A 57,671-nucleotide genomic window follows, 5' to 3' on the forward strand; every position below is an offset into this window, starting at 1 on the left:
TGATAGTTTTGAAAATATATATTTTCAAAACTCATAGATAAGTTATCTGAATACAAAAGCCTTAATACCATTTTTTCTCCTCTTACTGTAGGCATAGTTGATGCTCTGATGTTTATTGCATTACTGCAGTATTCATAAACCATTTTACCGTCCTGAGGAATTCTTTTTTCAGCAATATTCATCCCTGAAAGAACTTTTATTTTAGATATAACATTTAAAAAATGATTGTAGGGTATTATGCTGAACACCACCAGACTTCCATTAATGCGATATCTAACGGTATAATCCTCTTCACCTGGCTCTATATGAATATCACTGGCACCTTTTTCAATGGAATTTATTATTAGATAATCACATAAGGTATTTATATACTTATCCTGGTCCTTAGGAGAAATAAACTCTCTATTATCATTATTTTTTTCAGTATAGTATAAAATATGGCCATAATATATTGTAATCAGCCTGTTTGCTTCCTCTTCTGAAAGAACCTTCAATATTACCTCTTTTTTATATAAAAATTTCAAATACTGAATTACTGATGAAATATCGCTGCATATTGTTCCAATTATTATACTGTGTTCATTCTCTTCCAATGGAATTATCTTATAATCCTTTATATACTCTATAGGGATTTGAAGAATTTTTCTCGTAGCTATTTTTACCATCATTTGTATATAATACCTCCTATTATTTTATAGACATCTTTAATAAATTTTAATCATGTATTTTGATATAATTTTACCTGGTATACTTATTAGTTAAAATTTGCTATGATATTTAAAGAAAGTTCTTATTAAAGGAGGAGCGTAAAAATGGCATTAGACGGCATATTCCTCAGCAGTATTGTTTATGAACTGAGAAAAGAAATTTTAGATGCAAAAATAGATAAAGTAAATCAGCCTGAAAAAGATGAATTGCTTATCACTATAAGAGGAAAGAAGAATTATAAACTTTTAATTTCTTCTAATTCAAGTTATCCCCGAATACATTTAACAGAGATAAATAAGGCTAATCCTATGCAGCCTCCTATGTTTTGTATGGTGCTTCGAAAATACTTAACTAACGGAAGAATAAAGGATATATATCAAATCCACAGCGATAGAATTTTATGTATAGATATTTCTAATACAGATGAGCTTGGATTTGATTCCATATATACTTTAATAATTGAAATAATGGGCAGGCATAGTAATATAACCCTTGTTAGATCAAGAGATAATAAAATAATGGACTGCATAAAACATATAACCCCTGATATTAACAGCTACAGAACGCTGCTTCCAGGTATTGATTATAAATATCCTCCAGAAAGTGTAAAGTTAAATCCTTTCAATTTTAAGGAAAAAGAAGCAGTTTCTTTTTTAGAAGAAAAAAATATAAAATTAGATAAAAATTTTTATTTTAATACCTTTACAGGAATATCTAAAGTTTTATCTAAAGATTTATATTTAAGAGCAGATCAAAACTCAGATATAGATCTTAGTGTACTTTTTGAAGAGCTTCAAATATTCATTGAAGCCATTAAAAATAATGAATATAAATATGTGATTTACTATAACGGCAGTGTGCCTCTGGATTTCTATTGCCATGAGCTGTCTATTTACAAAGAATACAATTCAAAGAGTTTTACTACCCCCTGGAGTTTATTGGATGCTTTTTATTTTGAAAAAGATAAGCAGGACAGGATAAAATCAAAAACACAAGATATAGAAAAGCTCATCTCTACAAACTTAGATAGATGCTATAAAAAAATTGACATTTTAAATCAGGTATTAGAAGAAGGCAAAGAAAAAGAAGATTACAGAATCAAGGGTGAACTCTTAACTGCTAACATATACTCCATAACACCAGGTATTAAGAAAATCAAATTATGGAACTATTATAGTGAAAATGATGAGTATGTTGAAATCGAGCTAGATACAAATTTATCTCCTTCAGAAAACATTCAAAAGTACTATAAAAGATATAATAAGCTGAAAAAATCTGAAACTTCCGCTAAGGAGCAACTGGAGCATACTAAACAGGAAATTCATTACCTCACTTCTGTACTTAACAGTATATCCAATATAGAAAACTACGAAGAAATCGACGAAATACGAGAAGAATTAATAGAATCAGGATATATACGATTTAGAAAAAACAAGAAAAAAAACAAGCCTACAAAGCCTCATCATTTTGTGTCCTCAGAAGGAGCAGATATTCACGTAGGGAAAAATAATATTCAAAATGATAATTTGACTTTAAGATTTGCAGGGAAAAATGATACTTGGCTCCATACAAAAAACATTCCAGGCTCTCTGTAATAGTTAAGGGAAGTAATATAGGAGACCAAACCATTATTGAAGCAGCGGAATTAGCCGCAGCTTACAGCAAAGCAAAGAATTCTTCCAATGTTCCTGTAGATTACACTGAAGTTAAATATGTAAAAAAACCTTCAGGTGCTAAGCCTGGAATGGTTATATATACAACTAATAAGACTGTATTTGTAACTCCGGACATATCTAAAGCAAAAAGAGAGGATTAATCCTCTCTTTTATTTTAAATCAAATATTTTAACTGAATCTTCATCATCAATTTCTTTAATGTTCACAGAAACTAATTCATCCTTAGAAGTTGGAATGTTTTTACCTACATAATCAGCCCGTATAGGAAGCTCCTTATGCCCTCTATCGATGAGTACAGCAAGCTGTATACTCAAGGGCCTAGCAACATCTATAATCGCATCTATAGCTGCCCTGGCAGTTCTGCAGGTGAACAATACATCATCTACCAAAATCACTTTTTTATTTTTAACATCTACACCTAAATCTCTGTTTTTTATTAGAGGGTTATCCCCTAAAGATGATAAATCATCTCTATAAAGGGTTATATCAACGCTTCCAACAGGTATTTCCGCCCCTTCAAACTGCAAAATGTTATCCGCTATTTTTTTTGCAATAGGATAGCCTCTTCGTCTTATACCTACTAAAACCAGGTCTTCTACACCTTTATTTTTTTCAATAATCTCATGGGAAATTCTTCTAAGCGTTCGTTTGATAGCATCTTCGTCTAACAATGTAGCTTTATATATCATAACATCTACTCCTTATATAACAAATGCCTTATGGTTACAATAAGACATACTATAATAAATAAATTCTAGCATGAATAAAAAAAGGTTTCAATGCTGCCTTAACTTGTTTAATATGTCTATAAAGTAATCAGGAATAGGACTTGCAAATTCCATATAAACATTTTTTATAGGATGAATAAACCCAAGAAGTCTGGCATGAAGAAGCTGACCCTCCGCACTAAACTTCTGTTTTTTATATCCATACAAAGGATCTCCCACTAAAGGGTGCCCTATATAAGCCATATGTACTCTGATTTGATGTGTTCTTCCTGTTTCAAGTCTGCAGGATACAAGGGTATAGGAATTGAACCTTTCTGCTACCTTATAGTGGGTTATAGCTTTCTTCCCCTCCTTTACCACTGCAAACTTCAGTCTATCCTTTGGATTCCTTCCTAAAGGAGCATCAATTGTGCCTTCATCCTTTTGAATCCTGCCTTCTACTAAGGCAAGATACTCCCTGGTCATGCTATGATTTTTAAACTGCTCAGCAAGCAATCCAAGAGCTTTATCATTCCTAGCTACTACCAATACACCTGATGTATCCTTATCTATTCTATGAACTATACCCGGACTCATTATCCCATTGATTCCAGATAAATCTTTGCAGTGATAAAGCAGAGCATTCACTAAAGTATTGTCTTTATTCCCCGGTGCCGGATGCACCACCATCCCCTGAGGTTTATTTATTACGATGACATCACTATCCTCATATAATATATCTAATGGTATGTTTTGAGGTATAACCTTAAGAACTTCAGGGTCAGGGATGTTTACTTCTATACTATCTGATTCTTTAAGTTTGTAATTGCTTTTTACTATTTTATTATTTACCCTTATAAATTCTTTATTGATTAAATTTTGTATATAAGATCTGGAATTTTCTTCTAAAGTAAAGGTTAGATATTTATCGATTCTCATACCGGAAAATTCAGCTTCTATCTTAAAATTTTTTATTTCCATTTATTCAACACCTTTTATTATATATAAAATCATTAATCCTGTTCCTATTACAACAAAGGTATCAGCCATATTAAAGGTTGGAAAATAATAAATATCCTTATAATGAAACTGTAAAAAATCCACAACAAATCCAAGCCTTACCCTATCTATCAGATTACCTATTGCACCTGATATAATTAAATATAAACTCCAAATAAGAAGATTTGATTTAGGTTTGTATTTGAATAAATAAAAAAGCATTACAGCTATTATAGCTGAAGTAACTATGGCTAAAAAAAGCACCTTATTTTGAAGTATTCCGAATGCTGCTCCCCTATTTTCCAGATAAGCTAAATCAAAAAAATTCTTTATTACAGTAATATCTCCTTGAACAGATAAAACTTTTAATGCCCACTGCTTGGTTAAAATGTCTATTAAAAAGAAAAATAATATAATTATTATACCCATTTACATCCCCCTTGTTGTTATTAAATGCTAATCCGGTAATTGATTTCTATATTGTTCATTGCTTATGCTTTCAATAGGCTCTACATATATTTCGTCATCGTCAAAATATTCATCAATAACCGGCCTTCTGTTGAACATATCTACTGCCTGATAGCTGTCTTCTGCATCAAACCCTACTTCATCCTTAAAAGAGTAATCATTGTAACCATAACCAAAGGGTCGCTTAAGCACCGTCTCCTCCTGTCCCATATCTAAATTAGGATTCCAGGATGATTTCTTAGCTATTTCCTCTTGGCATTTGATGCAGAATTTAGAATAAGGAAGAAACTCTAATCTTTCTCTGGATATCTCAGCACCGCAACTCTGGCAGTTACCATACTTTCCTTGATTAACAAGTTCTAAAGCTTCATTTATTTTATCCAGTAGACTAACTTCATTCCTCTTAATAGCTCTGCCTTTTTCCATTTCAGTTATTTCGTCACCAAGATCAGCAGGATGATTGTCATAAAAAGAAAGTTCACTGGAAATCTGAGCTATGGAATCGCTTGTTTCGTTTTCTTTGATTTTATTTATTAAATTTACAGTTCTCTTTTTTTCTTCCAACAATTTTTCTCTGAAATATTTTAAATCTCTATCTTTCATAATAATCTCTCCTTTACATTATATATATAGTATTCTTTCATAGGAGAGATTTTTTATTACTTTCTTCAACAAATATTTAATTCAGACATTATCCTTTTAAGTTCTTTTATAGAAATTGTCTGCCTTGCATCAGAAATGGAAGCCTCCGGATCATAATGTGATTCAATAATAAGTCCATCGGCACCACAAGCTATTGCAGCCAGGGACATAGGATATACCAGTTCTCTTAGACCTGTACCGTGGCTTGGATCCACGATTATAGGGAAATGGGTATAGTGTTTAATATAAGCTACAGCATTTAAATCCAATGTATTTCTGGTAGCAGTTTCAAAGGTTCTTATTCCTCTTTCACATAAAACTATATTGCTGTTTCCCTGCATAGCAATGTATTCTGCAGCAGAAATCCATTCTTTATAAGTGGCATTCATTCCACGCTTTAATATAACAGGCAGATTAGTTTTACCAACTTCCTTCAATAGAGTATAATTATACATATTCCTTGAGCCAATCTGAATTACATCAATGTAGTCCAAAGCTGTTTCAATTTCTCTTGCATCCATAATCTCTGTAGAAACCGGAAGCTCAACAACCTTTCCAACCTCCCCTAATATTTTCAATCCATCTATACCCAATCCCTGAAAATCATATGGAGATGTTCTTGGTTTGAAGGCTCCTCCTCTAAGCATGTGCACTCCTATGGTTTTTAGTTTAGAGGCTATTTTAAGCATACTGCTATAATCTTCTACCGCACAAGGTCCTGATATAATTATTTTACTATTCCCGCCAATTTCTAAATTTTTTACCTTAACTTTATTTTTAGACTTGTAGCTGCTGCTATCCATATCAATGCTCATTATTAATTTTCACCTATACCTTCTTTAATAGCTTTAGTTAATTCTTCCTCAGTAACTTTACATTTAATTTTACACTTTCCTATATTTTCAAGTAAAACAAATCTGATATCATTATCATTCTTTTTATCCTTTTTCATAATGGAAATTAAAGTGTCAATATTATTTATTTTATAAGAATGAGGAATTCCTAATTTATCATACAGATTTAAAAGTCTTTGATAAATGTCTTCAGGCAGATGCAATTGATATTCTGACAGCTTTACAGCAATAAGTATGCCTAATGCTACAGCTTCTCCATGCATAATAGCATAATTAGAATGAGATTCAATGGCATGACCTGCAGTGTGTCCAAAGTTTAACGTGTTTCTTATGTTCTCATCCCTATAATCTCCAGCCACTATGGAGATTTTAATTTCTAAGCATCTTTTGATTATTTGAAATAATATTTCTTCCTGTCTCTTAATCAACCCTTCTATATTATCTTCTATATACTTCAGAAGATCCTCAGAACTTATCAAAGCATACTTGATTACTTCACAGATACCGTTTATAAAATTTTTATCGTCCAGTGATTTTGCTGCTTCTATAGGTATTATAACCCCATAAGGGTTGTAAAAGTTCCCGATAATATTTTTAATTTCGCGGTAATTATAACCTACTTTTCCACCTACTGAGCTATCTGTTTGAGATATAATCGTTGTAGGAATGCTTATATATGGGATTCCTCTCATAAAGGTTGAAGCTGCAAAACCAGCTAAATCTCCTAATATTCCTCCGCCTATAGAAATTATAGTGCTGCTTCGATTTATTTCATTTGACATAAAAAAATCATAAATAATTTTTATTGTGTCATAATTCTTATTTTCTTCGCTAACTTTAATTATAAGAATTTTATCTGCTGCTTTCTCTCTCAATAATTCTATATAATTACTATAAAAGTTATAAACATTTTCATCCACGATAATAGCATTGTTTTTCTTTTGAGAAATTGATGCAGCAGTTCTATTTATAGCTTCCTCCATACTGGATTCGATAAAAATATTATAATTACCGGAAGTCTCTTTTAATAGTCCTATACTCATTACAATCAACTCCATGTATATAATATTTAATTATAAAACATTAATCAAGTAAAAAAATAAAAAATCTCACTGAAGAAGTGAGATTATTTATTTGCAATAAAACTTTTTATACTATCTAAATCGTTGTTATGTAAATTTTCTTCTCTACTGATATCATCAGGGTTTTCTTCCTTTATTCCCTTTTCCTCCAGAGTCTCAGAAACTACCTCTCCGATATTGTAATTTTTAATAAGTCCTTTTTCCATATCTTCAAAAGTTTCTAACTGAGCATTTATAAAATTTCTATATTTTGCTCTAAATTTTATAAATTCCTGCTTCACTCTATCGTATTCGTCATTAATAGAAATTACATCAGCGTGAGCTTTATCTAAGATTTTCTGTGCTGTTTCATTAGCATTTTTAATAACCATATCAGATTCTTTCTGAGCATTTAATTTCGCCTGTTCTGATGCATTTTGTGCTAAAAGCAGTGTATTCTGTATGGTATTTTCAATTTTTGTATAATGGTCAACCTTCTCGTTGATAGAAGCTAACTTTTCTTTTAATAGAGAGTTTTCTTTAAATATTTCTTCATAATCCTCTACTATTTGAAATAAAAAATCATCTACTTCATCAGGATTATATCCTCTTAAACCTCTTTTAAAATCTTTATTTTTAATATCCATTGGAGTTAGTCTCATAAAAAAACACCTCTTATATGTATTTGTGTACTCTTACAATCTGTCTATCGCTTTTTGTTCTTCTAATGGTATTATCAATGTCAAACTTACCATAGCCTCTTACAGTAATTGTGGAATTATCTTTTACTAAAGCGCTCTTTTCTCTGGTTTCTAAATATTCCAGCAATACTTTTCCCTGGTCAATAAGTTTAATAGCCTCAGATCTTGAAACACCGCAGATTGAACTTATAAAGTTATCCAATCTTCTGGAGGTCACTATGATTTCCATTTCCTTTTTACTCACTGTGGGAAGCTCCTGAATATTTGTTAAAACTTCAATTAAACAGGGCGACTTTCCTATTGTTATTAAGTTATCTATGACATATTGGGAAATATCCTCTAAAACAGCTACATAAGCTATATTGTCTGAAACTATAATATCGCCAACAGTGTGTCTTTCTATCCCCAGCGCCAACAGAGCACCCAAATAATCTTTATGCATTAATTTGCTGAACTTGGATTTATTGATTATTTTTAAAACCACAGCAGGAATATAGTCTTCCTCTTCATAATTGAAAATGAAAATTTTTCGCTGAGCCTCTTCAAAAAAACCTTCTGATAAATAAGCTATAGAATTGTCTCTGCAAAATCTTTCTAAAGAGCTCCAATACTGAGGAGTTAAAAAGTACTTTACCACAGAGCTATTACCAGATCTATCAGCTATTACGTATTTATCATAAATTCTTGCTGCTATTTCATCCTCCACTTTAAATGGAAAGATCTTATAGAAGTTATCTTTGCTTATCATAATAATATTGAAAACAGCAGCCTTCTTAAGAAATTTAAAAGAATAATAGCAAAAATCGGAGAAAAATCAAACATCATGTTTGGAAATAATGATGCCTGAAGCTTTTGAAAAGGCATAAGTATTGGTGAAGTCAAACTGTTAATGAAGCTTTTTAAACCAGATAAATTTGATGAGGGAATGTAAGAAAGCAGAACATCTATTATGATTGCATATTGCAAAACATCGAATAGCATTCCAATTATGTTAAATAGAAACATGGTTTTCCCCTTTCCACTATTTATTCCAGTTAAATATTCCTTTTGAACTTAATTCACTCTTTAATTCCTTAGTTACCTCAACATTTGAAGGGGATAGTATATAAACACCCTTCTCAACCTCCTGGAATTCTCCTCCTAGTGCATAGCAAGCACCGCTGACAAAATCCAATAATCTTTGAGCTATTTTTAAATCCAGGCTTGTGGTATTAATCACTATAATCTTTCTATTTTTAAGATCGTCGCAAATTTCAGTTGCCTCAGCAAAATCGATAGGTCTTACTATGGAAACTTTAGCTGAAGATGCAGTATGTATGTTAACAACTTTATTTGGAGCCTTTCTTCCTGATGGTATAACTGGCTCAAAATCTTCTTTTTCTTCTATTTCTTCTTCATATTCTTCTTCATATTCTTCCATTTCGTCATATTCGTCCAGTCCTAAAAATTCCTTCATTTTATTTATCATTTTTGCAGACATTCTATTCCCTCCTATATATTCTTTTACCGAAAATACCTTCGCCTATACGTATTGTATTTGCGCCTTCTTCTATGGCTAGTTTGTAATCATTGGTCATACCCATAGATAGATACTTCATCTCTATATTTTTATAACTTTCATTTGAAAGCCTATCCCAGATGCTTTTCATACTCTTAAAATAGTATCGACATTCTTCTTCACTGCCTTTAGGAATAATCGCCATAAGACCTTTTACCTTAACATTACTGCAGATTTCTACTGCATTAATGAGTTCCTGCAGTTCACTTAATATTATACCACCCTTTGAAGTCTCTTCGCCAATATTAATTTCAATAAGTACTTGGGCAATTTTATCCTTCTTCTTATATTGTTTTTCAATTTCCTTTAAAAGTCTAATACTATCTAAAGAATGAATTAAATAAACTTTATCCACCAGATATTTAACTTTATTTTTCTGCAGGTTTCCTATAAAGTGCCATCTAATATTAGGAAGTTTATCATATTTAGTAATTAACTCCTGTACCTTGTTTTCTCCGAAATCCCTTATGCCGCATTCATATGCTTCCTGCATCTCGGATACACTTCTCGTCTTACTGACAGCAATTAATATAATATCTTGAGATAATTCATTTTTTATGTCTTTGATGTGATCACTTATGCTCATGTCATCGCCACCTCTTTCAGCTGACAACTATAATTCTATTTGTTATGTTATTCTCCGTAAACAATGAATTTCCTTCATTTATTTTAATGTTTTATATATATTTTTATTTAGCTCTGTGTATAAAATCAGTTTTTACAGGGCCGCTTACAGCTGGAATAACTATTTCATCATTCTTTTCTATATAGACGTTGATTCCACGGTTAAGGAGCTGTTTTGTATAGCTTTCTGATTTGTTTAGATAATTGTCCAGTACATCCTTATCTCCAATTGCCCTAACTACAAATGGTGAGGGCAGCTTAACATCATTGATACTGATAAAAGCCCAACTGCAGTATATCTCAGAATTAGGAAGTATTCTTTGATTATTTATGGATATAGCTTCTGCTCCTGCAAGCTTAAGTTCATTGATAACCTGCATCATATCATAATTATGAACAGTTCTCAATTCCTGTAGGTAAGGATCATCTATGCCAAGTGTAAAATCAACACTTCCATCTGATATAATTATTTTAATTCCCTGTCCTTTCACAGAAGAGTAGCCAAGGAGCATTTCATTTATTAAAACCTCATTTTTCATATCCTCCAATACTTTTTCATTGGATTTGGTGGAGGTTTTGTATTTATCCAATTTATTTAAATTTTTATCATATAGATCACGAAGGGTTGCAATCTCCTGATAAAGCTTATTTCTGTTATTATAAGCCTCCTGGTATTCCTTAGCACTGAGCAGAACCCTTCCATAATTATTTTCTTCATAGCTTATATTAGATACAACAAGTATACCAACTACTAAAGAAGCTAGAAAAAGATACAAAGAAGGTTTATTCTTTTTCATTTATCCACCTCTTGGCGAGATTTAATCTTTTCTAATATAAGCCTTCTTATAATTGCAAAATTATCAAATATCCTTCCACCAAAAACAATCACTGCTGCGATATAAATAGGTATCCCTAATTTATCACCTAAATATGCAAGTGCTGCTGCTAGTGCTGCATTTCCAAAAAATCCCGAAATAAATATATCTGATTGAAAATTCTTAGATAGAGACGCTCTTAGTGCTCCAAAAACCGAATCAACACAAGCTAATATAGCAACAGACATATATGGAGAAAATTTGTCTGGTATGTTCACTTTTGCTACTAGACCTATGATAATACCTACAAATAAACCGATAAATGCTATCATTTATTTTCCCCCTTCTATTTTACTGGTTTCATATGCTCATACTTTGGCATTTTATTATATTTTAAAATTTTCACCTCATCCACTTTTTCATACTTTTTATCATAGCTGACCAAGGCCTGAAAATCCAAAGCACCATTAAAAGTTAAAGCACTGTAAAGATTTGTTTTGTCTCCTATTGCTTTTATAACAATCCTCTCTCTTGGAGAGATTTTTTCATCGTTTATAAGAATATAGCTGTTATTTGAAGAGCTTTTTATCCCTGTCTGAAGGGAAATTCTTTTATCGTTTATAGAAATAGCTTCTGCTCCGGAGAAATTCAGCTCATTAATTATATAAACCAGCTCAGTATCTGTAAGATATTGCATGGTATTATTAAATACCTGAGATTTTGGAGTTAAGTATAAAACTATTCCTGGTCCTACAACATCTTCGTTTCCAAGCACTAATCTGGTTTCATCCAGCTCATTTTTTAATTCCTTTGTAGCCTCTCCTTCCGTTGCTGCTGCCTCTTCATATTTCTTCAGCTGCTCTGATAAAGCGTTATTTTTGCTCTCCATGTCATCTCTCTGCTTCTTTAATTGCTCTATTTCTGCAACCACATCTGTTCTATCATAATTATTTGGAATAATATCTTGATCTTTATTATTAAGAATTCTAAATTGGTACGAAAGTAGAAATCCTAAAATAGCACAGACAAAAGCCAATGCAATTTGTGATTTAATTTTTTTCATGAATTTTCTCCTTTCTAATTCTCAATATAAATTACCGGGTTTCCATTAAAACTCACGTCTATATACCCTTTTGCATCTCTGTAAGAAGGATTAATATCTAAAATATTTATAATCTTATTAATCTTCTTTTCTATTTCTTCTTCATCGCCTATTTTAAAGGTCATATTTTTCATTGTAAGCTGAATATTCAGCGTGTCAGTGAGATCTATTGAACTTATATTTAACTCCTTCTCACATTTATTCATTAAATCTGTAAAAGCCTTGGTAAAGTAAATTATTCTTTCACTATTAACAGCTTTTTCACCGGGTTTCTTTTCCGCAGTTTGAACTCCCTTTATTTCAATTAGATTTAATCCGGAATCCTGCCTCACCTCTAAAATATTTAAACTTTTATCAAGTATGTAAAAGTTGTTTTCATAATTGATAAAATACTTAGGCTCCCTCTCTTTTACATTTATTAAAACAGTGTTTGGAAGCTGCCTTTTTATCTCTACACTCTCAATATAAGGATTTGTCGCTACACTATTTTTTATATTCTTTGTATTTATATATAGTATATTTGAGTTTTCAGTAAGTCCTGATCTTTCTACTATATCCTCAGCTGTTACGGATTTATTATTATCTATAACAATCTTTTTAATATAAAAATAGTCAGTTTTTAGTGATAGCAGCACCGCTATACCTATGAAAAAAATCAAAAACAGAAATATTCTTCTTCTGATTTTTGCTTTTTTCCTTTTCCTAATTAACTCATTGTTTTTATTAAACGTAGTCTTGTTCATAATCCCCCCGCTTTGTTAACATATATACTAATGATATCATTGTATAAAGAAAAATTCATCACCTTTTAATAAAAACATTAATCAAATAATAAAATAAGCTCCAAATAAAATTTGGAGTTTATTTTATTAATTATTTGTTTCAATCTGTCTTGATATATTAAGTAATATACCCATTGCCATCATGTTAAGCAGTAGAGAAGAACCTCCATAGCTTATGAAAGGAAGAGGAACTCCTGTAACAGGCATAGAACCAGTAACCACAGCTATATTAATAATAGCCTGGACGGCAATTATAGATGTTATTCCTGCTGCCAGCAGAGTACCATAAGTATCTTTTGCCTTATAAGCTATACTGATACCTCTCCATACGAACAAAACAAATAATACTATTACGAAAAGAGCGCCTATTAGTCCTAATTCTTCTCCTATTATAGAAAATATAAAGTCATTATGAGGTTCTGGCATATAATGAGTCTTTTGCCTCGAATTACCTAATCCTAAACCAATAAGACCTCCGGATCCTAATGCATACCAGGATTGAATCAACTGATACCCCTTTCCTGCAGGGTCCTTAAATGGATTTAAAAAGTTAAGCACCCTATCTCTTCTATAATCTGCAGAAAAAGCAAAGAATACCCCCGCCAGAGCTACTAAAGGTGTTACCAGTCCAAAGAGCTGTGATGCTTTAACTCCTCCTACAAATAGAATTATTAATGTTACTATCATAATTACCGCAGCAATACTTAAGTTTTTCTCTTTTAATATAAGCCCTGCATAAAAACCTGCTACCAAAAGGTGTGGAAGCATTCCATAGGTAAAGGATTTAATCCTTTCACCTTTATTATCAATGCTTTTAGCAAGATAAAGAATTACTACGTATTTTACCAGCTCTGAAGGCTGAAAGCTGAAAGGACCTAATCTTATCCATCTATATGCACCATTAGCATCCTCGAATAAAAACACCGCTAAAAGCAGCGGGATGCTTATTATCATTAACCACCCGGTTATCTTTTTAAATTTATGATAATCTATAGTCATGATTACTATCATTCCCGTAAGTGATAAAAACGCCCATAACAACTGCCTTTTTAAGAAAAACATGGAATCCTTGGCTTCACCATATAAAGCAACATAAGAACTGGCAGAATAAACCATAACAACTCCTACTGACAAAAGCAGAAGTATAGTAGCAAAGAGCATAAAATCTACCTGCCCCATTTTCTTTCCTTTTTTCATTAATTAACCTCCTTAAATTGATTAAAGAGAGAAAAATCCTATTAGACATAAAATCACAGTAATAATTGAAAAGATTGAAACAATTTTTGTTTCGCTCCAGCCCAGCTGTTCAAAGTGATGATGTATAGGGGCCATCTTAAAAATCCTCTTGCCGGTGAGCTTAAAGGATGCCACTTGAAGTATGACTGATAAAGTTTCTACCACATATATCCCTCCAACTATTACAACAGTAAGGGGCATCTTCAAAATCATTGCAACCGCTGCTACCGCTCCTCCTAAAGCTAAAGAACCAGTATCTCCCATAAAAATTCTTGCAGGAAAAGCATTAAACCTTAGGAAGCCTAAAAGAGTTCCTGCTACGATGACACAAAATATGGATAAAGTATAGTGAGCTAAATTAAAGCTTACTATTGCAAAAAAAGTCATAACCAATACAGTTATTGACGAAGCAAGGCCATCTAGCCCATCCGTTAAATTAACTGCATTTGTAGTAGCAGTAAAATAGAGAATTATAAATGGTATATACATTACACCTAGATCTAAAGAATACTTAGTAAAGGGTACAGATATCTTAGTTCCTATAGTATTATAAGAATAATACGCCAGAGCTCCGGAAGCAATAAGCAAGAGTATCATCTTCTGCCATGCTCTTAACCCTAAATTTTTCTTTCTTATTATTTTTAATATATCGTCTAAGAATCCAACTATACCAAAAGCTACAAAGGAATATAAAGCCACCATAGCTTCATCACTTGGCTTTCTTATCATTATAAGCATAGCTATAAATGTAGCAGATATAAAAATGATTCCCCCCATAGTAGGAGTACCAGCTTTTTTAAAATGGGTCTTAGGTCCGTCTTCTCTTATATTTTGTCCAAACTTTAATTTATGGAGCAAAGGAATAAATATAGGTGCAAGAAGAGAAGTTAACAGGAAACCTAAAATAACTCCTAAAATAATTTTTGGATTTAAAATTGATAGAATATTGCTCATAGAATTTCTACTCTAAAGAGTAGTCCACCTCCTTAGTTCAAATGATTTTCCAGCCCGTGGATAATTCTTTCAAACTCTTCGCTTCTAGACGCCTTCACTAAGATACTATCCTTTGGTCTAATAATATTTTTAATTTTATCAATTGCTTCTTCTACTGAAGTACATTGTATTGTAGTTTCTCCGTACCCCTCTTTAAATTGACCTGAATATTCTCCCACTGCAATTAATATATCTATTTCCTTTTCTTTTGCATATTTCCCCATCTCAATATGGGATTTCACTGAATAATCACCAAGTTCCTTCATAGTACCTAAAACAGCTATTCTTCTTTGGGCCTCTATAAAAGATTGAACATCTAACGCAGCTTTAACGGAATCAGGACTTGCATTATAGCAGTCATTTATTATAGTTATTCCTTTTTTTTCCGATATATCTAACCTCATAGAAGTTGCTTCCAGAGCATTTAGTCCCTTCTGCATTTCATCCAAATTCATATTTAAAGAATAACCTACTGCCATTGCCATAAGTGCATTTTTAACATTATGTTCTCCATAAAGGGGTATAAATAAGTTTCCTTGGTGTTTTTCTGTATTAACCTTAAATTTTATTCCTTCCTTCTGGACGTTAATTCCACTGCCTGTTATATCATTCCCCTCTTTAAGTCCGGTTTTAATGACTTTATAATCTGTATTTTCTATTTTGCTTAGAAATTTATCATCACCGTTCACAATAAGAAGATTTTTCTCAGTGAAAAAATCTGTAATCTCCATCTTAGCTTTAAATATATTTTCTTGAGTTTTCAAATTTTCAATATGAGATAACCCTATATTAGTTATTACAGCTATATCAGGATTTGCCACTTCAGCTAGGGTGTGAATCTCGTTAAGGTTGCTCATTCCCATTTCTAAAACCGCAATTTCTTCATTGTCATTCATATTCAATATAGTTAATGGCATCCCTATATCATTATTATAATTCCCTTTGGTCTTATAAACCTTATATTTAGAGCTTAACACTGCAGCTATAAGATCTTTTGTAGAAGTTTTCCCGGTGGACCCTGTTACAGCAACAACCTTAACCTTCAATCTTTTTCTGTAATAGGCTGCAAGCTTTAATAATGCAATTCTGGAATTATCCACTTTGATTATCGAAGCATCTACTAAATCTTTGTATTCTTCACGATATTCATCTACAATGCAAACTGAGGCTCCTTTATTTACAGCTTCTTTTACAAAAGCATTTCCATTAAAATTTTCACCCTTTAAAGCAAAAAATAAACTGTTTTTCTTTAATTTTCTAGTATCTGTTGATACAAAATCAATCCCTAGACTCTTTTCATTTTTAGACAGCAGTTTACCCTTTACCGCTGCAATTAATTCTTCTAATGTTAAATTCAACATATAATTCACCGCTTTCTACTTTAGCTATTAAAATTTCATTTGGTTTTTACAAGTTCATATAACTATTACTATACAAATAATTATGCCAAAAAAACATTATTAATTACATAATAATAGCTATATCATAATTTTAGCATGTAGTGTCACAAAATTTGCAAACTACATGCTAAAATTTAATTAGTCACCAACTTCATGATCCAATATCAGCTCAACGGTAGTGCCCTTCTTCACAAATTCATTTGGATGAATACTCTGTTCCGTAACCATCCCTTCACCGGATATTACAGCTTTTAAGTTTATTTTATTTAATAAATCTATTGCTCCCTGTCTACTGTAACCTTTTAAATCAGGCACAACTACATCTTTATTATAATTTGAGTTATTTCCTAAGTAAAGATTTATTTTACTTCCTTCCTTTACTGAATAACCGGGCTTAGGACTTATGTCTACAATAGTTTCTCCTTCACCCTCAAGATTATAATTTAAACCATCTTTTCTTAAGATTTTGAAGGCTTCTTCTTTTTTCATTCCTCTTACATCAGGGATAACTACATCTCTTAATAGGCTGTTTGCCGTCCCCTCAGGTGAACTGTCAGATTTTAATGACAGATAATTAAATATATCATTAAAAACTCTTTGCGCTACAGGTGCAGCAACCTGTCCAGCATAATATTCTCCGTTTCCAGGTTCATCAATTGTAACCATCAAGGTAATTTGAGGATCATCGATAGGTGCCATTCCAACAAAGGATGAAATATATTTACTTGGAGCGTATACACCATTAATAACCTTTTGAGCTGTACCGGTTTTACCTCCAATATGATATCCTTCAATCATCGCCTTTTTAGCAGAACCTTCAGTAACCACTCTTTCAAGATAACTTCTTAGGGTTTTTGTATTTCCTTCATCTATAATTTTCTTTTTCCCTAGATTTTCAAATTTCTTATCAGATATTCTGGTACCATCTTCGTCTGTATGGACTATCTCTTTCATCAAGTGAGGTCTAATCCACACCCCATTATTTGCTATTGTATTAAATGCAGCCATAAACTGCATAGTTCCCACTGTATTTGCTTGTCCAAAGGATATTGTTGCCAAATCTACTTCAGTCATTTTTTCTAATGGCATAATGATTCCATTAGCTTCTCCAGGTAAATCCACTCCGGATTTTTCACCAAATCCAAAAAGCTTAATATATTTATGAAGATTTTCTTTTCCTAGCTTTTGACCTAATTGTATAAATCCAATATTACAGGAGTTTTTAATGATATCTGAAAAATTCTGTGTGCCATGCCCTCCTGACTTCCAGCATTTTATAGTTCTATTTGCTATAGTTGTGCTTCCGCCACAGGTAAAAGTATCATGCTCTCCTACTTTGCCTTCCTGCATAGCAGCAGCTGCTGTAATAACTTTAAAAATGGATCCTGGTTCAAAGGTATCACTTACAGCTCTGTTTCTCCATTTTTTCTGAAGCTCATCATAGTTTGCAGCACCTTCTCTAGGTTTATTAGGATCATAGTCAGGCTTATTTACAAGAGCAAGTACTTCTCCATTTTTCGGATTCATAACAACAATTGTAACTGCTAAAGCTTTATTATCGATTAAAGCCTGATTAGCCGCTTTTTCAGCAAAAAACTGAATCTTTTCATCAATGGTGAGTACAACATCTTTTCCTTCAATAGGTTTTGTATATTCAGAAATAGTGTAAGGAAGCTCTCCGCTGTTTCTATCTATTTCAGCTAGTCTAACCCCTGGTGATCCTTTTAGTTCTTCTTCATATTTATATTCTATTCCTGTAAGCCCTTTTCCATCGCTGTCTGTGACACCTAAAACATGAGCTAGAAAGTTATTGTTGGGATAAAATCTTTTCGTATCAGGTGAAATTAAAACCCCGTTAATTTTTAAAGCCTTTAATTTATCTGCCTGAACCTTTTCTATTCTTCTAGCAAGTATAGCCGATTGCATAGGCGCACCACTTGGAAGCTTACTTTCTAATTTTTTCAGCACCTCAAACTTATCCATTTCAAGAGCCTCTCCGATTTTTAGAGCTAAGTCTTCATTAGATATTTGTTCTTTGTGCTTCTTATTGTAATCAGTTATATACTTTTTTATAGCATTTAAATCCAAGTCTACTCTGTATACATTTCCGCTTACAGCTAATTCATTGTAATTAGTATCTAATATTCTTCCTCTTTTAGCATCAATTAACACCCGGCTCGTCCACTGTTCTTGTGCCATAGCTTTATATTCTGGTCCTTTAATAAGCATCAGATAAACAAGTCTAATTGAAAGTAGCATAAAAAGAGTAGTTATACCCATTAAAGCTACAAACATTCTTCTTCTCATAACAACTTTATCCCTGTGCTGTTTTTTACCTGACAAACTTTTACCTCCATTCCGCTAAGTCGATTCCTACATATTAATTTATATTAATAAGGTGTGTTTTCTATTCTCTTTAATTAAAATATGGATGCACTAAAATAGTGCATCCTTTATTTTAGATAATAAAGTTTTATTAGAATCGGTATTTTCTATTTCCTTGAAATTTGCCTTAGAAATATCCTGACGTATTATAGTTCCTTTATCAGGATTTACCATATTCAACTTTTTCTCAGCAAATTCTTTAATATTTTCTAAGCTTGAAACTTTAAGAAGATCTATTTCAAGGGCTTCATTTTCGCTTTTTACCTCTTTAATCTGGGAATTAAGAGATAATAACTGTTTTTGCATCTTATAGATTGAAGCATTTCCGCTTACTACTATTGTTCCAAATATAAATACCAAAGAAACTATCTGCAGTATATTCTTCTTCTTCTGCCTTTCCTTAGCAAGGGTTCTTAAACGCCTTTCTCTCCTGGATTTTTCTAAATTTTTCTTCTTATTGATTTCCCTTTTTTCTATCTGCGTATCAGTAACTACTGCATTACTGCCAATAACATTATAATTTCTATATTTATTATCCTTCATACTATAACACCCCATCCCATTTGACTAAATTTTTTCTGCTATTCGTAGTTTAGCGCTTCTACTTCTAGGGTTAGCTTCAACTTCCTCTTCAGAAGGTTCCATCGGTTTTCTAGTTAATACCTTTATTACAGGTTTTTTATTGCATATGCATATAGGAAACTCTGGCGGACAGTTACAAGGTGATTCTAATTTCCTAAACATATTTTTAACTATCCTGTCTTCTAAAGAGTGGAAGGTTATTATGGCTATCCTTCCATTACTTCTTAATCTATTAATTGAATCTTCAATGCTCTTATTTAATATTTCCAATTCTTTATTAACTTCTATTCTTATAGCTTGAAAAGTTCTTTTAGCAGGATGAGGTCCTTCTCTCCTCGCTTTAGCCGGTATTGCAGCTTTTATTATATCTACAAGTTCAAAGGTAGTTTCGATTGGTGCATCCTTCCTGCTTTTTACTATAAAATTAGCAATCCTTTTAGAAAACTTTTCTTCTCCAAATTCATAAAGTATTTTTGTAAGTTCTTCCTCTGAGTATTCATTCACTACATTATAAGCTGAAAAATCGCTGCTTTTATTCATTCTCATATCTAAAGCTGCGTCATTCATGTAGCTGAAGCCTCTTTCATGATTATCAAGTTGATAAGATGAAACCCCTAAATCCATTAATATCCCATCAACCTCAGATATTCCTAAGCTTGTTAATACATTATCTATATTATAAAAGTTATCGTGCACATAAACAATGTTCTTGAAGGTATTTAATCTTTTTTTTGCTGCATTTAATGCTTCTATATCCTGATCTATACCAATTAATCTTCCTTCAGGGCTTAATCTCTTAACTATTTCAGAGGAATGTCCTGCACCTCCCATGGTACAATCAACATATATTCCATCTTCTTTAATGTTTAATGCATCTATACATTCCTGCAGCAGTACAGAAATATGTTTAAATTCCATCACTTATTCTCCTTATATTCCAAGTTCACTCATCTTTTCAGCTAATTCGTTGTAATCTATGTTGTTATCGTTGTACTCTTCCCATTTCTCCTTGCTCCATATTTCTATTTTAGTAAGTACACCTATACTTATTATTTCCTTATTTATACCTGCATATTCTATTAAATTCTGTGGTATTAAACCTCTTCCTTGCTTATCCACTTCTATTTCAGAAGCTCCGGCAAAGAAAAATCTTACAAAAGCTCGAGCATCTTTATTAGTGAGAGGAAGAGTTCTTAACTTTTCCTCAAGTATTTTCCACTCTTCCAGAGGATATGCATATAGGCATCCGTCTAAGCCTTTAGTTATTATAAACTTCGTTCCTAATTCTTCTCTAAGCTTAGAAGGTATTATCATTCTGTTTTTACTGTCCAAGGAATGATTATATTCTCCTATAAACAAATTTTCCCCTCCTCCACTTTACTCCACTTTCAACCACTCTAAACTATTTATTCTCCACAAAACATAAAAATCCTTCTATATTATGAAGATAATTTTTACTCTTTACAATTTGTTAAAATAAATTGACAAAGAAATTTAGATAATGTAAAATACAGTTGTTGTCTATGGGGGTAGATAGGTGCTGGTGTGCCTGCCGGTCTTCAAAACCGTGTTGTGGTGCTAAGACCACCATGGGTGGGTTCGATTCCCACATACTCCCGCCAAAAACATAAAAACTCCAAACATACGCATTTACTGCGTGTATTTGGAGTTTTTATTTATAATTATATTTCTCTGATTTCATAAAATACTAAGTATCTTTCTCCTTTTGGTTTTTTATCTTTAGAGGAATTATAGGCATAACTCCACTCTAATAATAATACTTTATCCGAATAAATATATTCTCTAAAATATTTCCTTACATTTTCTCCATATCTCACTAGTTCACTTATTTCCTCAGAACTCAAAAAATCTTTCTCTCCGAAATAATTAAAATCGTCATTACTTTTTATAACAGTTAAATCTTTTTTATTATATGTAACAAGATTCCATAAATCTTTACTAACAGCCTCTATAACTATTGAATTATTATCTACCTTAAGAGTTCCGCTTTTATCCGCTATAAAATATGGATAATATATAATCATACCTCTATCTTTATAAAGCTCATACAATCTCCGGGCTTCACTTTGTGCAGCGGAAGCGGTTTCACCTATTATCCTTGGCAGATTAAAATCCTTTCCTGAATTTAATGCAACCCTTACTGTCCAAAGCAGACTGCTGTCAAGCTTTGTGTTTTCATCGTATACCTCCCAGGGAACAGAGGGTAAATTAGAATCTTTAAGTTCGTAAAAACCCATTAATTTATTCATATATTTACTCCTTTAAGTAAATCTACATATATAAATGGAGTGCGTATAAGCCGTCACTCCATTTATATTTATTATTAAATTAACAGTAATTAAACATTAAATCTAAAGTTAACCACATCTCCGTCTTTCATGATATAATCCTTACCTTCAAGTCGATAAAGTCCTTTCTCTTTTGCAGCAGCTTCGGAACCGCATTTTATGAGATCATCATAGGATATGATTTCCGCTCTTATAAAACCTCTTTCTATATCTGAATGAATTTTACCCGCTGCCTGTGGAGCTTTAGTTCCAATTTTAATTGTCCATGCTCTTACCTCTTGAACCCCTGCTGTCAAAAAGCTCATTAGTCCCAATAATTTATAACTTGAATGTATAAGCTTATCTAAACCGGATTCTTTTAATCCATACTCTGAGAGCATTTCAGTTTTTTCCTCTGGCGCCAGTGTAGAGAGTTCTTCCTCGAGCTTTGCACATATAACCACAACTTCAGATTCTTCATTTTCAGCATGTTTTTTTACTATATCAACATACTTATTGTTTTCTCCACTTTCTGCTATATCATCTTCTGATACATTGCATGCATATAAAACCGGCTTTGAGGTTAGGAGGAAAAGAGATTTGATAAATTCCTGTTCTTCCTCCGTAGCTTCCATAGTTCTAATAGGTTTTTCTCCTTCTAAATGTGCCTTAATTCTTTCCATGAGCTCATATTCAGCCTTAGCTTTTTTATCTCCGGATCTTGCTGTCTTAACTGTCTTTTCCATTCTCCTTTCGAGAACTTCTAAATCTGAAAATATAAGTTCAAGATTAATGGTTTCTATATCCCTTATAGGATCTACGCTTCCTTCTACGTGAACTACATTCTCATCTTCAAAACATCTTACTACATGTACTATTGAGGCAACCTCTCTTATATGTGAAAGGAACTTATTTCCCAATCCTTCTCCCTTACTGGCTCCTTTTACAAGACCTGCGATATCATAAAATTCTATAGCTGTGTAAACCTTCTTTTTAGAATTATACATTTTTTCTAAAACATCTAATCTGCTATCTGGTACGGTAACCACTCCTACATTAGGCTCAATAGTACAGAAAGGATAATTTGCAGATTCAGCTCCTGCCTGTGTTATAGCGTTAAATAAAGTACTCTTACCAACATTAGGTAATCCAACTATTCCTAATTTCATTGCTTACATTCCTTTCTACTTTTATGTAACTCTATAAAATTATACTCTAGGAAGTATGTTATTTCAATATCCTATATAATATTGCTCAATTACCATTTCATTGCTATAATAATTTGATATGATATAGATAAAATTTTTTGTGAGGTGGTTTTAAAATGGAAATGTGGTTAAGTGAAGGTCAGATTCAAGATGCAGTCATGACTTATAAGGTTAAAGAAACTCTTGTTACAAAAAAAACTCCTTATCAAGAATTAGCCATAGTCGACACATATGCTTTAGGGAGGATGTTGGTATTGGATGGAATAGTTCAAACTTCTATTGAAGATGAATATGTTTACCATGAAATGATTACTCATATTCCTCTATTTACCCATCCAAACCCTAAAAAGGTATTAGTTGTAGGAGGAGGCGACGGTGGAACCATAAGGGAAGTTCTAAAGCACCCCTCTGTGGAAAAGGCTGTTTTGTGTGAAATAGATGAGGTTGTTATAGAGGAATGTAAAAAATATCTTCCTGAAATAAGTCATGCATTAGATGATAAAAAATGCGAAATTTTTATAGGGGATGGTATAAAATACGTCCATGAACATAAAAACGAATTTGATGTTGTCATAGTGGATTCTACAGATCCTTTTGGAGCTGCAGAGGGTTTATTCGGCGGAAGCTTTTACAAAGAAATATCCCAGTGTTTAACTGAAGATGGTATTCTTATAGCACAAACTGAAAGTCCATTTTATCTTCCAGAAGTGGTTCAAAGGGTTTATAGGGATGCCAAGGAAGTTTTTCCTGTAACAAAGCTTTTTATGGCAGGAATCCCTACTTATCCAAGCGGATTCTGGAGCTTTACCGTAGGTTCCAAAAAGTATGATCCGGAAATAGCTGAGATAGAAAATAAATATGATATTCCTGATTTGAAATATTATAATAAAAGACTTCACAAAGCTTGTTTTGTTTTGCCCGAGTTTGTTGAAAAGCTTACAAAATAATATTTTTAACAAAAAGATAGGTTTTTACCTATCTTTTTATTTTTTGCATTTCCATACCATATATAGCATTATTATTATTAATATTTATAATGCTGCAGTAAATACTAACATTAAGCAATAAGGAGGTGTTATATTGAAGCTGAGACTATTTAACATCGCTATATCACTTTTTTTTGTTATTTCACCCTTAAAAGAAATAGTTAATAAAATTCAACCTGCTTATAACAATAATTATCAAGGTTTAAGCACTAAAGAATTGGATTGGTACTATGAAACTCAAAAAAATGGAGAAGTACCTCTGCCTCCTAAAGAAAGCAGAAGCTTTATATCTAAGTACAATGGATACTATGTAGGAGACACATCGAAAAAGGAAATATATCTAACCTTTGATGAAGGATATGAAAACGGGTACACTTCCAAGATACTTGACATTTTAAAAAAGCATAATATCAAAGCAGCTTTCTTTGTAGTAAAGCCTTATATTAAAACAAATGTCGAACTTATAAAGAGAATGGAAGAAGAAGGGCATTTAGTTTGTAATCATAGCTCCCATCACCCTTCAATGGCAGCAATAACAGATAAAAACAAATTTCAGGCTGAGTTTACAGAAGTGGAAGGCATTTATAATGAGGTTACAGGAAAAGAAATGCCTAAATTTTTCAGGCCTCCCATGGGAAAATACAGCGAGCTCTCAATGAAGCTCACCTCAGATTTGGGTTACCGCACTATATTTTGGAGTTTTGCCTATAAGGATTGGATCCCTGAAAGTCAGCCCCATAAAGAATATGCTTTAAACAAAATACTGTCAAGAACTCATAACGGTGCAATAATCCTTCTTCATGCTGTTTCCAAAACTAATGCAGAAATATTAGAAGAACTCATTTCAGCCTGGAAAGACAGAGGTTATGAAATAAAATCCTTAAATGAACTACCTTAATTTAAAAAGAATCTAAAGATTTATTAATAAATCTTTAGATTCCAGTTCCGTATATTTAGCAATTATAAATAACTTAGAATATTTATAAACCTTTATATTAGTTAAAAAGCAACATATAAATGAAATGTGCTGATATTCCCGCAAAAAGTCCCCCTATAGTATGGCTGAATATCGCCTTTCCCGTTATTTTTCTGCAGCCTAAAGCGTCCATCATAGCCACATGAGTACTTAAATAACCGCTCCAGCACATTCCCATAGCTGTAAAAACCGCTATATCATTTGCTGTTATAAGCCCTTTTTCAAGGAATGTGGGCACAAGACTAATTGCCGCTCCAACTGCTCCTAAAGAAGTGATAGGAAAAGCAATTGCTTCCGGATTTGTAAATCCAAATAAGGGCTTCAATATAAATGAAATCTTCTCACCTACCCATGGTAAAAGCGGTACTCCTTCATATGCAGCACCAGTATATATCCCACCGGTTCCAGGACCATTAGTAAGCATAAGCACCAAAGTACATATAATTAAAACTCCTGGTATAATGGCCATCCCCATATCTACTCCGCTTTTTCCTCCTTCAAGCATGGAGGATAATAAACGCTCAGCGGTAGTTCCCTCTCTTATTTCTCTGTAATTCATCACATCATGATTATTTGATATATCTTCAAGAGCAGCGGCCTCAGTTCCAAATTCTTTTTTAGTAAAATGAAGCATTATCCTGACGCTTATAACACTACCAATCAGTACTCCAACATTACCTATAAGTGCAGCAGAGATGAAATTTTCGCCAGTAATTTTTGATTGTCCAATCATAAATGTAGTTACTATTAACCCCATTCCAAAGGCTGTACCTAAATTAGTGAGAGCCGGTACCTGATATTTCTTAAAATATCTTAAAAATCCCCTGTCTTTAGATAAAGTTATTATTGCAGGATTGTCTGATAAATAAGTGGTTAATATCCCCAGAGTTGAAGCCCCGGGTAAATCATACAGCGGCTTCATTAATGGAGATAGTAACTTATTAATTATGGCTATCACTCCGAATTCAGATAAGATACCTGCTACAGCTCCAGTTATTACAGCAATGGCTAAAATGTAAAAAACAACATTGAGCAAAAGCTGATGTCCGGTATTCATAAGAGTGTTAAACATATTTACCAGGCCCATTTTACTGGAAAGTGTATAAAAAAAAGTTAAGGTTAATGCAATACAAAAAAACCCTTCAAAACTTATAGCCTTTTTTATATTTCTGTTTTCCATGATGCTGACCACCTATTATTTCATTATAATTTTCGTATAACTATGTTATTTATCTTCTCTTTCCATTGGAGGCTCTTTTCTCTAGTTTCCTTAATAAAGGTATTTGTTTCTTCCACAAAATTTTCATCCTTAATAGGTCCAAGGTTTATCATAACGTTAAGCAGAGCGCTTTCTACTGCAGCATGAGCCAGTATTACCGCTACCCCCACGTCTGATATTGCGTTTTTATTGCCGTACTGAGCCAGAATTTCTAAAGTTCCATAAATATCTAGGGTTTCCACACATAATTTTCTTGGAACAGATAATGCTGTCTTATAACCCTTTTGTATAGCTTCTCCTCTTTTAAGCTTTTCATCCTCAGTTTCTTTAGGAAGTTTAAAAGCCTCCATTACCTCCATAAAACTATCAGCATCTTCATCCATTAAATCAAGGTATCTTTCCCTAAACTCAACTCATTTTTTTAAAGCATCCTGTACCTTTAATTTTTCTTCTTCCTGAAGCTCGTTATAACTTTTTTTACCGATAGTCAGGTTTGCAACCATGCTTCCTAGTGAAGCGGATAATGAAGAAGAAAGCGCAGCTACACTCCCTCCTCCCGGAGCAGGTGAATTGGAAGAAAGTTCATTAAGAAATTCAGTTACTGTGAGTTTTTTGAACATATTGTTACCTCCTATACTATTAATTCTATTTTATTTTCAATTGAGCTTAAAAAATAATCACTTTTAATTACATCTAAACATTTATCTATTTCTTTATACATTATGGTATCCTTTTCGATAAAGTCGATATTCTCCCTTATAATTCTATAAGCGATAGAAGTACCATTTCCTAGATTCATTTTATCCCTAAAGTCTATTGCCTGGCAAGCTGCTAATATTTCCGTAGCTATCACTCTATAAACATTGTCTAATATTTTCCTTGCCTTCACAGCCGCAATGGTTCCCATACTCACATGGTCTTCCTGATTTGCTGAAGAAGGTATTGAATCAACAGATGCCGGATGAGCAAGTATTTTATTTTCAGAAACCAAGGAAGCAGCTGCATACTGAGTTATCATAAATCCTGAGTTTAAACCACCATGCCGAGTTAAAAATGCAGGCAGATCGTTAAGCTGATAGTTGACTAATCTTTCCAATCTTCTTTCAGATACATTAGCTAATTCTGACAGTGCTATCCCCATAAAATCCAAAGCTAATGCTATTGGCTGTCCATGGAAATTACCTCCTGAAATTACATCTCCTTCTAAGGTTATGATAGGATTATCCGTTACAGAATTAATCTCCGTTGTAATTTTTTCATAAACATATGCTAAAGCATCTTTGCTTGCGCCGTGTATTTGAGGAATGCATCTTAAAGTATAGGCATCCTGAACTCTCAATTCCCCCTGTGAAGTAATATATTCACTGTTTTGCAGAAGATTCAATATATTACTTGCAGTATTAGTTTGTCCTAAGTGTGGTCTCAGTTTATGAATCCTTATATCAAAAGCATCTCTTATCCCTCTTAAAGCCTCCATAGTTAAAGCTGCGGCTATATCGCTTATTTTTAATAAATTTAAAGCATCGTTAAGAACTAATGCACCTACTGCTGTCATTACCTGAGTACCGTTTATAAGAGCCAACCCTTCTTTATATGTTAAATCTATAATATCAATACCAGCAAGACTCATCGCTTTAGATGCAGGGAGAATATTTCCCAAATATTCTGCTTCCCCTTCTCCTAACATAGGAAGAACCATGTGAGCCAATGGAGCCAAATCTCCTGATGCTCCCAGTGACCCTTTCTCAGGTATGCATGGGTGTATTCCCTTATTTAACATTTCAATCAACGTATTTAAAGTATTAAGGCTGATTCCTGAATAACCTTTTGCCAATGCATTTATTCTTAAAAGCATTATAGTTCTGACTTCTTCTTTTGAAAGTAAGGGACCAGAGCCACAAGCATGGGATAATATTAAATTTCTCTGTAAGTCTTTACAGTCCTCCTGTGATATTTTCACATCAGAAAATTTTCCAAAACCTGTATTTATTCCATACACAGTCTTCTCATTACGAACTATGTCTTCAACTATACATCTTGATCTGTTTATATTTTTTACTGCTGTTTCAGACAGTTCTATACTCGCAGCTTTACGTGCCACTAGAAGTATTTCCTCTAAGTTTAAATCTTCACCTGTAATAATCACTTTATTTTCCATATTCACTACTCCCAATCATCTTTATAGTCCATATGGATAAGTATTCTTTAATAAGCATATAAATCCTCTATTTTTATTCTTTTTAAATTGTCTGAATTTATTTACAAATTTAATATATTAAAACAAAAGAGCAGAATCAATTTCTGCCCTTTATAAAATATAAATTACTTTCTATTTAACGCAACTTTAAATAAAAATTTAGGTATTATGCTCAGCCTTTTAATTCTCCAAGGTTCCTTTATTACTCTATATAACCATTCTAAGCCCATGTTAATCATCCAGAGGGGAGCCCTTCTGCTTTTTCCTGATAAAACATCGAAGCTTCCTCCTACCCCATCATAATCCCAGTATGTATTTTATCCATTATATCTATGATAAATTCTTCCTGCCTTGGACATCCCATGGCTACAAATAAAGCAAAGGGCTGCTTACTGATAATATCATCCATTATATACTTTTCTTCATCCTTATCATAATATCCATTATGATTTCCGCTTATATTTATTCCCGGATAATCCTTTAAAAGCTTTTCTTTTAATGAATGTATTACCTCTTCTTTGCCGCCTAAAAGATATATAGATTTGTTATTATTAAAGCAATAAGCTGTAATTTCCTGCATTATTTCAATACCTGCAATCTTTTCTTTAACAGGTGCCTTAACCATATGGGAAGCTATTTTAACACCAATACCGTCAGGAATTATAATAGTATTATCTTCTTTAAAGTTTTTTAAGAGTTTAGGGTTAATATAAGCTGTAGAAAGAACTTCAGGATTACCAGATACAATATGGTATTTATTGCCCTCACTAAGTAAAATCTTCATTAACTCATCCTTGCTTCCGTTAAACACCTTAAAATCCAGTATTTTGGTATACATTTTTCCCCTCACTAATCTTTTTCTATGGTTATTTCTTTATTATACTGCTTTAATATATCCTTAAAGCTTGCGTCCTTTGTTAACCCTTGAGAGCTTTCTTTTATAAACATAATTTTAATAGTCTGAAGTATAATTTTAATATCTAAAAATATAGAATAATTCTTTATATAAATTAAATCGTATTTTAGTTTATCCTTTGCATGTGTATTATATTTTCCAAGAACTTGAGCTAACCCCGTAAGTCCGGCTTTAACAACAGTTCTGTATTTATACTCTTCTATTTCCTTATTAAACTTTTCCACGAAAAACGGTCTTTCCGGTCTAGGTCCTACTACGCTCATATCCCCTTTTAATATATTGAAGAATTGAGGAAGCTCATCGATTCTGGTAGACCTCATTATCTTCCCTACCTTTGTAATTCTGGGATCTTCTTCATCTGCCAGCACAGGACCGGTTAAGTTCTCTGCATTCATAACCATTGTCCTAAATTTCAAAACATTAAACACTTTATTATCAACGGTCAATCTCTCCTGCTTATAAAATATTTCTCCGCCATCTGTAAATTTAATTATAGCAGCAAATATTACCATGATAGGAGAAAATAACACTATACAGACTATTGAAACTATAATATCCAATATCCTTTTAAATAATCTTTCTTCAATGGTTAACCCTATTCTTGGAACCTTTAACAAAGGTACATCATCTATTTTTGAAAGCCTTGAATTCAATAAAGCTATATCATACATATCCGGTATAATATATACGGGCTTATCTAATGATATACACTTTTCAATAATTATGCTTTTAATATCAAGATTGATTCCATTACATATGAATATTATATGTGAATTCTCTATAAAATTTAATAAGTTAGGGGAATTTGGAGAACATATATATTTTACATTATATATATCTCTGTACTTCATTATAACTTTTTTTGTTAAATCTTCAGTAGCAGCTCCACCTACTATTAAACAATCCTTTACTCCATGTTTAATCCTCATAACCTTCCAGGCGATAACCCTCCATATAGAAAGAGTAATAAGCTGTATTGCTGTGCTTAAAAGCAATACACTCCTTGGATAGGAAAACATCCTAAGGAAGAATGTAATGAAGGATGTGGTAATAAGCAGACAAATCACAGTTAAAAGTATTGAATAAATCGTCTGACCTACCGTATTTTTTAAAACATCATTCAACCCGAAAACATACATGTATATTAAATAAGAAATGCTGATTAGAGGTATAATATCCAGGTATGGATTAAAATTAAATTCGGGAGGGTTTGATCCAAAAATTAAGATAAAGGATAAATATATAGATAGATTAACCAATATTATATCCACTAAATATAATAAAAAAGAAAAAACTTCAGTTCCAGACTTATTAGTCTTCATTTTCTCACCCCAAATAATAAAAACTCTCAACTTTTATTTATTTTATTTCTTCTTCCTTAAAAACAAATTTAAAAAGCTATTTTTCTTTTCAGCTTCCCTTTGAATTTCAGGAACCTCCACCTTTAAATCATTAATTATATTATAGTTATTTTCATCCATCCATCTATACAACTCTGGATTTATATTCTTTACCTTTTGAAAAGCAGAAATTACATCAGTTCTTCTTCTATGATTATTATGTCCGTCGCTTCCAATGATGTGTATCATATTCCTTTTCACAAGAACCTCTGCCATATTCTTTACAGCTTCTCCAAACATCCCGCATATGCTTCCGGCATTTAACTGCGCCAAAGCCCCTTGCTCCAGAATCTCTTCAAGAAGTTTTATATCTTTCTGTATTTTAAAATTCCTCTCAGGATGAGCAATTACAGGTATAGCACCCAAAACCAGCAATTCATGAAATACATCCTGAGTGTATACAGGATAATCCCTCATTGGAAGCTCTATTAAAACATATCTGCTATTATTTAATCCCCAGATTTTTTTCTCTTTGTAATATTTGGGTATATTAGGATTGATGTATATTTCTAACCCAGATAATATATTAATATCCCTTCCGTACAATTCTTTTAATTTATTAAGTCTGCTGTAATACAGATCAGCATCTATTTCCTGTTCATCTATAATAAAATGAGGAGTAGCACATATACCGGCTACTTCCTGAAGTATTGAATTTTTAACCATTTCTCCGGACATTTCAATATCTTTAGAACCATCGTCTACTCCCCACATTATGTGACTGTGAAAATCTATCATTTGTATTCTACTCACTCTCTCCATAATAGCTGTAATATTTGCTGTAATAATATGAATCTTCTTTTTCAGGAATTTTATTAAGGACAAAACCTAATATTTTTGCTCCTACTTTGTCCAACAAATCCTTGCTTTTAAGCAGGGAATTCTTTTCTGTTTGTCCATATGAAGCAACTACTATTACTCTATCAGATATTGTGGATAATATCTGTGCATCAGTCACCGCTAAAAGTGGAGGTGCATCTATTAATATATAATCGAATATCTGCTGAAATTCATTTAATATATTCTTCATTTTTTTTGAACCCAAAAGCTCTGATGGATTTGGAGGAGTGGGTCCGCTGGTAAGCACAAAAAGATTCTGCTGTTCAGTTACTTTTAAACATTCCTCGATCTTTTTGTTTTGTACAAGTATATTTGTAAGACCTTCGGCATTTGAAAGGGCAAGTTTTTTGTGTATTGATGGTTTTCTTAAGTCACAGTCAATAATTAAAACTTTGCTTCCGCTTTGGGCAAAGGTTACTGCAAGGTTGCTTAAAACGGTGGTTTTTCCTTCTCCCGGAGTACTTGAAGTAATTACTATAGTTTTTAAAGTATCATCAAAGGAAGAAAATTGTATATTAGTTCTAAGTGTTCTATATGCTTCTGCTGCTCTTGATTTAGGATTATCAAAAGATATCACGTCTTTAATCATAATTTTTCACCTCTATTTCTCTCTCTCAACTAATGGAATTGATCCTATTACAGGTATTTCAAACATCTTTTCCATATCCTCTTGAGTTTTAACTGTATTATCTAAATATTCTATTAAGAAAATTATACCTATAGATATCATCAAACCCAGAAAAAATGCAATAGCCATGTTAAGGAGAGGTTTTGGACTATCCGGTGCAGTAGGAAGCACAGCTTCGTCTAAAAGCTGAACATTATCTACCTTTCTTATTTCAGCACTAACCTTCTTTAAGGATTTTGCATATTGATTTGCAATCTCCCTAGCTTTTGCTTGATCTTTTGATTTTACAGTAATTGTTATAAATTCAGTATCTCCTTTAGGTGCCACTGAAACCATATTAATAAGTTCATTTGCAGTAATGTTTAAATTAAGAGATTGAATAACGTCTTCTGCAACAATTCTGGTTTTAACAATTTCACTGTAGGATTTTACCATTTTTTGATACATAAGCACGTCATTATAATTTTGCTTATTTGCTTCATCTTTACTTGGGCTGCTTCCTATTATAACTGATATATCCGCTTTATAGGTAGGTTTTATAACAAAATAGCTAACAATTGCACTAATTAAAGTAGATGCAAGTGTAACTAAAACTATTAACAACCATCTTTTTTTTACTATTTTAAAATACTCACGTAGCTCCATTAATTATCCCCCTTAAAAACTACTTTTTTAATATCCTTTAATATTTCATCTTCACTATCTATGATTTCAGCAATTTTAATGTGACGAACTGCATTATCTATATCATTGTTATAATAATAACTTAGTATTAGATTACAGCATATTTCTATGCTTCTTGCAGCCTCAAAGGCCTTTCTGAAATAAATTACCGCGTTGTCATAATCACCTAAAGAAGCATGGTTAATTCCAAGTTCATTTATAACATCAATATATGAATTATCCAAGTTAAGTGCTTCATTTAAATAGAAAATTGCTTTCTCCGGCAAATTAAGGTTTCTATATGCTACAGCTATATAATATAAAATAGAAGCATTATATTCACCTCTGTCTAGCTTATCCAACAAAATACTTAAGGAAGCCTCAGGCTTGTCATTTATATTATTCATAGCTTTTTTATAATCAAGTTTATCTTCAATTTCCTTGATAAGCTCTTCTGCTTCCGTTACCATTTCTCCACCTTTAGAAATATAATTATGCAAAGCTATATTAGCTTTATTAAGTTCACCTATTGAATAATATATAAGCCCCTCTATATAATATGGAAATGCATCCTGATGATTTTCTTTATAATCATTTAAAATTTCCATCTGCACATCTCCGAATTGAAAATTACTCTTTCTAATCATTTCACCTACGGTGACTGCATTTATAAAAACATCCCTATCCTTTGATATATTTAAGAGGCCTCTCAAGTAAATAAATGCATCCTCATAATTTTTACTTTCATACTCTTTAGTTATTATGCCTTTTATATATAAAACAGCATCTGGAATAGATTTTAAAATATTAATGTATATTTTATTATATTTAAACTCAGGATCTGCTCCTAAAACAAAAAACATTCCTTCTACTATGTGGGTAGCTTTAATATTCCTAGAAATCTCTTCATCCTCAAGGATGTATTTAGAATTAATAGGAAACAGTAATTCCTCATGGATTATTTCCTCATCAAGCAGTAAAGGGATATATTTGTTAAATGCCTCTTTTTTTATATTAATAAATACATATTTACCAATCTTTTCTCTAAATCTTGCGTTATAATCCAATTTTTTCACCGCCTGATCTGATTTTACATTCACTTATTTTATACGTAAAAATATTAATTAAGATTATCGTCAATAATTTTTGAAATATAATTTTTTAATTTCTCCATCTTAAATTCAGCTTCTTTACTACCAGCTCCCTTTACTGACAAATATATTTTCATCTTTGGCTCTGTGCCTGAAGGTCTTATAACAATCCATGAATCATCCTGAAGGATTAGTTTTATAACATTTGATTTAGGTAAACTTATGGACTTTTTTTCTTTAGAATCATAATCAATGCTAACACTTAATTTATAATCGATTTTTTTATTTACCTTTACATTATTAATTTCTGTGATTTCACTGTTTCTAAAATAATCTATACAATTAATTATGTTTTTCTGTCCTTCTATACCTTTTAATTCTATAGATAACAAGTTTTCCTTATAGTAACCATATCTATCATATAAATCAATTAAAGCGTCATATAAGTTTTTACCTAAGCTTTTATAATATAATGCCATCTCACTTATAAGCATAGATGCTATAACTGCATCCTTGTCTCTTACGAAATCTCCGGCCAAATAACCGTAGCTTTCTTCAAAGCCAAATAAAAAGGTTTTTTCTCTACTTTTTTCATATTCTTTTATTTTCTCACCTATATACTTAAACCCAGTTAAAACTTCCAGTAATTCAATTCCGTTGTCTTCACACATCTTTCTAACAGAGTCAGTAGTAACTATGGTTTTTACCACTACTCCATTCTCAGGAAGCCTCTGCCCTTCTTTTAATGCTTCAATTATATAGTTTGTAAGAAGCATTCCCGTTTCATTTCCCGTAAGGACTTTATACTCCCCTGTATTGTCTTTTACTACCACTCCTATTCTATCACAATCAGGATCTGTTCCAAATATTATATCCGGCTTAACTTCTTTTGCCATATCCAAAGCAATAGAAAAAACCTTTGGATCTTCAGGGTTAGGATAGGGTGCTGTGGGGAAATCTCCATCTGGGTTTTCTTGTTCCTTTACTACATATAAATTTTTATATCCAAGTTCTCTAAACACAGCTCTCACTGGAAGATTTCCTGATCCATGTATTGGAGTGTATATGATCTTCAAATCTTCAGCTGCCTTATCCACCATTTCTTTTCTTATGCTGAGCCCCATTACTCTTTTAATGTATTCTTTATCTATATCTTCTCCAATATATTGAAGATAGTTATTGCCTAAGGCATCTTCTTCTCTGATGCTCTTTATAACTTCGTACTTATCTATTTTATTGATATAAGACAATATTTCTTTAGCAGCTTGATCCGTTACCTGTCCGCCATCACTTTCATATACTTTATAACCGTTATATTGTTTAGGATTGTGTGAAGCAGTTATTACTATTCCCGCACTGCAATTTAGATATCTAACTGTAAATGAAAGCATAGGAGTTGGCCTTAGGCTTTCATATAAATATACCTTTATATTATTTGCACATAAGGTTAACGCAGCTGCTCTAGCAAATTCAGAGGATTTATTTCTGGAATCATAAGCTATGGCCACAGCTTTATTTCCTTTACAATTAGAATTTATATAATCTGCTAATCCCTGAGTAGCTTTACTTACAGTATATTTGTTCATTCTGTTGCTTCCTGCACCTATAACCCCTCTTAAGCCTCCGGTACCAAAGTCCAAATCCTTATAGAATCTATCTTCTATTTCACTATCATCCATAATTGATTTTAGCTCAGTTTTAAATTTTTCATCAATTATGTCACTGTTCATCCAGTAATTATATCTGTCTTTATAATTCATTTAACGATCCTCCTTGAAAGTATATAACAAATTTATTATACTATATTTCTTTATAAATGAAATAACTATTATTTTAAAAGTTAAAATATCTCTTCATTATTATGCTAAACAAAAAAAGAAAATAGTTTACTGTAATGTAAACTATTTTCTGTAATTATTCGATAACCTCTACAACTTTTTGATCAAAACTTACTGATGCAATGATGGAATTTAAATCCTCTACAATAGAGATTTCTTTTCCCATTTCTATGTCGGAAAGTTTAAATATACTGCCAACCTTTGCATCACTTAAGTCTAAGGTTATATATTTAGGAAGATTTTCCGGAGAACAAGTGACCTTTATGTTGCTTTTTTCTTTTTGAACCACTGCTCCACTAGCTGTAAGATGACCTTCTCCTATATAATTTATTGGAATATGTGTAGTAACCTTTTCAGTACCATTAATTTCTTCCAGGTCTATATGGATAAATTTATGAGTAACAGGCTCTCTTTGTATTTCTTTAATTAGTGCTTCATGAACATTTCCTTCAATATTTACCTTTATAATTCCATGCTCTCCGCTTTCTAATATCTCTCTGTTCAGTTCAAGCTCTCCTATCTCAATCATGCAATTTCTCATTTCTTTTCCATATAATATACCAGGTACATTGCCTTTTCTTCTTACTTTTTTTGCACTTTTTCCTTTGTTATTTTCTCTTAAATTTGCTGTTAATATTTCCATAAAAATCCCTCCTGAAAAGTATTATGGTCAATAGTTGGCAATATTATTCAACAGTTTACTTTTTTTCTATTGCAATATAAAATCAATTAACATATAATAAAATTGTTTTTGCAAATAACGACAATTTAGAATATTAAAAAATAAATGTTTATGAAGGAAGGTGCCGTATAAAGTTGTATAAACTCAATCAAAATGAAACTCCTCTTTTTGATGCTTTAATGGAATATGTTAACAGAGAAACCGTTCCTTTTCATGTCCCCGGGCATAAAAAAGGTGTAGGAATCGATAGTGAATTCAAAAATTTTATTGGAGAAAATCCTTTTAAAATCGATGTTACTGTGTTCAAACTGGTTGATAGTCTTCATCATCCTACCGGTCCAATCAAAAATGCCCAAAAGCTTGCAGCTGACGCATACGGCTCAGATGCTGCATTTTTCTCCATTCATGGAACCTCTGGAGCAATCCAGGCAATGATTATGTCCGTGGTAAATTCCGGAGACAAGATACTGGTTCCAAGAAATGTTCATAAATCTGTTACTGCAGGTATCATTTTAAGCGGTGCACTTCCAATATATATGCAGCCGGAATTAGACAAAAATGTAGGAATAGCTCAGGGAGTTACCCCTGAAACAGTAGAAGAAACTTTAAAAGAGAATCCTGATGCCAGGGCAGTACTTATAATTAATCCTACCTATTACGGGGTAGCTACTGATATTAAGAGGATAGCTGATATTGTACACAGCTATGACATACCTCTTATAGTAGATGAAGCTCACGGTCCCCACTTAGGATTTAATAGCAGACTACCTGTATCTGCTATGCAGGCCGGTGCCGATATATGTGCTCAAAGTACCCATAAGATTATCGGAGCTTTGACACAAGGATCTCTGCTTCAGGTAAAAAGTAAATATGTAGACACTCAGAGAGTTCAGCAGATATTAAACCTTCTCCAGACAACTTCACCTTCATATATATTAATGGCATCCTTAGACTGTGCCAGAAGGCAGATAGCTTTGGAAGGGAAAGAGCTCTTGGATAAAACTATAGAATTAAGTAATTATACCAGAAGGGAAATAAATAAAATACCTGGATTCTATTGCTTTGGAGAGGAAATTTTAGGTCAGCCGGGAGTTTATTCTGTAGACCCTACAAAAATTACAGTTACCTGCAGAGACTTAGGTATAACCGGATATGAGCTGGATACTATATTATCAGAAAAATATCATATTCAGGTGGAGCTGTCAGACTTATATAATGTTTTAGCAGTGGGTTCTTTTGGGGATACTAAAGAATCTCTGGATAAGCTTATTAATGCCTTAAAGGAAATAAGCGAAGACTACAGCAATAGGGAGAACATAAAGCCTGACTTTATAGATATACCTGCAATTCCTGAAAGTGCTTTAATTCCTAGAGAAGCTTTTAACAGCAAAAAAGCCTCTATCCCAATTAAAGAAAGTGTAGGAATGATAAGCGGTGAGTTTCTACTTGCATATCCTCCAGGAATTCCTGTACTATGTCCCGGAGAAATTATTACCCAAGAGATAATAGATTATGTATACGAATTAAAAGAAGCGGGTTTATACGTTCAGGGAACAGAAGATCCGGAAGTTGAAAATATAAAAATAGTTAAAAGATAAAGAAAAAGCCATGGCTAAGCCATGGTTTTTTCTTTAATGAAAACTATAAATGATATTTATTTTCTTTAATTAACCCTTTATTCAATCTCATTGCCTATATTAAAAGCCTTAATATTCATATCCAGGAATTTAGCATTGACATTGCTTTTTATGATTTCTTCCCAATCAATCTTCTCCAGTCCGCAGGCTTTAACCAGAGCTCCTAATAGAATGCTGTTCTGAACCTTGCTGTTTCCTATATCTTTTGCTTTTTCGTAAGCATGAATAACCTTTATTTTTATAGGGTTTTGAGATATTTTCTCCAGTACATCTTCAGGATAAACCTCATTTCCTACTAGGACGGTAATCGGTCTGATTTCATAGTCATTAATTATTACTGTTCCATTCTCCTTTAAAAACTCAATCCATCTTGCCGCTTCAATCTTTTCAAAAGAAACAATAACATCTACAGTTCCTTTTTCAATTAAAGGTGAGTATACTTTTTCCCCATATCTAACTTGAGTAACAACGCTTCCTCCTCTTTGAGCCATTCCATGGACTTCTGACATTTTAACATCATATCCGGATTTTATTAACCCTTCAGTAAATATCTTTGATGCAAGTATTGTTCCCTGTCCGCCGACACCTACAAAAAGAATATTTTTAATATTGCTCATTATTCTCCCACCTTTTCTATGGCATTAAATTTACAAACCTGTTTGCATATTTCACACCCGTTACATTGAGCTTCGTCTATTGTAACAGTGTCATTCTTATAGCTTAAAGCCGGGCATCCTGTCCTTAAACAAGCCTTACACCTCTTACACTGTTCAGTTTTTATACGACATTTAGATTTCTCTCTAAGCTTTAAAACTTCCTTTTTAAGTGCACAGGGCTGTTTAGTGATTATAACAAAAGGTTCAGAAGAATTTTTAGCATCTTTAACCGCTGCTTCAGTGTCTTTAAGATTATAAGGGTCTATAATTCTTAAATTATCCTTTTTAATTCCCAGTGCCAGAACAATGTCTTCAATAGATAAGATAGGAGCAGCTTGTCCCTGAAGAGTAAAACCCGTTCCGGGATTTTCATTATGACCTGTCATTGCTGTGGTTCTGTTGTCTAATATACAGGTTACTATTGGTTCATTATTATAAATTGAATTAATAAGTCCTGTAATTCCGGAATGAAAGAAAGTTGAATCTCCAATAAAGGCAAATATTTTCTTTTTATCTCCGGCAAGCTTTCTTGCTTTACTTAATCCGATTCCTCCTGATATTGATGCTCCCATACATATTACTGTGTCTGTGACATTAAGAGGAGGCATCATTCCCAGTGTGTAGCATCCTATATCCCCTGTAGCTATTATGTCTTTATGCTTTGAAACCGAATAAAATATTCCTCTATGAGGACATCCGGCACAGAGTACAGGAGGTCTGTTTGGCAATACTCCTTCATACTTCATCACAGAATCTTCATATTCCCCTAAAATTGCGTTTCTTATGATGGCGGGATTTAATTCACCGCATATAGGTATAACATCTTTTCCGCTGCATTTAATTCCCAAGGTCTTTACAAAGTTCTCTATATAAGGCTCATTTTCTTCAACTACTATTAACCTGTCTACCTTCTCTGCAAACTCACGAATGAGCTTTCCAGGTAAAGGATGAGTAAATCCAAGCTTTAAATAAGAGGCATTATCTCCCATTACTTCTCTGCAGTACTCATAACTTATGCCGCTGGATATTATTCCAATAGATTTGCTTCCCATTTCTATCCTGTTTAATGAACAGGTATTTGAGTATTCCTCAAGGTTTTTCAGTCTTTCTTCCACTTCAACATGCTTTCCTCTAGCATGGGCAGGTATCATAATATATTTCTTTATGTTCTTTTCATATTCTTTTATTTTTGTCTGTTTTTTTTCTCCTAGCTCCACAACGCTTTTAGAGTGAGATACTCTGGTAGTTAATCTAAAAAGCACAAGGGTGTCAAAGTCTTCACTTATCTTGAAGGCCTCTCTCATATAATCCTTACATTCCTGTGAGTTTGATGGCTCCATCATTGCAACCTTTGCATGTGGTGCATACAGCCTGTTATCCTGCTCATTTTGAGAAGAATGCATACCAGGATCATCTGCTGAAACTACAACAAATCCTCCATTAACACCTTCATAAGCCATAGTAAATAGTGGATCCGCTGCTACATTGACCCCAACGTGTTTCATTGCTGTTAAACTTCTTGCTCCCCCTATGGATGCTCCTGCAGCTACTTCAAAGGCCACCTTCTCATTAGGAGCCCACTCACCATAAACCCCTTCATATTTACTGAAATTTTCTAGTATTTCTGTACTTGGTGTTCCCGGATAAGCAGAAGCTATACTGCATCCAGCCTCATAAGCCCCTCTTGCACAGGCTTCATTCCCAGACATTATAACTTTCATAAAATAATCCCCCTTATTTTTAATTAATTAAAGCTGACTTATATTAATGAACCTAGAGCTATAGAATATAGCTTTGATATGGCTGTATCCGCTCTGGAAACTAACACTATAGGACATTTAGCACCAACAATAACTCCGGCGCTTATAGAATTACCAAAATAAGTTAAGCATTTTCCAACCATATTTCCACATTCTATATTAGGTACAAGAAGCACATCAGCATCCCCTGCTACCTGACTTTCAATCCCTTTATGTTCTGCCGCTTCCTTATCTATTGCATTATCAAAGGCTAGCGGTCCATCTATCAAGCATCCTTTAAGCTGCCCCCTTTTATTCATCACCACTAAGGATGCTGCATCTACAGTAGCCTGCATTTTAGGATTTATATTCTCAATAGCAGCCAGCACAGCTACTTTAGGCATTTCTAATCCCATAGCATTGCAAACACACAGAGAATTTTTTATTATATTGACTTTATCATTTATATCAGGAAAAGTTACCATTCCTCCATCTGTTAAATATATTAATTTATGGTAACCGGGTACATCGTAAACCATTACATGAGATAAGGTATCATTTTTCTTTATACCGTATTCCTTATCTAGAACCGCCTTCAACAAATCAGAAGTATTAAGCTTCCCTTTCATTAAAAAGTCATTTTCATCATTTTTGATAGATTTAACCGCTTCCACAGCTGCAGTTTTTGCATTATCTGAATTTTTAATTATCATGCCTCTTAAATTAATCTCATTATCTTTAGCTATCTTTTTAATCTTATCTTCATTTCCATAAAGCACTGCGCTGATTAGACCTCTATTAACAGCTTGCTCTACAGCTTTCAAAACTTCTCCATCCTCAGCTGCTGCAACTGCCAGCTCTTTACGTAAAGAAGGATCAACTTTTTGGAACAATATATCCAATCTGCTCATAGTACACCTCCATCTCTAAATCATTGTATATGTTTAGTATAAGAACATTAATGCTTTTCTGTCAATTTTATCTGATAAAGTTATATTAGGTAAAAGGTGCATAAAAATGTAATTATGCACCTTTTTAGCAAGCTTATAAATAAGCCTTTATAAATTCTTCAATATCTTCTTCAGTAAATACCTTTATATTATTTTTAAGTAAAAGTTCAGCAGTTACTCCATTGCCGTTTATTAAAGTTTTGCTGAAGGTTCCGTCATAAATCCTGCCTACGCCGCAGGAGGGGCTTTTGCTCTTTAACAACGCTGCGGAAGCATTTATATTCTTTGCAAGCTTAAGGGTTTCTTCAGCACCTTTTATAAAATTGATAGTGGAGTCGCTTCCCTTTATCGAGATTACCCTGGCTCTTCCTTCTAGTACATCCGCTCCTGTGCCCCCGATTATTTCATGAGGCTCTCTGGGAGTAGTCATGCCTCCCATCTGTTCAGGACATACAGGTATCAATAAACCCTTTATTAAAAGTTCATTAAGCTTTTTATTATAATTGTTTCTGCCATCATATCTGCAGTTATTTCCTATTAAACATGCGCTAACAATAAACATATAATCACCTTACTTTAATATTACTACAGTAACGCCATCTCCACCTTCTCCATATTCTCCTAACCTGTAGGATTTTACGTGAGGATGGGTTTTAAGCATATTTTGAATAGCTTTTCTAAGTACACCGGTTCCTTTTCCATGGATTACAGTTGCTTCATTTAATCCTGCCATATAAGCTTCGTCTAAATATTTATCAGTATTATATATAGCTTCTTCAGAATCCATTCCACGGAGATCGATAGAGGTAGGGGTAGATTTCAAGTTTAAATTAATTTTCTTTTTAGACCTACTCTTTACCTCTTCCTTATCTGAACTCTCAGTTAAGTCCTTAGCCTTAACATTAATTTTCATTATGCCAGCCTGAACCTGAACCTCTCCTTTACTGTCAGGAGAAGTAAGTATAACTACCTTTTGATTCAGTTTCGAAAGAAATGCGGTTTTTCCAGGAAAGATTTCCTTTAGAGGTTTTCCTTCCTCTTTATTTATATTAAATTCCGAAACTTCTATCTTATCCAAATTACTTTTTATTTTTCTTCTTTCCTCTTCTAATTTCTGCCTTGCTTCAGATGAATATCCCATCCTTTCAAGCTCTCTTATATTTTTAAGGATTTCGTCTGCTTCTGCTTTAGCTTCCCTAAGTATATTTTTAGCCTCTCTTTTTGCTTCTAGCTGAGCATTTTCTCTAATCTTATCTATACCAGACAATTTAACTTGTAGCTTTTCTTTAATCTTATCTGCCTCCAACCTTAGACTTTTAGCGAGTCGGGCATCATTTTCAGCTTTGATGCTCTTTTCCTGAAGACTCTGTATAAGATCTTCAAATTTTAGAGTTTCATCTGCTATAAGCTCTTTAGAGGATTCTATAATATATTCAGGAAGCCCGAGCCTTTTGGATATCTCAAATGCGTTGGATTTTCCAGGAATTCCGATGAGAAGTCTGTAGGTTGGCCTTAAGGTTTCCACATCGAATTCCACAGAAGCATTTTCTACACCGGAGGTTCTTAAAGCATAAGCCTTTAATTCACTGTAATGTGTGGTGGCAAGTATTTTACTCTGTTTTTTTCTTAAAAACTCTAAAATAGCAACAGCTAAAGCCGCTCCCTCCGTAGGATCTGTACCTGCTCCCAGTTCATCTAGCAGCACTAGAGAATCCTCATTAGCTGAGTTGATAATATTAACAATGTTGGTCATATGGGAAGAAAAAGTGGATAAGCTTTGTTCAATGCTCTGCTCATCTCCAATATCAGCAAATACCTCATTAAAATACCCAATGGTAGAATTCTTTTTTACCGGAATCAGCACCCCGCTTAACGCCATAATATGAAGAAGACCTACTGTTTTTAATGTAACTGTTTTTCCTCCTGTGTTTGGGCCTGTGATTATTAATGAATTATTGTCCTTTCCAAGATATACGCTGCAGGGTACAACTTTACTTTGATCTAATAGAGGATGTCTTGCTTCTATTAAATCTATGTTTCCCTCCCTGCTTATGGATGGCATTTCACAGTTAAGCTCATTTGCATATTTAGCTTTAGCAAATATAAAATCCAGTTCATATAAAATCCAAGTATTATTTTTCACAGGGGTTATATTATTGTATATTTCCATTGAAAGTTCTTCCAGAATCCTTTCGATTTCAGCCTTCTCTTTAAGCATAAGCTCTTTTATTTCATTATTTAAATTAACCAGACTCATAGGTTCAATAAACAACGTGGCACCGGAAGAACTCTGATCATGCACCAATCCTGGAACAGCAGATTTATATTCAGATCTAACAGGAAGCACATATCTGTCCCCTCTTACAGTAAAAAGATTATCTTGAAGGTATTTTGAATTACTTCTAACTAAAGAAGTAATTTTATCTCTAACGGAAGAATTCTTTTCCTTTAAGCTTCTTCTTATATTGTATAATGTACTGCTGGCATGGTCTGATATCTCTTCTTCACTTATGATTGCTTTGAATATTTTATCCTCAAGATTCCTTAAGGGCAAAATTGAATCACATATATCCTCTATGGTGGGGAATGCCTCTTCACTTTCCTTTCTTGCGACAAAATCCTTTAATTTTCTTGAACATTTCATTGCATTACCTATTCTGAGGAGCTGGGAAGCATTTAGCACACCTGCCTTTTCTGCTCTTTTTAAAGCTTCAGTAACATCGAAGAATCCTTCAAAGGGAGGTGAACCCTTTTTATTGATAAGATTGAAGGCTTCATAAGTTTCCAGAAGTTTCTTTTCCACTTTGTGAAAATTGTCATAAGGAGATAATTCCGTTATAAAGGATCTTGCGGTTTCTGTTACAGCATATTCAGCAATTTTGTCTTTTATCTTATTAAATTCAAGTACCTTTAAGGCTTTTTCGTTCATTATATCACCCTTTCTCAGGCTTTTATTCTACACCTCTTTTATAGTGACCTCTGGTAGCTTCATCTTTTATAAGTATTGAAGCTTTTTCTTTTAGCATTTCAAGTATTTTATAAGTTTCTTCATAATTTTCGTCGGTAAAATCTACTCTAAAGGATTTAATACCTATTTCTTTTAATTCTTTTTGTCTGTCTATAAGATTTAAAGGAATAGTATTTAACAAAATACTCCTGCAGAATAAATCTGTATATACAGGAAACTCTTTGTTAAGTCTGTCTTTAAGTACATAATTTCCTTTTTCGCATTCTCTGCCGCAGTTTCTATCTGTTGATTTATTTCCCATAACACTTCCAATAGGACAGTATTCCATAACCATCATTTCAATTTTACCATATATTAGCGCTTGGAGGGGAATACTGCTTTTGTGTACTATTTCCTGTATTTCTTTTTTATTTAACTCAACACTTATACTGGCTGATTTTAACTCTTCATTATAGAAATCTGTACTGTAGGAATTAAATATATTTGATTTATAATCACCTATAATTGCAGTTCTGCCTTTAAATCTATTAATGATGCCTAAATTGGAAGTGACTATACCTTTTATATTGTTTAAGTTCCTTTCAATGATTTTTATAAGGCTTTTATATTCCTGTCTTATAATATTGGGTATCTTTAAGTATACATCTTTTTCTGAAATAGAAATTAAATCTTCTTCTCTAATACCGTTCCTTCTCCAGAATAAATTTACAGCGGCAGCTTCTATACTGCTGTGTAAAAATGCTTTAAGCTGTTCCTTTGTATTTATTACCGCTAAGAAATCAGGATTACCTTCAAATCTTTTATATTCCTTTGCTTTTATATGTTGTTTTACACCTTTTCTTTCAAAGCTTTTAAGCATATCTTCTTCTATTTTTTCCAGCAGTTCTCTTCTAGATTTATTAATGGAAGATACCGGTAAAAATCCTTCTTCATAATCTTGTGCAGAGACCTTCGACACTTGAAAAGGAGAATCTCCTGACTTGCTTAAGTTATCATATATCCTATTTAATTCTGTAGGTTTATTAATTGCCTTCTGTACCATATCCCCTGATACTTCATAGTTCTTTCCTTTATATTCAGCACTTAAGGTAAAAGGCTTATCAATGGAAAATATGAAATTTATATTTATTTTTTCTTTTTTAAAATTATCAGCATAAGTATAGGTCTTATACTTATTATTCAGCTTTTCGCTGGAGGTTTTGTATAAAACATCTCCCTTTTTATAATTCGGGGGGAATAATTTCACCCTGCTTCCCTTAAAAGCCTCCTCCAGCGTGCTGTCATACTCTATAATCTTAGTTACTGTAAATCCAGTATCTCCGTTGGTAACTCCATCCTTGAGAGCAATATCATTTTCAAGAGTTACAGATAAATCTTTATTCACCCTTCCAAGAACTATTCCTGTATTTTTAGGATTATTAACTGCCATTAACTCAATACCAGGATTCCCATATAGGTAAGATTTATTGAAACCTTCTCTGTTAAAGAGCTGCATAAGTTCAGTTTTTGCCCCTTCAACATCACTGTTTTCTTTCAGTCCGTAATAACTGTCTATAGCTTCTCTATAATTTTTCACTACTCCTGCTACATATTCTGCTCTTTTCATACGCCCTTCAATTTTTAGGGATGCTGTACCGCTTTTTATTATATCTTCTACTATATCTATAGTACACATGTCTTTTGGGCTTAAAAGATAACCAGATTTGTACTCATCTGTCTCTTTATTGATTATACTGTATGGCATTCTGCATGCCTGTGCACACCTTCCCCTATTACCGCTTCGTCCTCCTATTAAACTGCTCATTAAGCATTGACCTGAATAACTTACGCATAAAGCACCGTGGACAAAAATTTCTGTTTCTATATTTAAATCAAGAGATATATGTTTTATTTCCTTCAAAGACAATTCTCTAGATAATACTATGCGCTTAAAACCTTTATTCACTAAATATTCCGCAGCTTCTGCGTTATGAACAGTCATTTGGGTTGAAGCATGTATCTCCAAGTCAGGATAAGCATTAGATATATAATAAGCAAGTCCAGTATCCTGAATTATTAATGCATCTGCTCCCATAGCATAAAGCTTTTCTATATATTCTTCAGCTTCTTTCATTTCATTTTCTTTTATTAATGTATTTAATGTTATATATACCTTTTTACCTCTTATATGCGCATACTCCAGAGCTTTTTTTATATTATTCATGTCAAAATTCCCAGCATAGGCTCTGGCTGAAAATTTATCTCCTCCTATATATACAGCATCTGCACCTGCATTCACTGCAGCCATAAAGCATTCCATATTCCCTGCCGGTGCCAGCAATTCTATTTTATCCTTCATATATTCATCTCTCCTATTCAATGAATATTATATACAAAGAAACTGTAATTTAACAATAATACAGTTAATTTTTTGTAAAATAAATAAGAGCCCAGGGGGCTCTTATTTATCATAATTAATCAGGGCATTCTTATTCTTTCTTTCCTTAGCTAGAGCAATCTGATTTTCTATTAGTTTATTTTGAAGATCCATAATCTTATATTTAGATGATTGATTATTAAACTTCATCTCTTTATTCTCAGCTTTTAAGGATTTATTTTCCTCAGTATATTTTGATACAGCTTCCTTCATCGCTTCAATTTCTCCGCTGAGTTCTTCGATATTCTTATTCTTTTCTTCTATTTCCCTTTCAGCATCAGCGGTAGTTGTTCTGCTTTGAAGCTCATCATTATATATTTCAAGTCTTTGAATCTGCTTTTTAAGCTCTTCTATTTCATGTATAAATTTCTTTTCTTCTGTCTTTGAAGCCTTAAGCTCTTTTTCCAGATTAATATATTCTTCTTTATACTTAAAAAATTCATCTGCTATGTTTACTGCAGTAAGTATTGCTGCTGAAGAAACGCTCAGCTTCTTATTGTTATCTAGTATACCTCTGATTTTTTTATCTACATATATAGCTACTTTGTGAAGATACTCTTCGTTTTCTTCTCCTTTTAGATTATATTCTAAACCATTTATCTTAACAGTAATTATATTCATAGCAACACCCTCTTAATCAATTTAAGTATCCTAACTAATATATTACCATAATTAACTGGTTAAGAAAACATAGAATCATCTTAATTGAGCTCCAAGCTTAAATTCTAAGGCTCTGACTATCTTATCGTGTATCTTATTAATATCGCTGTCCTTCAATGTCCTGTTATCTGCTCTGTAAACCAGAGAATAAGCTACACTCTTTTTGCCTTCAGGAATCTGCTTTCCTTTGTAAACATCAAAGAGTTTTACAGATTCTATCAGATTTCCTCCCTGCTTTCTGATAGTCTCTTCTATTTCCTGAACTAATATATTATCATCTAAAAGCAATGCTAAATCTCTTGTTATTGCAGGATATTTAGGAAGAGGTTTATAAGCTTTTGTTAAGCTGCTGAAAGCGTAAAGTCCATCTAAATCAATTTCTGCTGCATAACAAGGCGTATCTATATCATAATTATCGGATACGTCAGGATGTATTTCTCCTAATATTCCCACTGCCTTTTTTCCACAGTAAAGATCTGCGGTTTTTCCGGGATGAAAAGCTTTGTTATCACTTTGCCTTATGAATTTATAGTTATTTATTCCTAAAACATCAAGGAGATTTTCTATAATTCCCTTTAAGTCATAATAATCTGTATTGCCATATAAACCTATGCTTAATATATTTTTTTCTTCAGGAAGACTCTCCTCTTTTTCTTTAGGAATATATATCTTAGCCATTTCAAAGAGCCTTGCTTCTTCAATACTTCTTGAGTTATTTCTGGCTAAGCATTCCATCATAGAAGGTATAGTAGTAGTCCTCATCTGGCTGAAATCTTCTCCTAAAGGATTTTTTATTTTAACTGTCTTTCTTAAAAGGCTATCTTCTGGTGAGTTTATCATATCAAGGGTTTTAGGACTTACAAAAGCATAGGAAATAGATTGACAAAGACCGCAGGCAATCATATTGGAAATAACAACGTCATCCATTTTCTGCTTTAAGTTTTTAGGTTCCTTTTCTGTAACTGTTTTTGTAATAGTAGTAGGAATATTATTATATCCGTATATTCTGGCAATTTCTTCAGCTATGTCTTCCTTAATTGCGATGTCAATTCTGAAGGTTGGAACCTTTATTACTAACTTATCTCCTTTTATTGAAGCAAATAATTCAAGCCTATCTAAATATCCCTTCATTTCTTCTGAGGTTAATGACGTTCCTAAGAATCTGTTAATCCATGAAACTTCAACAGTTAATTCCTTAACCTCTTTTGGATTATCATAAATGTCAATGATTCCGGACATTATTTCACCGCATTTTAGAAGTTCTACCAAGCTGCAGGCTCTATTTATGGCTATCTCAGCTAAATTAGGATCAATTTCTTTTTCAAATCTTGAAGAAGACTCAGTTCGTAAACCAAGCTTTTTTGAGTTTACTCTAATGTTTATACCATCAAAGTTTGCACTTTCAAATATAACTTCTGTGGTATCCTCTTTTATCTCAGAATCCAGTCCTCCCATTATACCTGCAAGGCCTATAATATTTTGATTATCCTTTATACACAGTACATCTGAATTCAATTCCCTTTCCACATCATCTAGAGTTGTGAATTTTTCTCCCTGCTTCGCTCTTCCCACAACTATTTTTCCGGATTTTATTTCCCTTCTGTCAAATGCATGCATTGGCTGACCTACTTCCAGCATAACAAAATTAGTTATGTCAACTATATTATTTATAGGTCTTACACCAGCGGCCAACAGTCTTTCCTGCATCCATTGAGGAGAAGGAGCAATTTTTACATTCTTAACACCTTTAGCCATATATCTTCTACAGTATTGATTATCTTCAATTTCCACCTTAATTACATCCTGAACATTGACATCGGAGCTGGAATTATAGTTCATTTCCGGCAGGGTATAAGGGATATTAAGGGTTGCAGAAGCTTCTCTGGCTATACCTATAACACTAAGACAATCAGGTCTGTTTGATGTTATTTCAAAGTCTACGACCTCATTATTTAATCCCAATACTTCTTTTATATCCCTGCCTAAAGGTGTATCTGAAGGAAGTATCATAAGTCCATGGACAGGTTCCTCTGTGGCAATTCCTAACTCTTCTTCAGAGCACATCATACCATTGGAAGGCACTCCTCTTAATTTTCCCTTTTTTATCTTAAGACCATTAGGCAGAGAAGAACCATGAAGAGCTACAGGAACTATATCACCTTCTGACATGTTATTTGCACCTGTAACTATTTGTATCTGTTCTTCCGCTCCGATGTTCAATTGGCATATAACCAGTTTATCAGCATCAGGATGAGGTACAATGCTTTCTATCTTACCTGTTACTACATTAGAAATTTCATCTCCCTCTGAAATCACTTCTTCCACCTTAGAGCCTGACAGTGTTAGACTATCAGCAAGCTGCTGAGGACTAATTTCAATATTAATATAATCTTTAAGCCATTTATATGGAACTTTCATAGCTGCACCTCCTAAAATTGATTAAGAAATCTCATATCGCTTTCATATAATAATCTAATATCATCTATTCCGTATTTAAGCATAACCATTCTGTCAACGCCGAAACCAAAAGCAAAACCGCTGTATATCTCTGGATCGATTCCACAATTTCGAAGAACTTGTGGATGAACCATTCCGCAGCCTAAAAGTTCAATCCATCCGCTGCCTTTGCATACTCTGCATCCTTTCCCCTGGCACACAAAACAAGTTGCATCCATTTCTGCAGAGGGTTCTGTAAAAGGAAAATGATGAGGTCTAAATTTCGTCTGAAGTTTATCGCCATACATCTTCTTTGCAAAAAGTTCTAAGGTACCCTTTAAGTCTGCAAAAGTTATGCCTTTGTCTATTACAAGTCCTTCTAACTGATAGAATATTGGAGAATGAGTAGCATCCGCTGCGTCTGATCTGAATACCTTACCAGGAGATATCATTTTAATAGGAGGCTTCTGATTTTCCATTACCCTTATCTGCACAGGGGAGGTTTGAGTTCTCAGTACCACATTATCATTTATATAAAAGGTATCCTGTTCGCTTCTTGCAGGGTGATTTTTAGGTATATTTAAAGCCTCAAAGTTATAATAGTCAAGTTCCACTTCAGGTCCTTCTTCTATAGAAAATCCCATAGACACAAAAATATCCTTCATATTTTCTAAGGTTAAATCCAAGGGATGTCTTTTACCTACAGACTTTTTTCTGCCAGGCATGGAAATATCGATAACTTCTCTTTCTAATTTTTCAGCTTTTTCTTTTTCCTTTATTTCCCTGGAAATTTTTTCTATATTTTTCTCTATATCCTCTCTTATCTCATTTGCAAGCTTACCGATTAAAGGTCTTTCTTCGGGGGATAACGCCCCCATTCCTCTTAGTATAGAGGTTAACTCTCCTTTTTTTCCTAAATATTTCACTCTTACTGCTTCAAGTTCTGAAATGCTCAGAATGCTTTTCAATTCATTCAATGCTTTTTCGCTGATTTCAGATAGTTTATTTTTCATGCTCCTTCTCCTTTCTTTTTCCCAAATAAAAAAGCCGCCCCATAAGGGACGGATTATCCGCGGTACCACCCTAGTTAGCAGCAATGCTCTCTCTAAAAAAATAACGGTTATCACCGCCAACCACTACTATAATTTTCGCAGTTAGAACTCCTGAGTGAACTTCAATATAACCATCCTTAAGAAAGCTTTCAGTCTATGGCTTTCAATCCCTGTTTAAGGTGTATTATATCTACTCTCTCATTCACAGTCTTTATATTTTCATTAATATGATATAACTAAATCCTTATAAAATCAAGGTTGTTTTTTTAATCTTTGTCTTAGAGCTTCAAACATCACAACGGATGCAGCAATAGATGCATTTAATGATTCAGCATTTCCTACCATAGGTATTATTGCTTTTTCGTGACAAAAGTTCAAAATTTCATCACTGAGACCTGAAGCTTCATTTCCAATGCAAAAAACCGTTTCTTCAGATAAATCTAAATCATATATGCTTTTCTCCGCTTTTAAGTATGTTCCAATAAATTTAAATCCCTGTGATTTTAGCGAAGCTGAAAAATTTAAATTCTCCTTCTCCGTTATTATAGGAACCCTAAAAATTGATCCCATAGTGGACCTAAGAACTTTTTCATTTAAAAAATCTACAGTTCCCTTGGTGCATATAACTCCCAATGCGCCTACAGCATCAGCAGTTCTTATAATAGTTCCTAAATTACCAGGATCCTGAATTCTGTCCACCAGCACAAATATTCCCCTCTTAATTTCAGGCTGAGGAAATTTGAACTTTACAGTTGCTATTATGCCCTGAGGATTTTCAGTATCGCAGATATCCTTAAATAACGAATCTTTTAAAATATATTGAGAGGAATAATTACCAGATAATAACTGTTGCATTTCTTCATCATGCTTTTCCATAAAGGAGGAAGTATATAAAAGGCTTTCAATTTCTGCCCCGGATTTAATAGCCTCTTCTACAAACCTATATCCTTCAATAATATAAAGTTTTTTTTCATATCTGTATCTCTTGCTTTTTAATTTTTTAATGTCCTTAAAAACTTTATTATCTTTGCTCTCAATGATTATCAAGTAATTACCTCCAATACTATTTGTTCAGCCTGGCTTCAAGTTGGCTGAGATCATCTGCAGACCCTATTGCTACAACTATATCATTTGGATATATTTTATCATCCGCATTAGGTGAAACATTGATTTCATTTTCATTTTTAATGGCCATAACGTTGATACCATAATTTGTTCTCATTCCAATATCCCTTAAAGTTTTATTATACCATTCTTTAGGAGACTCAATCTCCATAATGCTATAATCAGGAGACAGCTCTATATAATCTAAAATGCTTGAGGATACTAAATTATGTGCTACTCTAACTCCCATGTCTTTTTCTGGAAGGATCACTCTGTCTACTCCTATTTTGTAGAGCACCTTAGCATGAAGGTCACTATGCCCCTTTGCAATTATATATTTAACTCCAAGCTCCTTAACCAATAAAGCAACCATAACGCTGGCTTGGATATTTGAACCTATGGTAACTACAGCAACGTCAAAATTCCTGATTCCTACTGTTCTTAAAGCAGCTTCATCTGTGGCATCCATCTGTACTGCATGGGTAACGGAATCGGATATTTCCTGCACCAAATCTTCATCAACATCTATAGCTAAAACATCATGTCCGAGAGCATAAAGTGTTTTTGCTACTGAAGTACCGAATCTTCCTAATCCTATAACAACAAATTGTTTATTTGACATATTAAACACCCCTATCCAACAATTATTCTATCTTCAGGATACCTTATACCTGAATTGCTTTTATTTCTGGTCAATGCTAGGACTACTGTTAAAACACCTACTCTTCCAAGGTACATAGTTATTATTAACAACACTTTACCAATGGTGGTCAGCTCTGTAGTTAACCCTAAGGTTAATCCCACAGTACCAAAGGCAGAAGTAACTTCATACAGTAAATAGTCAAAAGGAGCTCCAGCCTCTGTTATAGAAAGTATCATTGTTACGGAAATAACCAGTAAAAGCCCCATCATTATAATGGCAAGAGACTTATATACTATATCCTTAGGTATTCTCTTTTTAAATACCTCAGTATCTTCCCTTCCTTTTATTACGGAGATGATAGTCATAACCAGTATTCCAAAAGTTGAAGTTTTAATCCCCCCTGCTGTAGACCCTGGCGAGCCCCCGATAAACATTAATATAATTGTGAGAAATATCCCTGCAGTGGTCATCCCAGAAGTGGAAATGGAGTTAAACCCTGCAGTTCTTGGTGTAATTGATGCAAATAATGAATTAAACAACTTTCCCTTGAAGGTTAATGGCTGTAGTGTAGCAGGATTATCATATTCGAATAGAAACATTAATAAAGCTCCTCCGAATATTAAAATAAAGGTCATGAGTATTACCAACTTTGAATGTGTAGACATCTTTTTTAACCCTTTATAGTTATAAATTTCTGACCACACTACAAATCCAAGACCTCCCACTACTATTAAGGCACCTATAGTAAGTATCACTATTATATTTTCTGAATATGCTGTTAAGCTTGAAAAGCCTCCCATAAGGTCAAAGCCGGCATTACAAAAAGCTGAGATTGAATGCCATATGCTATAATAAATTCCCTTACCTAAACCGAACTGCGGTATAAACTGCGTAGACAATAAAAGTGCTCCAATAAGCTCTACAGAAAAGGTAAACATTAGAACATACTTTGCAAGCTTAACTAAGCCCTGAATATTAAATGTATTCATTGACTCCTGCATAATTAATCTTTCTCTTAGAGTTATTTTTTTGCCTAAAATTAAAGAAAGCAACGTAGCAAAAGACATAAATCCTAATCCGCCTATTTGGATTAAAGTAATGATAATAGTTTTGCCAAAATAACTCCAGTGTGTCCCAGTATCCAGAGTTACCAATCCTGTAACACATACAGCAGATGTAGCTGTAAAGACACAATCTGTAAAATTGGTATAAGTCCCCCTTGCTGAAGATATGGGTAATGAGAGTAGAAACGCTCCTGTAAGTATTACTGCTCCAAACCCTATTGCTAAAATCTGAACTGGATTTAACTTGATTTTTTTAAACTTCTTTTTCTCCATTTAATCACCTCTATAGCCCTTGGGTGTTCAACTTTATTATATAATAAATAACTCTCATTAAAAATATTAAGTATAATTAAACTTTTAAAGAAAATAATTTAAATATAACAAAAATGCGACATGAGCCGCATTTGTTATTAAAGGTTTATTTGTTTTTTTGCAATTTCAACTAATTCTGTAAATGCTTTAGGATCATTTATAGCTATTTCAGAAAGCATCTTTCTGTTTACATTAATACCTGCAAGCTTCATACCGTTCATAAATCTTGAATAGGATAAGCCATTCATTCTTGTAGCTGCATTTATTCTAGCAATCCATAGCTTTCTAAAATCTCTTTTCTTAAGCTTTCTTCCAACATATGCATTTCTTAAAGCTCTAATAACAGACTCATTAGCAGTTTTGAAAAGCTTACTTTTTCCACCATAGTAGCCCTTCGCAAGCTTTAATACTTTTTTATGATTTTTACGAGCATTAACCGCTCTCTTAACTCTTGCCATTTTGCAAACCTCCTATCAGTAGTTTTCTATAGATATGGTAATAATTTCTTCATGTTCTTTTCTTGTGTAGGTGATACTAAAGAAGATTTTCTTAAGTTTCTCTTTCTTTTAGAACTCTTCTTAGTTAAAATATGGCTTTTGAAAGCTTTTGCTCTTTTAAGCCTTCCGCTACCTGTTTTCTTAAATCTTTTTGCTGCACCTCTATGAGTTTTCATTTTTGGCATGATAAAATCCTCCTCTCAAGTTATGCTTTCTTAGGAGCCAAAATCATGGTCATATTTTTCCCTTCAAGTTTAGCTGGCTTTTCGATGACACATACATCTTCTAATTTAGAAGCAAAATTCTTAAGTATTTTTTGCCCAATATGTGAATAATCCGCTTCTCTACCTCTAAACCTTACTGTGACCTTAACCTTGTCTCCATCTAGTAAAAATTTTCTAGCATTATTAGCTTTTATGCTTACATCGTGTTCTTCTATAGATGGACTAAATCTAATTTCTTTAACATTTATAACTTTTTGTTTTTTCTTAGCTTCTTTATCTTTTTTTGACTGCTCATAGATAAATTTACCATAATCCATAAGCTTGCAAACGGGTGGTTTTGCACCAGGAGATATCATTACTAAATCTGTTTCTTTTTCCTCTGAAAGCCTTAAAGCATCTCTAGATGACATTATTCCCAGCATGGAACCATCAACATCAATTACTCTTATCTCTTTTTCCCTAATCTCTTCATTAAGTAAATAATTCTTATTATTAATACTCTTCACCTCCGGTAATGTATGGGCATTAAAATATAAAAAGGACGGCAAAGCCGTCCTTTAAATATCACCATGATAAAACAAGTAATACATAACCTTACTAGCAGTGCTGTAAGGTGAGAAACGGCTGTTTCTGCTTGACATAAAGATTTTATCATTGAACTTCATCAATGTCAACTATTTTATCATATTTTAATTTCATGGGTGCAACAGTACTTGCATTTACTGCAGAAGGTAACCCTATCAGTGAAGACGTTTTTAATAGTTTCCAGCACCTCTATATTTTTACAATTATCTTTACCATGAATAATAATTTTTCTTGGAGAGTTTGTAATCAATCCACTTATGATAATATCTTCTATATTTGCTATTCCGCTAAACTTTCCTTCAGTAAGATCGCTTACAAAATCATGAAAAATATCATTGCCGTAGGTATCCTGAATTTTATAGTTGCCTGCTATATCTATAATAATATTTACTTCAAGTATTTTGCTTTCTTGAATATCAACAAAATACTTCAGTAATTTTATAAACTCGTTATACTCTTTTTCTATCATATACTTTTCAACTATTTTATCTACAACACTTTCTAAATCATATATTAAATCCTTCATTCGAAAAGTAATGAATCCATTTATATTTATTTCTTTTTTTTCTTCTATACAGCATTTTATTTTTTCTATTATGCTGTTTATTCTATTCATGCAAAACACATAGGTTTCGTCCATGGTGCTTATCTCTCCCATGAGAACTTTCATAGATTTATCTTCTATATTTAAAATTTCATCATGCTTTAGAAAAAAATAGGTATCTGTAAGCACCTCATACATTTCTCTCTTCCTGAAATAATCCACGATGATTTTATATAAAATATTGCTTATATATAAATACACCATTTTCTGCAGATTGTCACTATAATCGTTATCTTCGCATAATATTTTTATGAAGTGGGTATTTCCTTCAATACTTTCAGATATCCCTAAAATAATATTTTTAGTTTTAAAGTTCTGACGCATATTTTGTATATCTTCGATTAAGTTCATCTCTCCTTCGTAGGCAAGTTTAAGAAGCATCATACGTACCTCACTCCCTTCTTAAATATAGTATGTATTTAAAAGAAATGTATATACAAAATTCTTGAAACAATTATCGACATTATAATTTTGTTTATATTTTTATCTTTATAGATTAAAATAATCTATATACATAAATTTAAGGAGTTTATTATGAGGTGTGCCATAGTTGATTATAGAATTTCAGAAACAGAAACATACAACTTAGAAAATTTAGGATATAGAGTATTAAAATGTCCCCACTGCAGTGATGTTTATGAAGGAATATCCGGACATCCTGATATTCAACTATATGTATCATCACAGAAAAGCATTGTAGCGCAAAAAAAATTATCTCCTGATTTTATAAAGGATTTAAATCAAACCGGTTACAATATAAACCTAAGCCATAAGGCTTTGTCCTTAAAATATCCCGAAGATATAATATTAAATGCTTTTTCTACTAAAGATTTTTTTATTCATAATACGAATTTTACAGATAACGAAGTATTAAATTTAGAGAAGAATAAAGAAGTAATTCACGTTAACCAGGGTTACACTAAATGTTCTATTCTTCCTGTTACAGATAAAGCTGTTATTACTAATGATAATTCAATATTCAAAGCTTTAACCACTCATGGTTTTGATGTTTTGCTCCTCCCCTATGGGGATATAATGCTTCCCGGATTCAACTACGGTTTTATAGGAGGTTGCGGAGGTAATACCCAAACCGGGGAATTGTTATTTTTCGGAGACTTAAATCATTATAAATACGGAGCTGAGGTTATAAGTTTTCTATTAAAATACAGCGTAGAACCAGTCTATTTATATAACGGTCCTCTTAGAGATAGAGGCAGTCTTATTTTATTATAAGCACTATATAATTACCTTCAGCTGCTTTCAATGAAAATAAAAACATTAAATTTTCACATAAATAAACCCTTCAAGAAAATCTTGAAGGGTTTATTTATGGAGGCGCCACCCGGACTTGAACCGGGGATAAAGGTGTTGCAGACCTGTGCCTTACCGCTTGGCTATAGCGCCTTAATATGGAGCGGGAGACGGGATTCGAACCCGCAACTTTCACCTTGGCAAGGTGACACTCTACCGTTGAGTCACTTCCGCAGTGGTGGCCAGACCAGGAATCGAACCAGGGACACGAGGATTTTCAGTCCTCTGCTCTACCGACTGAGCTATCTGGCCATTGGCGACTCAGAAGGGGCTCGAACCCTCGACCTCCGGCGTGACAGGCCGGCACTCTAACCAACTGAGCTACTGAGCCAATTATTATGGTGGGAACAACAGGGATCGAACCTGTGACCCTCTGCTTGTAAGGCAGATGCTCTCCCAGCTGAGCTATGCTCCCAATAATAATTACATAAAAATTATAATATAAACAGATTTTAATGTCAATGTGGTTCCTATATAATTTATATAAAATTAAGATTCTTTCCCAAATTAGTTATTTATCCCCTTAAGCAGTTCTCCAATTTCTTCGTGAGTAAATATATATTTTTCATTACAGAAATGACAGTGAAG

At 33.0% G+C, this 57,671-nt stretch carries 55 protein-coding genes, 6 tRNA genes, 3 pseudogenes and 2 other annotated features (1 of these 66 running past the window's edge); of the genes and pseudogenes, 6 read left to right on the forward strand and 58 right to left on the reverse strand.

The genetic code is table 11. The features are described from left to right. On the reverse strand, positions 1 to 668 hold a 668-nt coding region (locus TA89_RS06465), incomplete at its 3' end, for an ATPase, T2SS/T4P/T4SS family (RefSeq protein ID WP_187119274.1). 144 nt (positions 669 to 812) lie between these two features. Here TA89_RS06465 and TA89_RS06470 point away from each other — a divergent pair. Then, positions 813 to 2,524, forward strand: a pseudogene (locus TA89_RS06470) (Rqc2 family fibronectin-binding protein). A gap of 9 nt (positions 2,525 to 2,533) precedes the next feature. On the opposite strand, the gene pyrR reads toward TA89_RS06470, so the two are convergent. From pyrR to mraZ, 22 genes are all read right to left on the reverse strand, one after another. Continuing rightward, the gene (gene pyrR, locus TA89_RS06475) at positions 2,534 to 3,073 is read right to left on the reverse strand and encodes a bifunctional pyr operon transcriptional regulator/uracil phosphoribosyltransferase PyrR (protein ID WP_040211904.1); all 540 of its coding nucleotides are present in this window, start codon (positions 3,071 to 3,073) and stop codon (positions 2,534 to 2,536) included. A gap of 87 nt (positions 3,074 to 3,160) precedes the next feature. Then, positions 3,161 to 4,072 (reverse strand): RluA family pseudouridine synthase, encoded by a 912-nt coding sequence (locus tag TA89_RS06480; RefSeq protein WP_040211905.1) that lies wholly within the window; start codon positions 4,070 to 4,072, stop codon positions 3,161 to 3,163. Then, complete coding sequence (gene lspA / locus TA89_RS06485) at positions 4,073 to 4,519, reverse strand: signal peptidase II (protein WP_040211906.1); 447 nt, start codon at positions 4,517 to 4,519, stop codon at positions 4,073 to 4,075. It abuts the gene before it with no gap. Between the two features lie 27 nt (positions 4,520 to 4,546). Then, on the reverse strand, positions 4,547 to 5,161 hold the full coding sequence (locus TA89_RS06490; RefSeq protein ID WP_040211907.1) for a TraR/DksA C4-type zinc finger protein: 615 nt from the start codon (positions 5,159 to 5,161) through the stop codon (positions 4,547 to 4,549). A 65-nt stretch (positions 5,162 to 5,226) separates the two neighbouring features. Then, positions 5,227 to 6,015, reverse strand: a complete 789-nt coding sequence (gene aroF / locus TA89_RS06495; protein WP_147590087.1) for a 3-deoxy-7-phosphoheptulonate synthase — start codon at positions 6,013 to 6,015, stop codon at positions 5,227 to 5,229. 2 nt (positions 6,016 to 6,017) lie between these two features. Beyond that, positions 6,018 to 7,097 (reverse strand): 3-dehydroquinate synthase, encoded by a 1,080-nt coding sequence (gene aroB, locus TA89_RS06500; RefSeq protein WP_040211910.1) that lies wholly within the window; start codon positions 7,095 to 7,097, stop codon positions 6,018 to 6,020. Positions 7,098 to 7,180: 83 nt separating this feature from the next. After that, a complete protein-coding gene (locus TA89_RS06505) occupies positions 7,181 to 7,777 on the reverse strand; it encodes a DivIVA domain-containing protein (RefSeq protein ID WP_040211912.1) in 597 nt (198 codons plus the stop codon). Between the two features lie 13 nt (positions 7,778 to 7,790). Then, entirely contained in the window at positions 7,791 to 8,564 is a 774-nt protein-coding gene (locus tag TA89_RS06510) for a YlmH/Sll1252 family protein (RefSeq protein WP_040211914.1), read from the reverse strand. Continuing rightward, positions 8,561 to 8,821 (reverse strand): YggT family protein, encoded by a 261-nt coding sequence (locus TA89_RS06515; protein WP_040211916.1) that lies wholly within the window; start codon positions 8,819 to 8,821, stop codon positions 8,561 to 8,563. The genes TA89_RS06510 and TA89_RS06515 overlap by 4 nt, the downstream gene beginning before the upstream one ends. A 16-nt stretch (positions 8,822 to 8,837) precedes the next feature. After that, positions 8,838 to 9,296: a cell division protein SepF gene (locus tag TA89_RS06520; protein WP_040211918.1), complete on the reverse strand. Its 459-nt coding sequence runs from the start codon at positions 9,294 to 9,296 to the stop codon at positions 8,838 to 8,840. A 1-nt stretch (position 9,297) separates the two neighbouring features. Further along, positions 9,298 to 9,960, reverse strand: coding sequence for a YggS family pyridoxal phosphate-dependent enzyme (locus TA89_RS06525; RefSeq protein ID WP_040211919.1), 663 nt, complete (start codon positions 9,958 to 9,960; stop codon positions 9,298 to 9,300). Between the two features lie 103 nt (positions 9,961 to 10,063). Next, positions 10,064 to 10,795: a DUF881 domain-containing protein gene (locus tag TA89_RS06530; protein WP_040211920.1), complete on the reverse strand. Its 732-nt coding sequence runs from the start codon at positions 10,793 to 10,795 to the stop codon at positions 10,064 to 10,066. Beyond that, positions 10,792 to 11,145: a small basic family protein gene (locus TA89_RS06535; protein ID WP_040211922.1), complete on the reverse strand. Its 354-nt coding sequence runs from the start codon at positions 11,143 to 11,145 to the stop codon at positions 10,792 to 10,794. Before TA89_RS06535 ends, TA89_RS06530 begins: the two co-directional genes overlap by 4 nt. A 14-nt stretch (positions 11,146 to 11,159) precedes the next feature. Continuing rightward, complete coding sequence (locus TA89_RS06540; RefSeq protein WP_040211923.1) at positions 11,160 to 11,876, reverse strand: DUF881 domain-containing protein; 717 nt, start codon at positions 11,874 to 11,876, stop codon at positions 11,160 to 11,162. 14 nt (positions 11,877 to 11,890) lie between these two features. Next, positions 11,891 to 12,658 carry a cell division protein FtsQ/DivIB gene (locus TA89_RS06545; protein ID WP_040211924.1) on the reverse strand — a complete coding sequence of 256 codons (768 nt, stop codon included), beginning with the start codon at positions 12,656 to 12,658 and terminating at the stop codon, positions 11,891 to 11,893. Between the two features lie 126 nt (positions 12,659 to 12,784). Beyond that, positions 12,785 to 13,894: a stage V sporulation protein E gene (gene spoVE, locus TA89_RS06550; RefSeq protein ID WP_040211926.1), complete on the reverse strand. Its 1,110-nt coding sequence runs from the start codon at positions 13,892 to 13,894 to the stop codon at positions 12,785 to 12,787. Positions 13,895 to 13,915: 21 nt separating this feature from the next. After that, complete coding sequence (mraY, locus tag TA89_RS06555; RefSeq protein ID WP_040211927.1) at positions 13,916 to 14,887, reverse strand: phospho-N-acetylmuramoyl-pentapeptide-transferase; 972 nt, start codon at positions 14,885 to 14,887, stop codon at positions 13,916 to 13,918. A 32-nt stretch (positions 14,888 to 14,919) separates the two neighbouring features. Next, positions 14,920 to 16,287, reverse strand: coding sequence for a UDP-N-acetylmuramoyl-tripeptide--D-alanyl-D-alanine ligase (locus TA89_RS06560; protein ID WP_040211930.1), 1,368 nt, complete (start codon positions 16,285 to 16,287; stop codon positions 14,920 to 14,922). Between the two features lie 177 nt (positions 16,288 to 16,464). Next, positions 16,465 to 18,633 carry a stage V sporulation protein D gene (locus TA89_RS06565; protein ID WP_040211989.1) on the reverse strand — a complete coding sequence of 723 codons (2,169 nt, stop codon included), beginning with the start codon at positions 18,631 to 18,633 and terminating at the stop codon, positions 16,465 to 16,467. 129 nt (positions 18,634 to 18,762) lie between these two features. Continuing rightward, a complete protein-coding gene (locus TA89_RS06570) occupies positions 18,763 to 19,254 on the reverse strand; it encodes a septum formation initiator family protein (protein ID WP_040211932.1) in 492 nt (163 codons plus the stop codon). A gap of 24 nt (positions 19,255 to 19,278) precedes the next feature. Further along, entirely contained in the window at positions 19,279 to 20,211 is a 933-nt protein-coding gene (rsmH, locus tag TA89_RS06575; RefSeq protein WP_040211934.1) for a 16S rRNA (cytosine(1402)-N(4))-methyltransferase RsmH, read from the reverse strand. A gap of 12 nt (positions 20,212 to 20,223) precedes the next feature. Further along, the gene (mraZ, locus tag TA89_RS06580; RefSeq protein WP_040211936.1) at positions 20,224 to 20,652 is read right to left on the reverse strand and encodes a division/cell wall cluster transcriptional repressor MraZ; all 429 of its coding nucleotides are present in this window, start codon (positions 20,650 to 20,652) and stop codon (positions 20,224 to 20,226) included. A 166-nt stretch (positions 20,653 to 20,818) separates the two neighbouring features. Between mraZ and TA89_RS06585 the strand changes: the two genes are divergently transcribed. Then, a tRNA-Sec gene (locus tag TA89_RS06585) sits at positions 20,819 to 20,915 on the forward strand. A gap of 60 nt (positions 20,916 to 20,975) precedes the next feature. Here TA89_RS06585 and TA89_RS06590 read toward each other — a convergent pair. Both TA89_RS06590 and ychF read right to left on the reverse strand, forming a co-directional pair. Further along, a complete protein-coding gene (locus TA89_RS06590; protein ID WP_052447344.1) occupies positions 20,976 to 21,563 on the reverse strand; it encodes a hypothetical protein in 588 nt (195 codons plus the stop codon). A gap of 89 nt (positions 21,564 to 21,652) precedes the next feature. Next, entirely contained in the window at positions 21,653 to 22,750 is a 1,098-nt protein-coding gene (gene ychF, locus TA89_RS06595) for a redox-regulated ATPase YchF (protein ID WP_040211938.1), read from the reverse strand. Positions 22,751 to 22,905: 155 nt separating this feature from the next. Here ychF and speE point away from each other — a divergent pair, with 155 nt between their 5' ends. Both speE and pdaA read left to right on the forward strand, forming a co-directional pair. Continuing rightward, positions 22,906 to 23,736 (forward strand): polyamine aminopropyltransferase, encoded by an 831-nt coding sequence (gene speE / locus TA89_RS06600; RefSeq protein WP_040211940.1) that lies wholly within the window; start codon positions 22,906 to 22,908, stop codon positions 23,734 to 23,736. Positions 23,737 to 23,932: 196 nt separating this feature from the next. Beyond that, positions 23,933 to 24,673: a delta-lactam-biosynthetic de-N-acetylase gene (pdaA, locus tag TA89_RS06605; RefSeq protein WP_242850092.1), complete on the forward strand. Its 741-nt coding sequence runs from the start codon at positions 23,933 to 23,935 to the stop codon at positions 24,671 to 24,673. Positions 24,674 to 24,770: 97 nt separating this feature from the next. Here pdaA and TA89_RS06610 read toward each other — a convergent pair whose 3' ends face one another. The 11 genes and pseudogenes from TA89_RS06610 to TA89_RS06660 all read right to left on the reverse strand — a co-directional run bounded on the left by TA89_RS06610 (position 24,771) and on the right by TA89_RS06660 (position 36,186). Beyond that, positions 24,771 to 25,931 (reverse strand): CD0519/CD1768 family membrane protein, encoded by a 1,161-nt coding sequence (locus TA89_RS06610; RefSeq protein ID WP_040211942.1) that lies wholly within the window; start codon positions 25,929 to 25,931, stop codon positions 24,771 to 24,773. 23 nt (positions 25,932 to 25,954) lie between these two features. After that, positions 25,955 to 26,590 (reverse strand): annotated as a pseudogene (locus TA89_RS18800) (cyclodeaminase/cyclohydrolase family protein). Between the two features lie 11 nt (positions 26,591 to 26,601). Then, positions 26,602 to 28,128 (reverse strand): histidine ammonia-lyase, encoded by a 1,527-nt coding sequence (gene hutH, locus TA89_RS06620; RefSeq protein ID WP_040211943.1) that lies wholly within the window; start codon positions 28,126 to 28,128, stop codon positions 26,602 to 26,604. A 164-nt stretch (positions 28,129 to 28,292) separates the two neighbouring features. Continuing rightward, positions 28,293 to 29,005 (reverse strand): annotated as a pseudogene (locus tag TA89_RS06625) (WecB/TagA/CpsF family glycosyltransferase). 11 nt (positions 29,006 to 29,016) lie between these two features. Further along, on the reverse strand, positions 29,017 to 30,405 hold the full coding sequence (locus TA89_RS06630; RefSeq protein WP_040211944.1) for a sugar transferase: 1,389 nt from the start codon (positions 30,403 to 30,405) through the stop codon (positions 29,017 to 29,019). Positions 30,406 to 30,447: 42 nt separating this feature from the next. Continuing rightward, positions 30,448 to 31,245: a tyrosine-protein phosphatase gene (locus TA89_RS06635; protein ID WP_147590089.1), complete on the reverse strand. Its 798-nt coding sequence runs from the start codon at positions 31,243 to 31,245 to the stop codon at positions 30,448 to 30,450. Continuing rightward, positions 31,229 to 31,912, reverse strand: a complete 684-nt coding sequence (locus TA89_RS06640) for a CpsD/CapB family tyrosine-protein kinase (RefSeq protein WP_040211947.1) — start codon at positions 31,910 to 31,912, stop codon at positions 31,229 to 31,231. Before TA89_RS06640 ends, TA89_RS06635 begins: the two co-directional genes overlap by 17 nt. Positions 31,913 to 31,924: 12 nt before the next feature. Next, positions 31,925 to 32,596, reverse strand: a complete 672-nt coding sequence (locus TA89_RS06645) for a YveK family protein (RefSeq protein WP_040211949.1) — start codon at positions 32,594 to 32,596, stop codon at positions 31,925 to 31,927. Further along, positions 32,596 to 33,714, reverse strand: a complete 1,119-nt coding sequence (locus tag TA89_RS06650; protein ID WP_147590090.1) for a tetratricopeptide repeat protein — start codon at positions 33,712 to 33,714, stop codon at positions 32,596 to 32,598. The genes TA89_RS06645 and TA89_RS06650 overlap by 1 nt, the downstream gene beginning before the upstream one ends. A gap of 20 nt (positions 33,715 to 33,734) precedes the next feature. Beyond that, positions 33,735 to 35,465, reverse strand: a complete 1,731-nt coding sequence (locus TA89_RS06655; RefSeq protein ID WP_040211952.1) for a phospho-sugar mutase — start codon at positions 35,463 to 35,465, stop codon at positions 33,735 to 33,737. A gap of 154 nt (positions 35,466 to 35,619) precedes the next feature. Further along, positions 35,620 to 36,186: a 50S ribosomal protein L25 gene (locus TA89_RS06660; RefSeq protein WP_040211955.1), complete on the reverse strand. Its 567-nt coding sequence runs from the start codon at positions 36,184 to 36,186 to the stop codon at positions 35,620 to 35,622. 173 nt (positions 36,187 to 36,359) lie between these two features. On the opposite strand from TA89_RS06660, the gene TA89_RS06665 reads away from it, so the two are divergent. Beyond that, on the forward strand, positions 36,360 to 37,823 hold the full coding sequence (locus tag TA89_RS06665; protein WP_040211958.1) for an aminotransferase class I/II-fold pyridoxal phosphate-dependent enzyme: 1,464 nt from the start codon (positions 36,360 to 36,362) through the stop codon (positions 37,821 to 37,823). Between the two features lie 77 nt (positions 37,824 to 37,900). On the opposite strand, the gene TA89_RS06670 is transcribed toward TA89_RS06665, so the two are convergent. From TA89_RS06670 to ytxC, 16 genes are all read right to left on the reverse strand, one after another. Further along, positions 37,901 to 38,479 (reverse strand): indolepyruvate oxidoreductase subunit beta, encoded by a 579-nt coding sequence (locus tag TA89_RS06670; protein WP_040211959.1) that lies wholly within the window; start codon positions 38,477 to 38,479, stop codon positions 37,901 to 37,903. Then, a complete protein-coding gene (gene iorA / locus TA89_RS06675; RefSeq protein ID WP_040211960.1) occupies positions 38,479 to 40,239 on the reverse strand; it encodes an indolepyruvate ferredoxin oxidoreductase subunit alpha in 1,761 nt (586 codons plus the stop codon). Before iorA ends, TA89_RS06670 begins: the two co-directional genes overlap by 1 nt. Before the next feature lie 38 nt (positions 40,240 to 40,277). After that, positions 40,278 to 41,168 carry a bifunctional enoyl-CoA hydratase/phosphate acetyltransferase gene (locus TA89_RS06680; protein WP_052447347.1) on the reverse strand — a complete coding sequence of 297 codons (891 nt, stop codon included), beginning with the start codon at positions 41,166 to 41,168 and terminating at the stop codon, positions 40,278 to 40,280. A 133-nt stretch (positions 41,169 to 41,301) separates the two neighbouring features. Next, positions 41,302 to 41,769 carry a 2-thiouracil desulfurase family protein gene (locus tag TA89_RS06685; protein WP_040211961.1) on the reverse strand — a complete coding sequence of 156 codons (468 nt, stop codon included), beginning with the start codon at positions 41,767 to 41,769 and terminating at the stop codon, positions 41,302 to 41,304. A 9-nt stretch (positions 41,770 to 41,778) separates the two neighbouring features. Continuing rightward, positions 41,779 to 44,136: an endonuclease MutS2 gene (locus TA89_RS06690; RefSeq protein WP_040211964.1), complete on the reverse strand. Its 2,358-nt coding sequence runs from the start codon at positions 44,134 to 44,136 to the stop codon at positions 41,779 to 41,781. A gap of 22 nt (positions 44,137 to 44,158) precedes the next feature. Beyond that, on the reverse strand, positions 44,159 to 46,513 hold the full coding sequence (locus TA89_RS06695) for a U32 family peptidase (RefSeq protein WP_040211965.1): 2,355 nt from the start codon (positions 46,511 to 46,513) through the stop codon (positions 44,159 to 44,161). A 102-nt stretch (positions 46,514 to 46,615) separates the two neighbouring features. Beyond that, positions 46,616 to 47,212 (reverse strand): cell division protein ZapA, encoded by a 597-nt coding sequence (locus TA89_RS06700; RefSeq protein WP_040211968.1) that lies wholly within the window; start codon positions 47,210 to 47,212, stop codon positions 46,616 to 46,618. Positions 47,213 to 47,287: 75 nt separating this feature from the next. After that, the gene (pheT, locus tag TA89_RS06705) at positions 47,288 to 49,669 is read right to left on the reverse strand and encodes a phenylalanine--tRNA ligase subunit beta (protein WP_040211970.1); all 2,382 of its coding nucleotides are present in this window, start codon (positions 49,667 to 49,669) and stop codon (positions 47,288 to 47,290) included. A gap of 11 nt (positions 49,670 to 49,680) precedes the next feature. Continuing rightward, positions 49,681 to 50,700, reverse strand: coding sequence for a phenylalanine--tRNA ligase subunit alpha (gene pheS / locus TA89_RS06710; RefSeq protein ID WP_040211971.1), 1,020 nt, complete (start codon positions 50,698 to 50,700; stop codon positions 49,681 to 49,683). Between the two features lie 41 nt (positions 50,701 to 50,741). Then, positions 50,742 to 50,954, reverse strand: a binding site (T-box leader). Between the two features lie 37 nt (positions 50,955 to 50,991). Then, positions 50,992 to 51,786, reverse strand: coding sequence for a TrmH family RNA methyltransferase (locus tag TA89_RS06715; protein WP_040211972.1), 795 nt, complete (start codon positions 51,784 to 51,786; stop codon positions 50,992 to 50,994). A gap of 16 nt (positions 51,787 to 51,802) precedes the next feature. Then, positions 51,803 to 52,465 carry a potassium channel family protein gene (locus TA89_RS06720; protein ID WP_040211974.1) on the reverse strand — a complete coding sequence of 221 codons (663 nt, stop codon included), beginning with the start codon at positions 52,463 to 52,465 and terminating at the stop codon, positions 51,803 to 51,805. An 11-nt stretch (positions 52,466 to 52,476) separates the two neighbouring features. Then, a complete protein-coding gene (locus TA89_RS06725) occupies positions 52,477 to 53,823 on the reverse strand; it encodes a TrkH family potassium uptake protein (protein WP_040211976.1) in 1,347 nt (448 codons plus the stop codon). Between the two features lie 137 nt (positions 53,824 to 53,960). Continuing rightward, a complete protein-coding gene (gene rplT / locus TA89_RS06730) occupies positions 53,961 to 54,320 on the reverse strand; it encodes a 50S ribosomal protein L20 (RefSeq protein ID WP_040211977.1) in 360 nt (119 codons plus the stop codon). A 26-nt stretch (positions 54,321 to 54,346) separates the two neighbouring features. After that, on the reverse strand, positions 54,347 to 54,544 hold the full coding sequence (gene rpmI / locus TA89_RS06735) for a 50S ribosomal protein L35 (protein WP_040211979.1): 198 nt from the start codon (positions 54,542 to 54,544) through the stop codon (positions 54,347 to 54,349). Between the two features lie 20 nt (positions 54,545 to 54,564). Continuing rightward, a complete protein-coding gene (infC, locus tag TA89_RS06740) occupies positions 54,565 to 55,089 on the reverse strand; it encodes a translation initiation factor IF-3 (protein WP_040211996.1) in 525 nt (174 codons plus the stop codon). A 21-nt stretch (positions 55,090 to 55,110) separates the two neighbouring features. Then, positions 55,111 to 55,225, reverse strand: a sequence feature (ribosomal protein L20 leader region). 40 nt (positions 55,226 to 55,265) lie between these two features. Then, the gene (ytxC, locus tag TA89_RS06745) at positions 55,266 to 56,156 is read right to left on the reverse strand and encodes a putative sporulation protein YtxC (RefSeq protein ID WP_040211980.1); all 891 of its coding nucleotides are present in this window, start codon (positions 56,154 to 56,156) and stop codon (positions 55,266 to 55,268) included. A gap of 150 nt (positions 56,157 to 56,306) precedes the next feature. Here ytxC and TA89_RS06750 point away from each other — a divergent pair, with 150 nt between their 5' ends. Next, positions 56,307 to 57,005, forward strand: a complete 699-nt coding sequence (locus TA89_RS06750) for a DUF6873 family GME fold protein (protein WP_040211981.1) — start codon at positions 56,307 to 56,309, stop codon at positions 57,003 to 57,005. Positions 57,006 to 57,102: 97 nt separating this feature from the next. On the opposite strand, the gene TA89_RS06755 is transcribed toward TA89_RS06750, so the two are convergent. The 6 genes from TA89_RS06755 to TA89_RS06780 form a co-directional block, all read right to left on the reverse strand. Then, positions 57,103 to 57,176: transfer RNA gene (locus tag TA89_RS06755), tRNA-Cys, on the reverse strand. 6 nt (positions 57,177 to 57,182) lie between these two features. Beyond that, positions 57,183 to 57,257: transfer RNA gene (locus TA89_RS06760), tRNA-Gly, on the reverse strand. A 2-nt stretch (positions 57,258 to 57,259) separates the two neighbouring features. Next, positions 57,260 to 57,335, reverse strand: a tRNA-Phe gene (locus TA89_RS06765). A 2-nt stretch (positions 57,336 to 57,337) separates the two neighbouring features. Beyond that, positions 57,338 to 57,414: transfer RNA gene (locus TA89_RS06770), tRNA-Asp, on the reverse strand. Between the two features lie 8 nt (positions 57,415 to 57,422). Next, a tRNA-Val gene (locus TA89_RS06775) sits at positions 57,423 to 57,498 on the reverse strand. A gap of 92 nt (positions 57,499 to 57,590) precedes the next feature. Next, positions 57,591 to 57,671: part of an Hsp33 family molecular chaperone HslO coding region (locus tag TA89_RS06780; protein WP_040211984.1), annotated on the reverse strand (this coding region is incomplete at its 5' end). Its footprint extends 496 nt past the window's final position; the window shows 81 of its 577 annotated nt.

The organism is Clostridium polynesiense (genome assembly GCF_000820705.1).
GTDB lineage: Bacteria > Bacillota > Clostridia > Clostridiales > Clostridiaceae > Clostridium_AA > Clostridium_AA polynesiense.

Excerpts from the sequence above, each read along its gene's own strand:
- pyrR (WP_040211904.1), bottom strand. The coding sequence starts at position 3,073 with ATGATATATAAAGCTACATTGTTAGACGAAGATGCTATCAAACGAACG.
- TA89_RS06480 (WP_040211905.1), bottom strand. The coding sequence starts at position 4,072 with ATGGAAATAAAAAATTTTAAGATAGAAGCTGAATTTTCCGGTATGAGA.
- lspA (WP_040211906.1), bottom strand. The coding sequence starts at position 4,519 with ATGGGTATAATAATTATATTATTTTTCTTTTTAATAGACATTTTAACC.
- TA89_RS06490 (WP_040211907.1), bottom strand. The coding sequence starts at position 5,161 with ATGAAAGATAGAGATTTAAAATATTTCAGAGAAAAATTGTTGGAAGAA.
- aroF (WP_147590087.1), bottom strand. The coding sequence starts at position 6,015 with ATGAGCATTGATATGGATAGCAGCAGCTACAAGTCTAAAAATAAAGTT.
- aroB (WP_040211910.1), bottom strand. The coding sequence starts at position 7,097 with ATGAGTATAGGACTATTAAAAGAGACTTCCGGTAATTATAATATTTTT.
- TA89_RS06505 (WP_040211912.1), bottom strand. The coding sequence starts at position 7,777 with ATGAGACTAACTCCAATGGATATTAAAAATAAAGATTTTAAAAGAGGT.
- TA89_RS06510 (WP_040211914.1), bottom strand. The coding sequence starts at position 8,564 with ATGATAAGCAAAGATAACTTCTATAAGATCTTTCCATTTAAAGTGGAG.
- TA89_RS06515 (WP_040211916.1), bottom strand. The coding sequence starts at position 8,821 with ATGTTTCTATTTAACATAATTGGAATGCTATTCGATGTTTTGCAATAT.
- TA89_RS06520 (WP_040211918.1), bottom strand. The coding sequence starts at position 9,296 with ATGTCTGCAAAAATGATAAATAAAATGAAGGAATTTTTAGGACTGGAC.
- TA89_RS06525 (WP_040211919.1), bottom strand. The coding sequence starts at position 9,960 with ATGAGCATAAGTGATCACATCAAAGACATAAAAAATGAATTATCTCAA.
- TA89_RS06530 (WP_040211920.1), bottom strand. The coding sequence starts at position 10,795 with ATGAAAAAGAATAAACCTTCTTTGTATCTTTTTCTAGCTTCTTTAGTA.
- TA89_RS06535 (WP_040211922.1), bottom strand. The coding sequence starts at position 11,145 with ATGATAGCATTTATCGGTTTATTTGTAGGTATTATCATAGGTCTAGTA.
- TA89_RS06540 (WP_040211923.1), bottom strand. The coding sequence starts at position 11,876 with ATGAAAAAAATTAAATCACAAATTGCATTGGCTTTTGTCTGTGCTATT.
- TA89_RS06545 (WP_040211924.1), bottom strand. The coding sequence starts at position 12,658 with ATGAACAAGACTACGTTTAATAAAAACAATGAGTTAATTAGGAAAAGG.
- spoVE (WP_040211926.1), bottom strand. The coding sequence starts at position 13,894 with ATGAAAAAAGGAAAGAAAATGGGGCAGGTAGATTTTATGCTCTTTGCT.
- mraY (WP_040211927.1), bottom strand. The coding sequence starts at position 14,887 with ATGAGCAATATTCTATCAATTTTAAATCCAAAAATTATTTTAGGAGTT.
- TA89_RS06560 (WP_040211930.1), bottom strand. The coding sequence starts at position 16,287 with ATGTTGAATTTAACATTAGAAGAATTAATTGCAGCGGTAAAGGGTAAA.
- TA89_RS06565 (WP_040211989.1), bottom strand. The coding sequence starts at position 18,633 with ATGAGAAGAAGAATGTTTGTAGCTTTAATGGGTATAACTACTCTTTTT.
- TA89_RS06570 (WP_040211932.1), bottom strand. The coding sequence starts at position 19,254 with ATGAAGGATAATAAATATAGAAATTATAATGTTATTGGCAGTAATGCA.
- rsmH (WP_040211934.1), bottom strand. The coding sequence starts at position 20,211 with ATGGAATTTAAACATATTTCTGTACTGCTGCAGGAATGTATAGATGCA.
- TA89_RS06590 (WP_052447344.1), bottom strand. The coding sequence starts at position 21,563 with ATGAATAAATTAATGGGTTTTTACGAACTTAAAGATTCTAATTTACCC.
- ychF (WP_040211938.1), bottom strand. The coding sequence starts at position 22,750 with ATGAAATTAGGAATAGTTGGATTACCTAATGTTGGTAAGAGTACTTTA.
- speE (WP_040211940.1), top strand. The coding sequence starts at position 22,906 with ATGGAAATGTGGTTAAGTGAAGGTCAGATTCAAGATGCAGTCATGACT.
- TA89_RS06610 (WP_040211942.1), bottom strand. The coding sequence starts at position 25,931 with ATGGAAAACAGAAATATAAAAAAGGCTATAAGTTTTGAAGGGTTTTTT.
- hutH (WP_040211943.1), bottom strand. The coding sequence starts at position 28,128 with ATGGAAAATAAAGTGATTATTACAGGTGAAGATTTAAACTTAGAGGAA.
- TA89_RS06630 (WP_040211944.1), bottom strand. The coding sequence starts at position 30,405 with ATGAAGACTAATAAGTCTGGAACTGAAGTTTTTTCTTTTTTATTATAT.
- TA89_RS06635 (WP_147590089.1), bottom strand. The coding sequence starts at position 31,245 with ATGGAGAGAGTGAGTAGAATACAAATGATAGATTTTCACAGTCACATA.
- TA89_RS06640 (WP_040211947.1), bottom strand. The coding sequence starts at position 31,912 with ATGATTAAAGACGTGATATCTTTTGATAATCCTAAATCAAGAGCAGCA.
- TA89_RS06645 (WP_040211949.1), bottom strand. The coding sequence starts at position 32,596 with ATGGAGCTACGTGAGTATTTTAAAATAGTAAAAAAAAGATGGTTGTTA.
- TA89_RS06655 (WP_040211952.1), bottom strand. The coding sequence starts at position 35,465 with ATGAATTATAAAGACAGATATAATTACTGGATGAACAGTGACATAATT.
- TA89_RS06660 (WP_040211955.1), bottom strand. The coding sequence starts at position 36,186 with ATGGAAATATTAACAGCAAATTTAAGAGAAAATAACAAAGGAAAAAGT.
- TA89_RS06670 (WP_040211959.1), bottom strand. The coding sequence starts at position 38,479 with ATGAGCAATATTAAAAATATTCTTTTTGTAGGTGTCGGCGGACAGGGA.
- iorA (WP_040211960.1), bottom strand. The coding sequence starts at position 40,239 with ATGAAAGTTATAATGTCTGGGAATGAAGCCTGTGCAAGAGGGGCTTAT.
- TA89_RS06680 (WP_052447347.1), bottom strand. The coding sequence starts at position 41,168 with ATGAGCAGATTGGATATATTGTTCCAAAAAGTTGATCCTTCTTTACGT.
- TA89_RS06685 (WP_040211961.1), bottom strand. The coding sequence starts at position 41,769 with ATGTTTATTGTTAGCGCATGTTTAATAGGAAATAACTGCAGATATGAT.
- TA89_RS06690 (WP_040211964.1), bottom strand. The coding sequence starts at position 44,136 with ATGAACGAAAAAGCCTTAAAGGTACTTGAATTTAATAAGATAAAAGAC.
- TA89_RS06695 (WP_040211965.1), bottom strand. The coding sequence starts at position 46,513 with ATGAAGGATAAAATAGAATTGCTGGCACCGGCAGGGAATATGGAATGC.
- TA89_RS06700 (WP_040211968.1), bottom strand. The coding sequence starts at position 47,212 with ATGAATATAATTACTGTTAAGATAAATGGTTTAGAATATAATCTAAAA.
- pheT (WP_040211970.1), bottom strand. The coding sequence starts at position 49,669 with ATGAAAGTTCCATATAAATGGCTTAAAGATTATATTAATATTGAAATT.
- pheS (WP_040211971.1), bottom strand. The coding sequence starts at position 50,700 with ATGAAAAATAAACTATCTGAAATCAGCGAAAAAGCATTGAATGAATTG.
- TA89_RS06720 (WP_040211974.1), bottom strand. The coding sequence starts at position 52,465 with ATGTCAAATAAACAATTTGTTGTTATAGGATTAGGAAGATTCGGTACT.
- TA89_RS06725 (WP_040211976.1), bottom strand. The coding sequence starts at position 53,823 with ATGGAGAAAAAGAAGTTTAAAAAAATCAAGTTAAATCCAGTTCAGATT.
- rplT (WP_040211977.1), bottom strand. The coding sequence starts at position 54,320 with ATGGCAAGAGTTAAGAGAGCGGTTAATGCTCGTAAAAATCATAAAAAA.
- rpmI (WP_040211979.1), bottom strand. The coding sequence starts at position 54,544 with ATGCCAAAAATGAAAACTCATAGAGGTGCAGCAAAAAGATTTAAGAAA.
- ytxC (WP_040211980.1), bottom strand. The coding sequence starts at position 56,156 with ATGATGCTTCTTAAACTTGCCTACGAAGGAGAGATGAACTTAATCGAA.
- TA89_RS06750 (WP_040211981.1), top strand. The coding sequence starts at position 56,307 with ATGAGGTGTGCCATAGTTGATTATAGAATTTCAGAAACAGAAACATAC.